This window comes from Alistipes sp. AF14-19 (assembly GCF_003461645.1).
Classification (GTDB): domain Bacteria; phylum Bacteroidota; class Bacteroidia; order Bacteroidales; family Rikenellaceae; genus Alistipes; species Alistipes shahii.
Map to the genome: position 1 here is coordinate 173,015 of NZ_QTXM01000003.1, position 57,671 is coordinate 230,685.

The window sequence follows — 57,671 nt, forward strand, 5'->3', positions numbered from 1 at the left end:
CAGGTGGGCGCCGACCTGAAAAACATCTCCGCCGACCAGGTGGCCGTCGTCTATGCCGACGGTCAGATCGTCGACGGCGAGGGGTACGGCAAGGAGATTTACGGCAATACGCTGGCTGCGAAGATCGCCGGCGTGCGCGACAACGAGAAGGTGAAGGCCGTCGTGCTGCGCGTCAACTCCCCCGGCGGAAGCGCGCTGGCATCGGACGTCATCTGGCGCGAGATCGAACTGCTGCGTGCCGAGAAACCCGTCATCGTGTCGATGGGCTCCTATGCAGCCAGCGGCGGTTATTACATCTCCTGCCCTGCCGATGCGATCGTGGCCGACAAGATGACCCTCACGGGTTCGATTGGCGTGTTCGGCATGTTCCTCGATACGCGCGACGCCCTGAAAAACAAACTGGGCATCACCGTCGACGGCGTGAAGAGCAACGCTTCGGCCGATTTCGCGGCCACGTCGCCGCTGACGCCCTTGCAGCGGGCGATGATCATGCGCGGTGTCGACCGGGTTTACACCACCTTCACCAACCATGTGGCCGAGGGGCGCAATCTTCCGATCGGGAAGGTGCTCGACATCGCCGGCGGCCGTGTCTGGTTGGGTAAGGATGCGCTGGAAGTCGGCCTGATCGACACCTACGGCGGATTGAAAACGGCCATTGCGCTGGCCGTAGACAAGGCGGAACTGGGCGACGGCTACCGGGTCGTCGAAGTGAAGGAGGAGCCGACGGGTTTCGCTGCGATCATCGCGTCGCTGAACGTGAGCGTCCGCGAGGCTTTCGCCCGTTCGGAACTGGGACTGATGATGAAGGAGTACAACACCGTGCGCGAGGCCCTGAACCAGCAGGGCGTCCTGATGTACTCGCCCTGGAAGGTCGAAGTGCGTTGATCCGCACGTATCGTGAAAAAGAGGCGTCTCCGGATGAAGGGGGCGCCTCTTTTCAGTTCGTCGTATCCGGCGTGAGCGGCGAGGTTTTGAACCGGCTGCGGTAGTCGCTGGGCGTGGTTCCGAGGTGGGCGCGGAACAGATGGTTGAAATTCGAGACGTTGGTGAATCCGCAGCGGGGGCCTATTTCCGAAATGGGGAGCTGCGTCTCGACGATGAGCTGCGCGGCCCGGTTGATGCGGAAGCTGTTGATGTATTCCCACAGGTTCTGGTGCGTGCGGCGTTTGAAGTAGCGGCACACCGACGACGGGGACATGTCCACCGAACGGCCGATCTCCTCCAGCGAGAGTTTGCGGGAATAGCTCTCCTCCACGAACCGGACGATTCGGCGCACCCGGTCGTCCTGGTAGGAACCGTCGTGACGCGAACCGATCTGCTGCACCTCGTCGGGCGGCGCTGTGGCAAGGTCGTTGAGGATGCTGAAAAAGAGCGAGACGGCTTCGAAGCCGTCGAGTTTGGGCAGCGATATCATCCGTTCGAGCACGGTGTCGATCGTTTTCGGGGCGAATCGCAGTCCGGCCGCAGGGCGGAGCAGCATTTCGCGGATGGGACGCATGTGTTCGAGCGAGAGGAACTTCCAGTCGGGCATCTCGCGGCTGAACATGACCGTGGCGGTTTCGCACTTGGCGTCGGCATACGCCGCGTCGCGCTTGAAACGGTGCGGGGTTCCGGGATTGATGAGCACGAGGTCCTTTTCGGTGAAATCTTCGACCGCGTCGTCCATGATGCGCTGGCCGCGCACGTGGAGCGTCAGGCAGAGCATGTAATCTTCGTGGTAATGGAGCGGAGGATCGGTCTGCTTGTCGGGCCAGTAGTGGGTCACGAATAAATTGTTGCTGCCCATAGGAGTAATATCGGCGAGAATCTGCTTCATAGTTGGGCAAATATAACTAATTTTAAAGAGAAACGTCCGATCGGGGTGAATATTTTGCGCTTTACATTATCTTTGCAATATGGCAGTTATCAGATTGACTAAAGAATTTTCGTTCGAGGCGGCTCATGCGCTCGACGGATACGACGGTCCGTGCCGCGAGATTCACGGGCACTCCTACCGTCTGTTTGTAACGGTTAAGGGTACTCCGGCCGAAGATGCGTCCAACCCGAAATGCGGCATGGTGCTGGATTTCGGCGTACTGAAACGGATCGTCAGCGAGGAGATCGTCTCGCATTTCGACCATGCGCTAGTGCTGCGCGCCTCGGAATCCGGGGAGGAATTTTTCCGCGTGCTCGCCGAACGCTTCGGCAATGTGGTTACGGTGGGCTACCAGCCGACGTGCGAGAACATGCTCGGCGATTTCGCCGCCCGCATCGCCGCGCGCCTTCCCGAAGGCGTCGCGCTCCACTCGCTGCGCCTGCACGAGACGGCGACATCGTTCGCCGAGTGGTTCGCCGAGGACAATATGTAAGAAGACAAGCAGGGATTCCGGATGCGGCGGGTTTGTGAAAATGGCCGCAGCGGGGCAAAGGTGACTCTAATTGACGCAACTTATCTGATATGAAAAAACTCTTTCTGGTCGACGCCTATGCGTTGATTTTCAAGTATTACTATGCCTTTTTGGGCCGTCCGATGCGTAACCGCGAGGGGATGAACACCTCCGTGGTGTTCGGCTTCGTGAAGTTCCTGCGCGACATCCAGAAACGCGAAAGGCCCGATCTGTTGGGCGTGGCGTTCGATCCCAAGGGCGGCAGCTTCCGCCGCGACATCTTTCCGGAATACAAGGCCAACCGTTCCGAAACCCCCGAGGACATCCTGCTTTCGATACCCTACGTGAAACGGGTGCTCGACGCGATGTGCATTCCGATTCTCGAAGTGGCGGGTTACGAGGCCGACGACGTGATCGGAACCCTTTCGCAGAAGGGTGTCGAAGCCGGTTACGACGTCTATATGGTGACGCCCGACAAGGATTACGGCCAGCTGGTGCGCGACAACTGCCGCATCTACAAACAGCGGGGCGCCGAGGGCAGCATCGAGATCGTCGACCGCGAGGCCATCCGCGAGAAGTACGGCATCGACGACCCGCAGCTGGTGCGCGACATCCTTGCGCTGTGGGGCGATGCCTCGGACAATATTCCCGGCGTCCCGGGCATCGGCGAGAAGATCGCCTGCAAACTGGTCCGGGAGTGGGGAACGGTGGAAAACATTCTGGAGAATGTCGGCAAAATTCCCGGGAAGCAGGGCGAGAAGATCGCCGGGTGGGCCGACAACCTGCGGCTGGCCAAGCGCCTGACGACCATCTGCCTCGACGTGCCGATCCCCTTCCGCGAGGAGGACCTCACGGTTTGCGACCCGCATATCGACCAGCTGCGCGGGATCTTCGCCGAATTGGATTTCAAGGCTTTTATGAACGATCTGACGAACCTCGCACCCGCCGAGCCGCTTCCCGAAGGTCCGCGCCAGGAGGCGCAGACCCAGCTGGCGGAGATGGCCCGCGCCAAGTCGGCCGCGGCGAAGAAGGCCGCGCTGGCGGGACAGGGCAATCTGTTCGGCGACCCCGTCGTGCCGCTTCCTGCGGCGCAGGAGGTTCCTGTGGCCGAACTTCAGGCCGAAGCCGAGGCGATACAGTTCCGGACGGCCCAGACGACGCCCCACGAGTACACGCTTGTGGAAACTGCCGCGCAGCTGCGCGAGGTGGTCGCCGCGGTCGGCAGATACCCCGAATTCTGTTTCGACACCGAGACCACGGGTTTCGACATCTTCAACGACCGCATCGTCGGGCTGTCGCTCGCCGTGGAACCGTTCAAAGCGTGGTACGTGCCTTTCCTGGAGAAGGATACGCCCGAGTATGCGGAGATCGTGCGGCCGCTGTTCGAGGATGAGAAGATCGCCAAGATCGGGCAGAACATCAAGTTCGACCTGATGGTGCTGCGCCGGCTGGGCATCACGATCCGGGGCCGCATGTACGACACGATGATCCTCCACTACCTGCTCGATCCCGAGTCGCGCCACAACATGAACGCCCTTGCGGAGAAATACCTCAATTACAAGCCCATCGAGATCGAAACGCTCATCGGCAAAGGCTCGAAGCAGCTGACGATGGACCTTGTGAACGTCGAACGCGTCAAGGAGTACGCCGCCGAGGATGCCGATGTGACGCTGCAACTCAAGCAGGCGCTCTACCCCATGATCGAGCAGATCGGCCTCCAGCACCTCTATTTCGAGATCGAGGAGCCGATGATCGCCGTGCTGGCCGACATTGAGATGGCGGGCGTGAGGATCGACTCCGAAGCGCTGGCGGTCTATGCCGTCGAGTTGAACCGCAAACTCGCGGAACTGGAGGCGGCGATCCGCACCGAGGCGGGCGAACCGAACCTGAACATCAACTCGGCGCGCCAGCTGGGCGAGGTGCTTTTCGGGAAAATGCGCATTGCCGAGAAGCCCAAGATGACCAAGACCAAGCAGTTCTGCACCGACGAGGACTACCTCCAGTTGTTCGCCCGCAAACACCGGATCGTCGATCTGATCCTCGAATACCGGGGCGTGAAGAAACTGCTTTCGACCTATGTCGAGGCGCTGCCCCAGCTGGTCAACCGCTCGACGGGGCGCATCCACACCTCGTTCAACCAGGCCGTGACGGCCACGGGACGCCTTTCGTCGACGAATCCCAATTTGCAGAACATCCCCGTCCGCGACGACATGGGCCGCCGCATCCGCAAGGCGTTCATCCCCTCGGACGACGATCACCTGCTGCTTTCGGCCGATTACAGCCAGGTCGAACTGCGGCTGATGGCCCACCTTTCGGGCGACGAGTCGTTGATCGCGGCCTTCGAGCACGGCGAGGACATCCATGCCGCCACGGCCGCCAAGCTCTTCAACAAAACGCTCGACGAGGTGACCTCCGAAGAACGCCGCCGGGCCAAGACGGCCAATTTCGGCATCATCTACGGCATTTCGGCCTTCGGGTTGAGCCAGCGGCTCGAAATTCCGCGCAAGGAGGCCAAGGAGATCATCGACGGCTATTTCGCCTCCTACCCCGGGGTCAAGAAGTATATGGACAACGTGGTCGAGAAGGCCAAGGAGGAGGGTTTCGTCTCGACGATTTTCGGCCGCCGCCGCTACCTCAACGACATCGCGTCGCACAACGCCATCGCCCGCGGCCTTGCCGAGCGCAACGCCGTGAACGCCCCGATTCAGGGTTCTGCGGCCGACATTATGAAGATCGCCATGATCAACGTTCACCGGCGTTTCGCCGCCGAAGGCATCCGCTCGCGGGTGATCCTGCAAGTGCACGACGAACTGGTGGTCGACATGCTCCGCTCGGAGCAGGAGCGTGTCACGGCGATCGTCACCGAGTGCATGGAGTCCGCCGCGCAGCTCAAGGTCCGGCTGATCGCCGACGCCGGCGTGGGCGGCAACTGGCTGGAAGCGCATTGATTGTGGAAAAGTCACAACCGATGCGCCTTGCGCCTCCATTTCGACAAAACCTCTGAACCTCCCTTTGAAAAGGGAGGCTTTCGGGAATAACTGTTTACAGCCATGATTGAATCACCCTATCAACCTTCGCCCGACCGTTACGACGACGGTATGGTCTACCGGCGCGCCGGGCGCAGCGGCGTGCTGCTGCCGGCCTTTTCGCTGGGTATGTGGCACAATTTCGGCAGCGGGCAGGCCTTCTCCAACGTGCAGCGGATGGCCCATTACGCCTTCGACCGCGGAATCACCCATTTCGACCTTGCGAACAACTATGGGCCGGCGTACGGCACGGCCGAGGAGAATTTCGGCCGTCTGATGGAACGCTCGTTCCGCCCCTACCGCGACGAAATGTTCATCGCGACCAAAGCGGGTTACGACATGTGGCCGGGACCCTACGGCAACTGGGGATCGCGCAAATACCTCACAGCGAGCCTCGACCAGAGCCTGCGCCGCATGAAACTCGATTATGTCGACATCTTCTATTCCCACCGCCACGACCCCGAGACGCCCCTTGAGGAGACCCTCCAGGCATTGGTCGACATCGTCCGCCGGGGCAAGGCGCTCTACGTCGGATTGTCGCGCTACCCGCTCGAAGCGGCGCGTTTCGCCTTCCGCTACCTCGCCGAACGCGACGTTCCGTGCCTGCTTTTTCAGGACCGGTACAATATCTTCAGCCGCCAGCCCGAAACTTCGGGCGTGCTGTCGCTTTCCGCCGCGTCGGGTTCGGGCTTCGTCGCCTTTTCGCCGCTGGCGCAAGGACTGCTGACGGGTCGTTACCTCGACGGCATTCCGCAGGATTCGCGCATGGCGGCGGGTCGTTCGTTGCAGCGCGAGGTGCTGACCGACGCGATGCTGGAACGTCTCCGCGCCCTGAACGACATCGCCCGGCAGCGCGGCCAAACGCTGGCCGAAATGGCGCTGGCATGGCTTCTGCGCGACAAACGCGTTACGTCGGTAATCGTCGGGGCCAGCTCCGCGGCGCAGATCGAAGACAACCTGCGGGCGTTGGAAAACGCCTCCTTCTCCGACGACGAACTGGCGCGCATTGATGCCCTTTCGCGGGAATGACCCTCTTCCGAAGCCGAAAAAAAGACCCGATTTCCTGCGAAATCGGGTCTTTCGTGTCATGGGAAGGCGCTGCCGCTTCTGGCCGATGTAGAAAAGGCGGGGATGCGGGCGGCCGCCAGGGCGAAATAGTTTTCGGTCCTGCAAGATAGGTTTTTAAACCGGAACCGTCAAATCCGGACGCATGAAAACGCCGAACCCTGCAACGGGTCCGGCGTTCCGGTGAGGCGTCACCCAACGGGCGTCAGAAGGAGATACCGACGCGGATACCGAAATTGTTGATGTTGTTCATCGAGTAAGTCAGCACGTCGCCGCTGTTGGTCGAGTAGCTGTAATAGAGCGCTACGTGGAACCCCAGCCGGTAGTCGGGCCTCGGGAATATCGACACGCCGATTTCGGGCGAGAGGTAGAATCCCCAGGTGTCGGTGTACTGCTTGATGATGTAGTAGTACGATGACATTTCGGCGTAGTTGGCGCCCAGCTTCAGACCCGCATATGGCTGGAATACGCTGTCGGTAAGCCAGTTGTATCGTCCAGTGACACCGAACGGCAGCTGGAACAGCGCGTGTTTCTGGTTGGTCGTCAGCGCCGATCCGTTGCCCAGATCGAGCGTCTGGCGCGAAATGCTCTGGAGGTTGGTCTGGTAGGAGATGAACGGACCGACGGTGATGGCCGGCGTGACGAAGTATCCGCCTTCGAAGTTCATGCCCCAGCCCGAGGCCTTGTCGGCGAAACCGGCGCCCAGAGGCACGCCTACCTGCCAGTCGATGTTGATGTAGGTGTTGGGGAATACCTGCGCTTTGCCCGGCATGGCCGCAGCGAGCATCAAGGCGCAGAAAGCGATGGTTTTGAGGTATTTCGATGTTTTCATAATCGGACGATTTTTTGCTGTTAAACTATTTGGCCAGGTAAGGCGACTGTTCGAATGCCTGCTCGACGGCGGCGATCGTGCGCTGCTGGTTGAGGTCGGCGTCGGAGGTCAGCAGGCCGCCGATGAAGCTGTCCCATACGATAGGCAGTTTCTTGCCGCTCTCCTGATCGGCCTGGAGGTCCAGCATTTCCATCAGCAGCGAACCGGCCGTGTACCCGTAGTAAACGCTGTAAGGATAGTGCCATCCCACCCAGTCGCCCCAGTAGCCGGGAGCCCAGTAGTAGGGATAGTACCACCACCAGTAGGGATAGTCGTAGCCTACGAAGTAGGTCACTTTGCGGACGTAGCTGAGCTGGATGCCCACGCTGGCGGCGTCTTTGTCCTCGGTGCGCGTGTAGCCCGCATCGTCGAGTTTGCCGACCACCGTGCCGATGATCGCCATGGCGTCGGCGTCTTTCCAGTATTCGGTTTTGTCGCTGTTCCCGATGATCAGGATACTGTCGGGAATGTAGTAGGTGTCGATCGCGGCGAAGTCGGTGCCGGTATCGTGGGCGGTGTAGACCAGATAATCCCTGTGGAGATCCGACGTCGAGGGTTCTTTCTGGCACGAGCAGAACGCAGCTACGACGAGCGCGAGTGCAATGTAACGGATTTTTTTGACGTTCATGGTTGTTTAATTTTTTTGGTTTGCTGTCCCGACCATCGTTTCAAATTCCGTTCCCCGCGCGCGGGTTTCCCGGCGCAGGGCCCGAATCGCGTATAAAGAAGCCGTTTTCATGACACGGAGAACCCGATCCCCGCGTAAACGGCACACTGATAGCCGGTTGTCAAAACCGGTCCAGATCTGACAACCCGTATGAAACAGCCACTATGAAAGAATCCCCGCCGCAAATGGGCGATCCGTAAGAAATCCGGTCAGAGGCCGATGCGCCGAACCCGGTTTTCGAAATCGCTGCGCGAGCCGAGCGCCGAATTGCGGAGTTTGGTGCGATAGGTATAAACCGTTGCCGAAGCGCAGTTCAGAAAACTGGCGATGCAACCGCTGTCGGTGATCCCCAGCCGCATGACGGCCAGGATGCGCAGTTCGGTCGAAAGAGCCCCGTCCGAACGCACCGGAAAACGCGCCGGCTCTTCGAGCAACTCGTTGACCCGCTCTACGAAGTCGGGGAAGATGCCGAGGAACGTTTCGTCGAAGATGCGGTAGAAGTCGCGGTAATTGCGGTCCACATCCGAAGGCGACCGCAGTTTGCGCATCAGGGCCTCCGTACCGTCGGTTTTGGCGGTTTTTCGCAATTCCATCCGGTATTCGTCGACCCGGCCGATGTAATGCGTGGCGAGCTGCATGTAGCGGAACACATAACTGTCTTTGATCTTGTTGGCATCGCGCAGATGGTCGTTCACGATCCGGAACTGTTCGTTGCGTTCGTGAAGCCGCCTGTTGACTTCGTAAATCAGGGAGGTGTTGCGCCTCAGCCGCCGGTGCTGGCGCTGCGTGTGGAACAGCAGCAGGGCTATGATCACCAGCAGAAGCAGGAAAACGCTGACCATGACCGTCAGGATGCGGCTGCGGGAGTTGATGCTGTAAACCACGGCCTGATTGATGATCATCTCGGCCTGGCTCGAATGGAAGATGCGCGTGTTGTAGTTGCACGAAAGCATATCGGCGACCGTGCACTGAATGTAGCGGGCCGCACGCTCCATGTCCTTCTCCTCGAACATCATCAGCGCCAGTTCGTACAGGGAGAGGTACTCCCGGACGGGGGTTCGCAGGTCGTTCACCGCGGCGCGGGCGAGCCAGTATTTGCGCTGCTCGCGGTCGCCGAGGGTTTCGTATACGTTGGCTATGTTGTACGCCACGCGGGCCAGTGTCCGCGAACTCTGCCGGGGGTTGTAAAGCGGCAGCAGCACATCGAGCGCCTCGTCGCAACGCTGCTGCGACAGCAGGTCGATGGCCCGCAGCCGCTGGCGTGTGACGTACGAGTGTCCGTCGAAGCCGATGCGCACGCGCCGTATCCGGGCGAGTGTGTCGGCATAGGCCCTGCTGCGGGATTCGGAGGTGTTCTGCGAGGCGAGACGCCCGTAGACGACCATCTGCTGAGTGTAGTAGTTCGCACGCATCCGCTTGGTGATGCCTGCGGTATCGAGCGACCGAATCCGGTCGTAAGCGTCTTCGATGTTGTTGCGGCCGATCAGGACGGATATGTCGCAGGTGGTGGACAGAAACTTCATGTCCCGGCGGCCCGTGTGCTCGGCAAGGTCGTACATCAGGGCGACGTAACGGGCCGCCGTGTCGATGTTGTAAGTGATATAGGAATCGAACAGCCGATTGGCCGTCCTCCACCGCATCGTGTCGTCGGACGCGGTGCATAGTTCCCTCCGCAGCGAGTCTACTCGCCGTTCGAAACGTACCGCATAGAGGCCCTTACTTTCGATGACCTGATCCAACTGGTCGAGTATCTGTTCGTTATCACTCTCATGACAGGCACAAAGCAGAACCATACAGATCACAAAAACGAGGGGGGGGGGAGAACATGATCAACTTTTTCATCGGGACGCTTGTTCAAATATACAAATTTACAAAAAAAGACGAATCCCGCACCGTTTTCCGGCGGAGATTCGTCGCACGTTCCGGTCTTCGGCGGCCGGATCAACCGATGATTTCGATCTTCACCTCCCGGCGGATGTCAGCCGCGGGGACCTCTATCACATGGCATTTCAGCTTTTCATCGAACACAGGCTTCACGCTGCGGCCGCCGACCTTCGCTCTTTCGATCTTCCCGGCGGCGGGGAGCTGAAGCCGGTAGGCGCGTTTGACGACCTGACCTTCGTAAGAGCCTGCGGTGGGACGTACCGTTACGGTCGTCACCCGCCCCGTCCGGCGGTAATTGAGCTGCGTGGTCGCATACGCGCCCTGTTCGTAATCGCGGGTCACTCCGTCGTCCTCGTAGAGCGTATAGGTGTTGTCGGCATCGCCGGCCGAGGGGTAGACGCGCATGACGAGCGTCGTGAGCGGCGTCGAGGCCGGCCGCGGCGTATAGGGCTGCATGGGCAGCACCCAGCCTCCCCGGACGTAGAGCGGAAACTCTTCGAGCGGCTTGGATATTTCGCACTCCCGGCCGCCGTCGAAGCGTTCGTGGGTGAAGAAGTCGTACCAGACATCCTCTCCGGGGAACCACACCCGCTGCGAAGCGACCTTGTCGGGGCCCGTGCCGGGCGAGGCGATGGGAGCGGCGAGCAGCAGGTCCCCGAAAAGGAACTCCTGCTCGTTGCAGTACGCGCGTTCGTCGCCGCCGTATTCGATATACATCGGGCGGTTCAGCGGCACCATCGTCGAATGGGTCTGCCAGACGCTGCTGTAAACGTAGGGCATCAGCTCCGAGCGCATGTGGTACATGCGGCGCATGGCGGCGGTTTCGCGTTCGCCGCTGATCCACGGACGGCGGTCGAGCCGCGCATCCTTGGTCGAGTGCACGCGCAGGGCGGCCGACAAGGCTCCGAACTGCGTCCAGCGCACGGTAAGTTCGGGATTGGGGTCGCCGCGGAATCCGCCGATGTCGTGCGCCCAGTAGTAGCAGCCCGCATTGCCGCTGGCGGCCGTGAGCTTGACCTCGAAAGCCAGCATCTCCCAGTTGGCCTGCGCGTCGCCCGAGAACTGGATGGGATGGCGGTGGTCGCCCCACCCGGCCCAACGGCTGTAACCCGCGCCGCGCAGTCCTTTCCGCTCCGTTTCGCGGTAGTAAAGTTCGTTGATCCACTGCAACGAGGTGGAACGGTATCCCCGCACCTCGGGATAGAGGTAGTTCTGCTGCCAGTCGAGCCACCAGAAATCGACGCCCATATCCTCGGTGGTGTGATGGGCGTGTTTGAAGAAGGTCTCCATGTATTTGCGGTCGCCCAGGTCGAAAAGGAGCGGTTTGGCCGGATCGGCCCCCATATCCTTCATAAAGGCGCCGTACATCTCCTCGTGGGGACGGATGCCGTCGTGCGGATGGTCGTTGAGCGACACGGTCACGCCGCGGCGGTGCACCTCGGCGATCAGCGCTTCGGGATCGGGAATGCGTTCGCGCTCCCAGGTATAGCCCGTCCAACTGCGGCTGCCGGCATGACCGGTGCCGGTTCGGGCCGTGTAGGTGTGCCAGCCCATGTCGAAGACGAGGTTGTCGAGCGGGAAGTCGTTCTGCTCGTAGCCGTCGATGATCGAGAGGAACTCCTCGGAGGTGTAGTCCCAGTAGCGGCAGTACCAGACGCCGTGGATGTATTTGCGGGTCATCGGAACCCGTCCGCCGATGGCTCCCAGGTCGGCCAGCGCGGCCTTGTAGTCGTTGCCGTAGACGAAGCAGTACTGGTCCTGCACATGGCTGCGGGTGTCGCGCGGGCGGAGCCATCCATCGACCAGCAGGTCGGAGCGTTCGTCGTCGATCACGTACCAGCCGTCGCGGCTCAGCAACCCGTCCTGCATGGGGATTTCACCGGTGACGCGGTCGAGGGTTTCGACCGGACCGCCGAGGTTGTTGCGGAAGATGCAGCGGTTGGTGAACTTCTTTTCCTTGCCGTTGAGCTTGTAGTAGGCCGCGAAGTTGTGCAGTCCGAACGGGAAGCCGTCGTGCTCGTAGACGATACGCAGGGCCTCGGTCGTGATCTCGTAGCGGTCGCCGCCCAGCGCCCGCACCTCGAACCGGTCCGCGGGAAGCAGGTTCGAACGGTCGTAGGCGAAGATCGTGGGATCGTCGATGAATTTGCCGTCGCGGGCGAATTCCAGCCGGAAGAGCGTCGGCGTGATGAGCGTCAGGCGGTTCTCGCCGAAGACGAGCGGATTCCCTGATGGCTGTGCGACGGCCGAAAGTCCGCAGCTCAGCAAGAGCAGAAGTGTCGGGAAAAATTTTTTCATGGATTGAAAAACAGTTGAAAAATTCTCCGCACCGTTCATTCCGACGATGCGGAGAGGGGATTCGATTCTTCGTAATGGGTTCTATTCGTTCCGGATACTCTCGGTATAGACGTTTCCGTAGGGGTCGGACGCCTTTACCGTGACTTCGCTCCACGTCGCGGACGACGGTTCGTAATAGAACATGTGGTCGTTGTTCGTCTCCGGTTCGGCCGTCGGGCGGTGCTCGGGTTTGGTGTCGCCGTACATGAAGTCGTAGGCCCGGCGGTCCATCTCGTATTTCAGGTTCGATCCGGAGGGCAGGGTCGTCCAGGCGGCATCGTCCTCCCGGACCTCGACCGTCCAGGTGGAGTGCCAGTTGAAGATGTTGAAGATCAGCCCGTCGCGGTATTGCTCGGACACCGCCTGCCCGGGACCGTAGAGGTACATCTGGTACTCCTTGGGATAGGCCGTACCCTTATAATACCAGTTTGCGATCCGGTTGCCCTCGATCTCGTAGACCGCATAGCCCCGGGGGCTGCCGTCGTTGCACAGCTCCTCGCCGTTCCAGTAGGCGCCCATCACGGCGCCGAGCGTGTTCTCCTCGATGGTTTCGGAGATCGTCGTGGTGTAGTTGTTGTGCGAGTGTCCCGAAAGGATGCGGACATTGTATCCGTCGAGCAGGGCGTAGAGCTCCCGGTAGTTGGCGATGTGGCTCGTGGGGCGGTTGCGGCGCGAGGTGGCGATATGCACTCCTATGATGATGAGTTTGTCTTTGGGCACGTGTTTCAGGTCCTGTTCCAGCCATGCCATCTGCGCCTCGGTGATTTCGGCGGTGTAGTTGGAAGAGCCGGTGTAGAGCACGTCGTCGAGCACGACGAAGTGGCAGTCGCCGATGTTGTACGAATAATAGGTGGGGCCGAACGCCGCACGGAAACTGTGGTCGGCCTCCGTGTCCATGCCGATGGCCTTGTCGTGGTCGTGGTTGCCGATCACCTGGAAGACGGGTACGCCGATCTTCCGGATCTGCTCCTTGTAGACGCTGTGGAAAGGCATGTTGTCCCACACCAGGTCGCCCAGCGAAATGCCGTAGACCGGTTTGTCCAGCTGCTGTACGTAGGGCACCAGCAGGGGCAGCACCTCTTTTTCGAGCATCACGACCTCGTCGTCGCGGCCGATCTGCACGTCGGCCAGCGCCAGCAGGGTGAACCGCTCCTTTTTGCCGGTGCGTTCGAGCGTGAAACTGCGCTGCACAACGTCGTTGTCGCCCAAGGCGATCTTCTTATAGATCTTCGGCATGCCGTTCTCCACCGGGATCTCGCAGTCGGCGGGCACCGAGACGAACACGAACGGAGTGCTCTTCTTCACGCGCATCTGGTAGACCCCCTGCGCATCGGTGGTCGTTACGGTGAAGCCGTCGCTCACAACCGCGCCTTCGATCGGATTCTTGCCGTCGGTCACGCGGCCCACGAGGTTCATGCCGGGTTCGGGGGCGATGTCAACCTTTTCGTAAAGGCCGCCGAGTATTTGGGCGCCTTCGTCTTCGGAGCAGGCCGTGAACCCTCCGGCGAGCAGGACTATCAGCAGGTATTTGAACAGGTGTTTGATCATTGTTCGGTTTTTTTGTTTGGTTTATGAAAAGGCCGGATTTCTCCCCGGACACCCTCGGGCATCCGGGGAAAAGCGGCGTTCTACTCTTCGGCCGTACCTCCGTACCCCGGATTCTGCTTGATCAGGTTGTTGGCCGATATGGCCGAGTTGGGAATCGGGAAGCGGTTCATGTTCTTGTCATTCGAGGGGGTGTGGTCCCACCACGACTCGGAGGTGAACGCGCCCCAGCGGATCAGATCGGTGCGGCGGCGTCCCTCTCCGAGGAACTCGATCATCCATTCGTCGAGCATGCGGTATTCGTCGAGATTGTCCGCGGTCACGGGATCGGGGTCGTTGCGGTTCTCGAAGTTGCGCGCACGCACCTGATTGATCAGTTCGGCGGCCTCTTTCTTGTGCCCGGCGCGCAGTTCGCATTCGGCCAGCATGTAATAGATCTCCGACAGGCGGATGACCGGACAGTCGGGATTCCAGCGCAGCTGCTTGTCCGCAAGGTTGGGCTGCGGGGATTTCACCAGACGGATGCCCGAATTCTCCTCGCCGTCGGCCATCGTCGAAGTCAGTTCGGCCACCGAGCCGTATTTGCTGCCCACCTCCGAGAAGCGGGCCACCTGATCCACCATGTCGATGACTTTGCCGCTGTACTCTTTCTGTCCCAGGCACACTTTGGTCGGATCGTCGAAGTTGACCTGCTTGCCGACGAGGAACATGCCCTCGTATCGCTTGTTGCCGAGATAGCGGTAGGGCTTCTTGCGCAGGTCCTTGTCGTTGAACTTGCGGTAGGGGCTGCCCAGCTTCCACTGGGTGTAGTAGCTCCCCTGCGGGTTGAGCGAAGGCGTCAGGATGAAGCCGTTGTAACCGGCGGTTTCGATGTCGAAATAGACATAGGACGAATTGTGGTAGAAATACTTGAAATACCAGCTCCACTCGACCTTCGAGTTCTCCGACGGAACGTTCCAGATCGCCTCGTGCGAAGAGTCGTTGTCGAACGTGTGGGGGCCGTACCACGTGTCGTCCAGTTCGTAGACGCCGTAAAGGCCGCCGATGATGTCGCGGCAGATCTGCGCGCATTCGTCGAAGTGTTCCTCGCCGATGTACGCTTCGGCGTTGAAATAGAGCTGGGCCAGCATCGCCGCCGCGGCAGCCTGCTTGATGTAGCCGTCCTCCGGGGCTCCGAGCGAGGATTTCTTCGCCAGGGCGGGAATGGCGTTTTTGAGCAGCGTTTCGACGTGCCGGTAGGTTTCGAGCGCCGTATTGCGGGGGCGCAGACCGTCGTTCACCGAATGGTAAATCGGCATCCCTCCGAAATAGTCGAGACCTTTCATGTAGAAGTAGGCCGTGATGGCGTTCAGCTGGTTGATGTGGTCGGCCTTGACGGCGTCGCTGAGCCCGATGGCGTTGTAATCGACGCCTTCCAGATCGGCTTTGGCCTCCAGAGCCCGCGAAATGCCGCCCGTCGTGCCGTCGTAGGTGTTCACGACGAAACGGTCGTCGGGCGACCAGGTGTGGTAGTGCAGGCGGTAGTACTCTCCGCCGTTGTACCAGTCCGCGCCGCGTTTGGGACAGGTCATTTCGTCGGTCGTCAGTTCCTGGAGGTACCAGCGGTCGGCGCCGATGTACCACTTCCAATGGGTGAAGGGGCGGCACAGCACGGCATAGGTGCTCTCGGGCGAGGTGAAGAACGTGTCGGGGGTCACCTCCGAATAGAACTTCTCGTTGAGATCGCAGGAAGGCGCGGAGAGTGCGGCCGCTCCGGCCAATACGGCTGCTATATGTTTGAATTTCATATTCATCTCTGATTTTGTTTAGAACGTTAATTGCACGCCGAGCGTGAAACGGGTCGTCTGCGGATACATCGACGCCGTGTTGTTCACATACTCGAAACCGGGGTTCAGGCCGTTGATGTCTACCTCGGGGTTGATGCCGTTGTAATCGGTGAATACGGCCACGTCGCGGATCGTCAAGTAGATCTTGGCCGACTGGATGTAGCGCGTCCACCTTTTCAGGTCGAGCGTGTAGCCGAGGTTGATGGCGTCGATTTTGAGGAAGGAGGCGTCGTCGATCCAGTAGTCGCAGAGGATCTTTTCGTCCTTGATGTTGCGGTTGCGCGTATAGGCCGACTTGAGGACGTTGAGCTGCGAATCGTTGGCCAGTCCGTAGTACATGTTGACCTGGCTGAACACGTCGTAATCGAGCCAGCTGCGCAGGAAGACCGACAGGTCCCAGTTCTTGTAGCGGAACGTGTGGTCCCACGAAAGGATCACTTTCGGAATGGCGTTGCCCACGAAGTGCTTGTTTTCGGCGACGAGATTCGACTTGGTGCCGTCCACGGCAGGCACGATCTCGTTGTTCTTGTCGTAGATCATCCATTTGCCGTCCTCGTCGAGTCCGGCATACTTGTAGACGAAGAACTGGCCGATCTCGACGTCGTTTTGCAGGCGCACGGCCGTGCCCGGGTTGCCCGGCGAGGGGAAGGTCACCTGGTCGAGGAAGTAGCCGTCGTCGCCCAGACGCTTGATTTTGCTCTTGTTATGCGACAGGCGCAGGCTGGACGTATAGCGGAAATTCTTGCTGCGGACGATGTCGCCGCCCAATTCGAATTCCCAGCCCTTGTTTTCCAGACTGCCGATGTTCTTCATCACCGTATCGTGCACCATCGGGGGCATCGGGGCGTTGACTTCGTAGAGCATGTCATCGACCTTGCGGTGGTAGATGTCGAACTTGCCCCACAGCCGGTCGTCGAACAGCGAGAAGTCCAGACCGAAATTCAGCTCCGATTTCTCCTCCCATTTGAGGTCGGGGTTGACGTTGCGGACCGAACCGTAGCCGGGCTGCCAGATGCCGTTGGTCGGCCACATGTCGTTGGCCTTGTACATGCGGGTCGTGTAACCGTTTCCGAAGCCGTTGTTGCCCGTGACGCCGTAGCCCAGGCGGACTTTGAGGTCGTTGACCCACCTCACGTCGCGCAGGAACGTCTCGTTCGAGATGCGCCAGCCTCCGGAGAGGGCCCAGAAGTTACCCCAGCGGTTGTTCGCGCCGAATTTCGAGGAACCCTCGCGGCGGAAGCTCGCGCTCACCATGTAGCGGTCCCTGTACGAATAGTTGGCGCGGCCGAACAGCGAGAGCAGCCGTTCGCGCGGGTCCTTGCCCGAGTCCATCGTGGCACGCCCTTCCGAGAGGTACGAACCCACGCCCATATCCCACGGACCGACCCCATCGACCGGGAAGTCGTAGTTCGCCATGTTGAAATCTTCGCCGCCGGCCTGCCAGAAACTATAACCGGCAACCGCGTCGAGCGTATGGTCCTCGCGGAAAACCTTGTGGTAGTTGGCATAGGCTTCGATCGAGACCCGGTTGTCCTTGCTGAACTTGTGCGACGCTCCGCCGCGGCGGCTGTTGTCGATCGACTCCTTGTGGTCGTGCGAAACGTAGGTGTACTGCTGATACTGGCGTTTGTCGATACCCACGGTACCCTGCAATGAAAGACCTTTCATCAGGTTGATTTTCACGGTCGCATCGGCCAGCAGCCACTGGTCCTTGCCGTTGTTCGTGCGCAGCATGATGTCGGCCACGGGGTTGAAGCTCGTTCCCGAGATGCCGTTGCCGACGACGTTGTAGTTCGACGGATTGGCGGGGTCGCGGAGCGGAATGGTCGGGTTGAGCCCGAAAGCCATCTTGAAGATGCCCGACGAGTTGCGGTTGTCGCGCTCGGCCTCGCGGAACTGGGCGTTGGTGCGGATCTCGACCACTCCGTCGAAAAGGTTGAACTTGGCGTTGACGCGGCCCGAGTAGTCCTTGCGGTTGTCGCCGATGACGATGCCTTTCTGGTTCTGCGCCATGAAGGAGGTGTAGACCTGCGCCACGTTCGATCCGCCCGAAATGCTCACCGAATGGCGCTGCGAAAACGGAAGCTCGTTGGTAAGCTCCTTGTACCAGTCGGTGTCGTGACCGTAGTCCTCGCCGAGTCCGTACTCGACGTACTCGCTTGATGAGAGCAGGTCGGGGGTCTTGCGGATGGCCTCGACCGAGAATTCGCCCGTATAACGCGCCGTTACGCGGCCCTGCCGGGCCTGTTTGGTCGTGACGAGGATCACACCGCCGGCGGCGCGCGTGCCGTAGATGGCGCCTGCCGAGGCGTCTTTGAGCACGTCTACCGACTCGATGTCCTCCTGATTGAGCGCGCGCATGTCGCCGCCGGGGATGCCGTCGATGATCACGAGCGGACCTTTGCTGGCGTTGACCGAAGCCACGCCGCGCAGCTGGAAGTCGTTGCTGCTGTTGGGGCTGGCGCTGCCCGAAATGGTCAGGCCGGGAATCTTGCCCTGAAGCGCCGTGGCGATGGTCGAGCCGCCCATGCCGGCCACCAGATCGTCGCCCTTGATCGAGGAGATGGACGAAGTCACCGACTTCTTCTCCATCGTGCCGTAGCCGATCACGACGACATCTTTCAGCATCTGGCTGTCTTCCTCCAGAACGATGTCGAGCACCGACTGCGCGCTGACCTTGACGGTCTGCTCCACATAGCCGATGTAGGAGATTTTCAGTTCGCCTCCGGCAGGAACCCCGATCGTGAAACGACCGTCGGCCCCCGTCGTCGCACCTGTCGTCGTGCCGACCACCACGACCGTGGCGCCGATGAGCGGTTCTCCGGCCTTATCGGTCACCTTGCCGCTCACCTGGTTGCGGTTCTGAGCCTGCGCCAGCGACGCGGCCGCCGTCAGCACCAGGCAGAACACGAAACGCAGAAAATACCCTGCATAGGATTTTCCCGTATCTGCAAATCTGTTTTTCATATCTGTCTTCTTGTTTTTCATTGATTTGACACCGCAGGACTATTCGGCTGCGATCTTCGTCATTTTGATGTCGTCGAGGAACCAGCGGAAGTAGCCGTTTTGTCCCTGCTGGGTCGAACGGATAACAATCCGGGTGTCGGCCGTAATGCCGTAAAGCTTCACGCTCATCGGAGTCCATCCCCAACTCGGAGCCGGTGTCATCGGCTCGCACAACTTCTCCGAATCACCGTTCACGGTACCGGGACCGGCAGTGATTTCGACCGTGACGGTAACACCGTCCGGAGTTCCCGAACCGCCGATATTGGCACAGGTTTCCATCGACAGCTCGACATCGGTACTCTGGCCGGCCTTAACTCCGATTGCAGGAAGAATGACGCCCGTCTGAATATTTTTACCTCCCATATGAAGATAATCGGAAGCGATGAAAAGACAATTCGCATCCGGATTGAAGTCGGTGAGACCGCATTTCGCCCAAGCCGCCTTAATCTCATCGTTCTTCTGTACGCTGAGACGCGTCCATTTGGTGCCATTGAGCCCCACCTGGTCGTCCATACCAAACGGAATGGCCCAGTCGAACGGCTCGTTATAATAGACATGCCCGACCTGCTGGCCGTCGTCCTCGAACAGATTGTCCTTGGCGTTCTGGCTGACACTTACGGTCTCTTCGAGTCCGGTCTGCGCAGTGACGATCTTCACTTCTCCGCTGCGGAGAGCCCCCGTACCGTTCTCTCCGACCGTGAGCGTCACCTCGGTTTCGCCCGCATCGCCCGAAGCCGGGCTGAGCGTCAGCCAGCCGTCGGCGGTCGAGGTCCATGCCTCGGCGGCAGTAACCGTGAACGTCAGCGGCGTGCGCTCCTCGTCGGCAAAGCCGAACTTATTGACCCTGAACGACGTTGCGGAAACTTTCAGCCCCTCGAGGTTCTGGGTCACGGTGACGGTCGCACGCTTCGAACCGGCGACCACGACGAATGTGCCGGTACGCACGGCGCCGGTCGTATTCTGGGCGATCGTCAGCTCTACGTCCTCTTCGCCGGCTTTGCCCGAGGTTTTCGAGGGAGTGATCCAACCGCTGTCCCCGGAGGGCTCGATCGTCCAGTCGCTGTTCGCGGAGATATAGACCGAGGCTTTCTCGCCCGTTTCCAGCAGGCCGGATCTGACGACGGTGAGTTTGCCCGGGGAGACCATCAGGGCGTCGATTTTGAGTTTCTGGGTGACAGCGACCGTTCGCCGCGAACCGCCGCCCTCGAATATGACATAGCCTTCGCGGTCTTTGCCCGTGTCGTTTTCGTCGATCGCAAGGAAGATGCGCGTACGGCCGCGGTCTCCCTCCGTGTGGGTCGGATGTATCCACTCCTCGACGTAGGTCGCCTGCCACGCATGGTTCGACCCGAGGTCGAAATTGACCGTTTCGCCGTTGGCCGTCAAACCGTTGTATTCCACTTCGATCTCCTGTTTGGAAACCGTGATGAACGCATCGGGATCGTCGTCGTCGCAGGCCGTGAAGAGGGGGCCCGACAGCAGCAACAGGGCGGACGACGCCCGGATTATTATGTATTTGAAATCCATTGTTATTCTGATTTTGAGTTGATTGCGGTTAGTTGCGCGGAGCTTTCACGATCTTCACGTTGTCGAGATACCAGCGGAAATAGCCTTTTTCGCCGGCGGTCACACCGGGATTCCCCTGCTGCGTCGAGCGGATGGCGATACGGGTCGCAGCAGTCACGCCGTAGAGTTTCACGCTCATCGGCGTCCATTTCCAGGTCTGGTCGGGTTTCATGGCCTCGCTTTCGCGGTCGGAATTGCCGTTGACCGTGCCCGGCCCCTCGACGATCTCGACCGTGACGGTCACCGCGTCGGCCTTGCCGGAGCCGCCGATATTCGGGCAGGTCTCGAACGTGAGTTCGACGTTGGAGGCTTTCTTGCGGCCGATTTTCAGGGCCGGCAGAATGATTCCGGTCTGTTTGTCGGTCGCTCCCATCTTGAAGTATCCGGCGCAGGCATACATCGTTTTGCCCACGGGGTTGTAATCTTGAAGCCCGGCTTCGCCGAATTTTTGCAGCGCGTCGCCGGTGCTATAAATGTTTTTCGCACCGTTCTGCGAACCGAGTCCTACGCAGTCGGCGCCGCCGTACACGGCGATCCAGTCGAAATTCTCCGAATAATAGGTGTATCCCACGGGATTTCCGTCGTCGGGATCGGGATCGAGCGTCTGCGTGACGGTGACCCGCTCGGAGAGTTTTCCGCTCGTGACGGTGAGATGTCCGGTGCGTTCGCCGGCGGTTTCATTGGGCTTCGCTTCGAGCGTTACGGAAACGCGTCCTTTTCCGGTCGGTTTATCGACATCGAGCCATTCGGCATCGGACGTGATGACATACCCCCGGTTTGCAAGTACGTCGAACGAGGCTTTCGAACCGGTGTTCAGCATTCCGGTCTGAATCAACTCCACATCGACCTTGCTTACGACGAGCCGGTGTGCGGCGTCTTCCGCTTTGTCCTCGATGCAGGAGGGAAGCAGGAAGACACAACCCATCAGAAACAGCAAGCTTAGATGCAAGTGTAAAAATGGTTTCTTCATAAAAATTAAGAGTTTTAGTTTGTTGGTCAGAAATCGAACCTTATTAAAAAAATTGCAAATCATAAGTCCGAAATTATGTTTTACAAAAGTATCCATTTTATAAAAGGCAATAAATAGAGCCGGTCTATAATATAGAACCCTACAAAAACCAACATTTTGTTTATAAGACATTTACAAATGTACGACTACCGTTGTTATATAGACTTGCAATGCCCGTATCGAAGCAGGAAAGAGCTGTCAGAAAAAATTTCGGCCCGAAACGAGATGCATTTCCGAGGTCCGGAAACGTTTGACGAATTTCGAATCGAAATAAATCGAAAGCCAATGTCGCTCTGCCGAAAATTCACCGCATCAAAAAAAGCAACAGCTTAATTGTCTAAGCTGTTGCTTTTTTAATCCGGTCGTTCCGGTAACGGTACGCCTCTCAGAATCCGAATGCCTTGCCGTCGCTGACACAAACCAAGTCCCGGCCCGCACCGAAGACCCCGGCATAAGGAACCGGCATCTGTGCCGGAACGGGTTTAAGTCTAACGGTAGCGGTGGGAAATGAGGGTCATGAACTCCTCGCGGGTCCGCTGGCTCGACAGGAAGACGCCCGTGAAAGCCGACGTGGTGGTGGCCGACTGCTGCTTCTCGATGCCGCGCATCTGCATGCACATGTGGCTGGCCTCGATCACCACGGCCACGCCCATCGGGTTGAGGGCCTCCTGAATGCAGTCGCGGATCTGCACCGTCAGCCGCTCCTGCACCTGCAAGCGGCGGGCGAAGCACTCCACCACGCGGGCCACTTTCGAAAGACCCGTGATGTAACCGTTGGGAATATAGGCCACATGGGCCTTGCCGTAGAAGGGCAGCATGTGGTGTTCGCAGAGCGAGTAGAGCTCGATGTCCTTGACGAGCACCATTTGCCGGTACTCCTCGCGGAACATCGCCGAGCGGATGATGTCGAGCGGATTTTCGTCGTAACCTTTCGTCAGGAACGCCATAGCCTTGGCCACCCGTTCGGGGGTTTTCAGCAGCCCTTCGCGCGCGGGGTCCTCGCCCAGCAGGCGCAGGATCTCCGCATAGTGGAGTTTCAGCGCCTCGACGGTCGCAGGGTCGAAACGCTCCTCCTTGTCGTAGTTTTTCGTCTCCATAGGGCGCAAAGATAGCGATTTATTCTTTCATTATCTCATCCATCACCCGCGAAGTTCGCGCCGCGGAGACTCCCGTGGAGGGGCACACGCCCTCGCCGCGCAGCTCCCGGACGATCGTTTCGATCAGCGGGCCCTGAATATGCTCCGGAGGGGCGATTTCGAAGCGTTCGACACCCCGCGCCGTCACCAGTTCGACCGGCGTGAAATCGAACGTGCTGAACCGCACCGAGCCTTTGCGGCCCGTGACGACCACCGAATCCTCCGCAGCGGAGGGCGGAGCGACGAAGCACCACATCCCCGTACCGGGCACGCCCGAACGGAAGCGGAACGACGCCGCGACGGTGTCCGCCACGTCGTAGAATCCCCCGCGGTTGGTCTTGCACCCCCGGGCATCGGCGATCTCCCCGAGCAGGAAATCGAGGATGTCGAGCGTATGGGGCGCCATGTCGCAGAAATAGCCCTCCCCGCCGACCTCGCGGCGCAGCCGCCACGGAAGACGTGCCGGATCGCGGTCCCCGGGGCTCTCCGGACGGAAATAGCGCACCTCGACGCTCAGCACCTCGCCGATGGCCCCGCTGTCGAGCAGCTCCTTCACTTTCAAGAAGTAGGGCAACGCCCGGCGGTAATAGGCGACAAAGAGCCGCTGCCCGGAGCGTTCCGCCGCGGCGATCATGTCGAGGCACTCCGCATGGTTCATCGCCATCGGCTTCTCGACGTAGACGGGTTTTCCGGCGGCCAGCACCTTCAGGGCGAGTTCCCGGTGGCTGTCGGGCGGGGTTGCGACGTAGACGATGTCCACGCCGGGATCGGCAATCAGCGCATCGGCGTCGGTATAACTCTTCGGCACGCCGTGCCGGCGGGCGAAATCGGCAGCCTTGGCGGCGTCGCGGCGCATAACGGCCGCGAGGGCGGAATGCGGGGTCTTGTACATCGGCGGGCCGCTCTTGCGTTCGCAAACGTCGCCGCAGCCCAGGATGCCCCAATTGACGTTTTCCATACGGCTATTTTTCGATCGAACGGAGGAATTCGGCCAGTTTGCGCACGGCGCGGGCGCGGTGCGAAACGGCGTTCTTTTCGTCGGTGGTCATCTCGGCGAACGTCTTCGCATAGCCGTCGGGGATGAACAGCGGGTCGTAGCCGAACCCCTCGTGCCCGGCCTCGCGGTCGATGATCCGCCCCTCGACGACGCCTTCGAAAAGGTGCTCCTCGCCGCCGAGAATCAGCGAGATGACCGTGCGGAAACGCGCCCGGCGGTTCTCTGCGCCTTCGAGGTTTTTCAACAGCAAGCGATTATTGGCCGCGAAGTCGTGGCCGTCGGTGGCGTAACGGGCCGAGTGCACGCCCGGGGCGCCGCCCAGCGCCTCGACCTCCAGCCCCGTATCGTCGGCGAAGCAGTCGAGCCCGGTGCGGCCGTGGAGGTAGTGCGACTTCTGCGAGGCGTTGCCTTCGAGGGTCTGCTGCTCCTCGGGAATATCCTCCTCAACGCCGCAGTCGCGGGGCGTCAGCAAGGTGAAGGCGTCGCCCAGCACAGCCTGCACTTCGGAGAGCTTGTGGGCGTTATTCGTGGCGAAAACGATTTTCATGGCATGGAATTTTTCGTAAAGGTACTCATTTTTCCGCAATCCCCGAAGCGGCCGCTTCCCGGACCGCCCGAGCGAATTCGTAGTGTTCGTAGCGGCCGCGGACGCCCCCGCCGCCGAGCACGTAGAGATCGTCGCAGATGCCGTCGAGCAGGGCGAGCGAATCGGCTGCGACGAGCAGGGTCCGCCCCTCGCAGCCGAGTTGCAGGATCAGTTGCTGCACGACGAAAACGCTTTCGGCGTCGAGTCCGCAAAAAGGTTCGTCGAGCAGCAGGACCCGTTTACGCTGCATCAGCAGCAGGATCAGCGCCAGCCGTTTCCGCTCGTTGGGCGGCAAGGCGGCTGCTTCGGCGGCGGGCGGTACGGGCAGCCGCCGAAGCAACGGAGCCGGGTCCGATGCGGGATGGTAGCGGCGTACGAGGCCGAGGCAATCCCCCGCTGTCAGTCCCGGCCAGAAGCGCGGCTCCGCCTCCAGATAGGCCATGTCGCGCCGCCGCAGGGGGTGTCCGCCCGAGGTGACGCTTCCCGATTCGGGCACGGCGAGTCCGTATACGGCCCGGAGCAGTTCACTGCGGCCCTCGCCTGCGATGCCGTGGACGGCATTGGCCGTGAGGAGCATCGTCACGCCGTCGAGCGGCGTCCGCTCCCCGTCGCAAATCCGGAGGGCGTCAATCGTAATCATAAAGGTAGCGGCTGAGGTTGCGTTCGGCCCGGAGCAGGTAGCTCACCACGAGGCAAAGGCTGAGGGGCAGCAGGGGCGGGATGAGAAATCCCGCAGCTCCCAGCCGGGCGGCCAGCGGCCAGCGCGGGGATTCGTCCGCCGGGTCGTAGCGGGCGTATTTGGCCGCGACGAAATAGAGCAGCGCCAACGCCGCCAGCGGGGCCCACGCCGCGGCCATCCAGGCCGAACGGGGCTGTGCGAGGAGTGCCAGCACGGCGAAAGGGGCGGTCATCAGAAAGTAGTTGCGCCAGGCCGTGAAGATCTTGCGGGCAAGCAATCGCGCGGCGCCCTTTCCGGGCAGCAGCAGGAGTTGCAGAGGTTCGTTCGCGGCATAGAACGCCCCGCAGGCCGCCGCCGCGAGATAAAGGGCCGGGAATCCGGCATAGGGGATGCAGGCGCAGACGAGCAGCACGACGGCCGCGGCGACGACCGCAGTAGGATGCCGGCGCACCCCGGCGGTCCACTCGGGCGATCCGCCGAACAGGGCCGGGCGCACCAGCCGTCCGGAGTAGACTTTCCCGGCAAGCATGTTATCGGACGACCTCCAGTTTTTCCAGTCTGTCGTCGAGGTCGATCTTGTCGATGATGGTCTTCACGAGGATGTCCATCTCCGAACCCTCCGTGTAGTCGGCCGGGCATACGTGGCTCACGCGGTTGTCGTGGATCAGCGAGGCCATCTCCTTGCTGGCCCCCTTCCGGTCGGGGTTGTAGACCGCGATCGAATGGCCCCCGGAGTTCTTGACCAGCCGCATACAGGGGATGTCGGTGGTCCCGTCGCCCACGTAGATCATGTGTTTGAACGGTACGGGACGCTCGTTTTCGGGGATGTAGCGGTTGACCAGCTTCGAATCGAAAACCGACTCAACGCCCTTGTTGATCTTGAAGATGAACTGCGTCTTGTTGGTGTAGTTGACCGCCACGGCGGGCCAGTAGGCGATGCCGTCCACGTCGTAGAGGAACGAGCAGGCGTAGATCTTGCGGAACTCGTGGGCGATCTCCGTGCCCTCGATGATCTCCTTCAGCCCCGAGGAGTTGATGTAGTGCAGGATGCGGATGCCCCGCCCGGCCCCGTAGGCGTTGATGCGCGAAAACCACTCTTTGACCCCCGCGAAGAGCGTCACGCGGCGGCCCGAATCCTGAAACGCCTCGCGGCGCAGCGACAGGCCCTTCGACTTGGCCTCCTGGATCATCCGGGCCATGTACGTGAGGACCATGTCGGCGTCCTGCTCCTCGGCCAGCGTGTTGGCCTCGGTCCAGAACTCCTTGTTGCTCTTGCCGACGGCCGGAATGAAATCGTACTCCTGCATGTTGCCCGGGGCCAGCGTGCCGTCGAAATCGTAGATGAGTGCTATGGTGAATCTGAATTCCATCGTTTTCAAGATATAGAATCTAAAATTCGTGTCAAAATATATCTGTGAAGTCGGGGTTGGTGTAGATGTCGTACTGCATCCCAAATTCATGTATGCTTCCCGTCTGAGTTGCGATTTTCACCCTATATGAAAAAAAGGGGGTGTCTTCAAATGCCGAGTAATCAAAGAAGTAGAGTTTGTGAGTCCAGAACTGATAGCGGAGAACACTGCCGTTGTCTGCATAATGATAGAGAATTTTGTCAAAGTTCTTTACGATCCCGTTCTGCCGCGCCATTTCGCGCAGCCGCTCTTGCACCTCTTTATTGTTACAATAAGCCGCGTAATCCGAGGTATTATCCAGCGGAACCCCGTTCAACAGCATTTTACCCTTGAAAAATTTAGCAGGAACCGGGTCAGAATCGTTGTAATCGTACTCCTCCACTTTGGGCAGGCAGTCCCAATGCAGACTCACCTCCATCACCTTTTTTTCGGGAGAGACAAGGGCAACGAAGCCAATTTCGTCCCATAAATAGTGGTCGTATCCTTTGTTGTACTCTTCTCCGTATACGATTCGCTCGCAGGGGCCGAATACCCCGATCAAGGAATCGATAAGTATGTCTATCGAAAATACCTTGCCGTTGTATGTTGCGCGCTCCTCGGTAAAAACGAACAGATGCTCCGTATTTACTCCCATAGCTTCGAGCTGCTCCTTCGTATAGCCGGAATCCATGTAGGATCTTTCGGTTGCATGAGAGCATCCGAAAAGGACAATGCAGAATAAACACCCAAAAAATCCAGTTCCTATTTTCATTGTTTCCTGAAGAAGATATACCAGTGTCGATTTCGGACTGAATCCGAATTAAAACTGTTCTGGTCCGATAAACGGAGCCCAACCGGTTCGGTTCGTCATTCAACTCAATTCACTAATTTTAACAAAGATACTGTTTTTTTACTATTTTTGCAATAAACGTACGAAAACGCAAAAGATTATGGAATTCAAGGAATTGATTGCGAAACGCCGTTCGGTCCGTAAATTCACCGACCGCGAAGTTCCCCGCGAGGTCGTGGACCGCATCCTCGCCGAAGCCCTTTCGGCCCCTTCGGCACGCAATACGCGCACGACGCGTTTTCTGGTGGTCGACGATCCCGTGCTGGTGGCCCGCATGGCCGAAATGCGCGATTACGGGTCGGCGTTTCTGAAGGGCGCGCCGCTGGCGGTCCTGGTGCTGGGCGACACCTCGGCGAGCGATCTGTGGCGTGAGAACGCCGCGATTTCGGCCACGGTGCTCCAGCTGGCCTGCGTCGACGAAGGGCTGGCTTCGTGCTGGGTGCACGTCAACGGACGGCCCCGCCGCAAGGACGCCCCCGACGGAGAGAGGGCCGCCGATTACCTGCGGACGTTCCTGCCCGTTCCCGACGGCTGCGAACCCCTCTGCGCCATCGCCCTGGGCTATTCTGACTTCTCCCCCGCCCCGCTGCCGCCTGCGGACGACGAGGCGCGGATTCTCCGGCTCGGATAACGTTAAAGGACGCCTCGAAGGGCGTCCTTTAACGTTTCATATCAGCGTGATGCGTTCCCGCAGGATGTCGAGAATCTGTTTTTTGAGCTGCGGGGCGTTGATCGGCTTGGGCATGTAGCCCGTGAATCCGTTCTGCATGATCTTCTGCTCGTCGGAGGCGTAGGCGTAGGCCGTGACGGCGACGATCGGGATTTCCGCCGCGAATTTGCGGATTTCCGCCGCGGCCTCGTAACCGTTCATCACGGGCATGTTGATGTCCATGAGAATCAGGTGCGGATGTTCCGTGCGGCACAGTTCTACGGCCTGCTCCCCGTCCCGGGCGTGTATCAGCCGGTAGTCGCGGCGCAGGATCGTTTCGAAGAGACGGTAGTTGCTGTCGTTGTCCTCGGCAATGAGGATCGTCAGTTTGTCCTTTTCGACCGAAACCGTCGGGATCTCCCCGCACGGGGTTTCGCAGGGCTTGCCGGTGACGTAGGGAAGCGTGAACCAGAAGGTCGTGCCGCGCCCTTCTTCCGACTTCACGCCGATCTCTCCGCCGAGATGTTCGACAATGCTTTTGCAGATCGGAAGCCCGAGTCCCGTGCCCTGTTTGAAGGAGTTGAGTTTGACGAACCGGTCGAAAATCCGCCGCTGCCCTTCGGGCGGAATGCCGCAGCCCGTGTCGGAGACGTAGAAACGGAGCCGGCTGCCCTCCGCCCGGTAGCCGAAGCGGATCGACCCTTTGGCGGTGAATTTCGCGGCGTTGGTCAGCAGGTTGATCAGCAGTTGCGAAAGCCGGTTGCGGTCGGAGTGGAACAGACATGCGTCAAGCCCCGGTTCGAAGATCAGTTCGACGCCTTCGGCTGTTTTCATGCGGATGATGTTCTCCTTTTCGTGCATCAGTTCGTTCAGCTCGAAGTCCGAGAAGTTGAATTCCAGCGTTCCGGCCTCGATCTTCGAGAGGTCGAGGATGTCGCCGATCAGTTGCAGGAGCAGGGCGTTGTTGTTCTCGATGATCGAAATGTATTCCCGCTTTTCCTGCTCCTCGTCGGTCTCGGCAAGGATGCTCGAGAACCCTACGATGGCGTTGAGCGGCGTGCGGATTTCGTGGCTCATGTTGGCCAGGAAGGCCGATTTGAGGCGGTTCGACTCCTCGGCGCGGTCGCGTGCCGAACGGAGGTCCTGCTCCAGCCGCTTGCGCGGCGTGATGACGAGCGACGATCCGATGAGGTTCAGCGGGCGCCCGTCGTCGTCGCGCTGGTCCACGGTGGCCTGTGCCTCCACCCAGTCCAGATGCCAGCGTCCTCCGGCGTCGGAGGCTACGCGGTACTCCTCGCGCACCTTGTCCTTCCGTCCGGCGATCAGGTCGTCGTAGGCGCGGCGCACCCGCTCACGGTCTTCCTTGTGGATCTTGGCGAAATAGCTTTCCGAGGGGACTTCCAGCTGCTGGTCGGCGTTCGTCCCGGCGAGCATTTGGCCGTGCACCGATTTGTTCACGTCGCACAGGATCGACCCTTTGCGCAGGTCCCATTTCCAGGGCACGATGTCCGCCACGTCGAGCGCCATCGCCAGCTTGTGGTTGATCGAATCGAGTTTCTGCTGCGTCTTGTAGAGCGCCGTGCCGTCGAGGCAGAAGATGTCGATGTGTTCTTCGAGGTACGAGCGGCTGATCACCACTTCGTAGAAGATGTCGCGCGGTTCGTAATAATAGGGGTAGGTGATGGTCCGGTTCTCGGTCTGTGCGATTTTTATCAGCCGCATGAATTCGGTCATCGGGAAGGGGAACAGTTCGCTGACCCGTCGTCCGATCGCCTGCTCGCGGGGGATGAATATGCGTTCGTAACGGGAGTTCACGTCGCAGTAGAGGGCGTCTGCGGGGTTGCCGTTTTCGTCGTAAATCACCTTCATCTGGATGTAGACGATCGGCATGGCGTTGAACAGGTTCGAATATTTCGCCAGACTTTCCGATTCCCGCTGCCGGGCCGATTCCACGCGGTACATCATGCGAATGCGCCACTGTTGGATGCCGATGAAGGCCAGCAGCAGTAGCAGCACGATGCCTCCGATCGCCCATTTGTACTGTTCGAGCGTCGATACCGGTTTGTTGTAGAAGAGCGTGTTGGCCGGGCAGGTGTGCGGCGAGAGGTCCTTGCGTTCGAGGGCTGCGTAGTTGAAGACCGGGCGGGCGTCCTGCGGGGCGTAGAACGGAATGTCGCGTGGCTGGTGTCCGGCCAGAACGGCGTCGATGGTCGAAATGACGTGTGCGTTCACCTCGGCGTCGTCGTATACATAGCCTCCGACCAGTCCGCCGTCGCGGATGTCTGCGGGCATCAGCGCGAACATCGGGGCCTGCACGCTGGCGATGACGCGGTAGGAGTCGGTGACGGAGACGATGTTGTCGCCGATTTTTTTTGTGTAATGCCACGACGAGAAGAGTATGCCCGTGCGGTGGATGTCGATGCGGTTGAGCGAGTCCAGCAGCGCTTCGGTCGACATTTCGTGTGCCGAGTAGAACCGGTAGTCGATCTGCGGGAATTCGCGGTCCAGCAGTTCGCGCAGGTCGCTGTCGGCCTGCTGGTTGATATAGCGGCCGTCGCCGACGAAGATCAGCGAATCCATCCCCGGGATCATCCGGCGCATCAGCTCGACGTTCTCGCGCAGGTAGAGCGGCGTGCGGATGAGCGTGATGTTGTCGGACACGGCTTTGTCGCACAGCGGCAGCCGCTCCTCGGGGCGCAGCGGGCGGCGGTCGAGGTAGGCGTTTTCAGGACCTATGTAGTCCATTTCCGAGCAGAGGATCAACGGCACGCCGGGCCAGGTCTGTTTCACGAAGTCGCGCAGCACGGCGATCGGAGCGCCCAGCAGCACCAGCATCCGGGGCGGATTCTTGCCGTATTCCCGCAGCAGGTTGTTTTTGAAGGATTCGATCTCGCCGGTTTTGTGTTTTTTGAACGTCATCAACAGCGAGTTCATGTTTTCGGTGTAGACTTCGAAGTTGTCCACCTGGTCGATATGCGCGACGATGCTGTTGATAATGTGGCTGCTCCAGGGCGCCGATTCGGTGTAGGTGTTCAGCACCAGCATGTAGTCGCGCTTGTCGCCCGGGGGGCTGCTCGCGGCTTCGGAGAAGGGATGTGCCAGCAGGCAGCTGAAAATCAGAACTCCCGCCAGGGCCTGGAGGGAAATGCTGAACGGTTTCTTCAGAAGATTCATTTGTTTGCAGTGAAGGAGCCGGATGACCGGCTGTGACGCTAAATGCAATGACGCATGTAAATTGAAAAAGAGAGGCCCGGAGTTGTGTTCCTGACCTCTCTTTCGAAGACGGAGACTACCTGTTCAGAACGGGTTTGATGTCCTTGATCCGGAGCTGGGTGGTCACAGTTCCCCGGTAGTGGTTTTCGACGATCTGGTAGCAGACGTCGATCGGGCGTCCCGAGCGCACCCATTCGTAATGCGTGGGCTGCTGGAAGGCGATGGCCTGGATCTTGGTGTTGGGCTTCTGCCGCTGCATCAGGTCCATGCGCAGGTGCTCGCACTCCATGCCGACGAGTTTGGCGTCGCCGTGGTTGCTCACGCCGCAGGTGGCGAAGACTGGCGCCGTGTTGCCCGGCCCGAAGGGCTGGAAGCGGTTGAGGTCCTTGCGGAAAGCCGGCGTGATGTCCGAGAAGAGCAGTTCGCTGTCGATGTCCACCTGCGGGACGAGCATCTGCGGGTCGATGTTCTCCTCCACGTATGCGTTGAACCGCCGCGTGAACTCGCCGACGTTTTCCGGACGCATCGTCAGCCCTGCGGCGTACATGTGTCCGCCGAAGTTTTCCAACAGGTCCGAGCACGACTCGACGGCCTGGTAAAGGTCGAATCCGGGAACCGAACGCGCCGATCCGGTCACGAATCCGTTGCTCATCGTCAGCACCACCGTCGGGCGGTAGTAGGTCTCGATGAGACGCGACGCGACGATGCCCACGATGCCCTTCATCCAGCGGGGATTGTAGATCACGGTGCTCTTGAGGGCCTTCATTTCGGGATTGCCCTCGATATAGTCGTGCGCTTCCTGCGTGACGGAGCGGTCGATCGACTTGCGGTCCTGGTTGTAGGCGTCGATCACGCTGCCGAACTCCTCGGCGATCGACTCGTTGCCCTCGATCAGCAGCTCCACGGCGGCGTGCCCGCCCGAAGGCGAGGCGTTTTCGTCGTTCTCGTCCATTCGCATGCGGCCGGCGGCGTTGATGCGCGGCCCGATCTTGAAGACGATGTCGTCGATGGTGATATTGTGTTTGTCCAGCCCGCAGATCTTGATGATCGACAGCAGACCTTTCGACGGCTCGCGGTTGAGGTTCTTCAGGCCGAAATAGGCCAGAATCCGGTTCTCGCCGACCAGCGGCACGATGTCCGAGGCGATCGACACGACCAGCAGGTCCAGCAGGGGCAGGATCTGCTCGAAAGGCATGCGGTTTTTCTGCGCATAGGCCTGCACGAGTTTGAATCCCACGCCGCAGCCCGACAGTTCGTCGAACGGGTAGGAGCAGTCGACCCGCTTGGGGTCCAGAACGGCTACGGCCTTGGGAATCTCCTCGGCCGGGAGGTGGTGGTCGCAGATGATGAAATCCACGCCTTTCGTCTTCGCATAGACAACCTTTTCCGTGGCTTTGATGCCGCAGTCCAGGGCGATGATAAGCCCCACGCCCTTGCGGGCGGCGAGGTCGATACCTTTGATCGAAATACCGTATCCTTCGGTATAACGGTCGGGGATGTAGAACATCAGGTTTTTGTGCCCGATCTGGCGCAGGAACTTGTAAACCAGCGCGACGGCCGTACAGCCGTCCACGTCGTAGTCGCCGTAAACCATGATCTTCTCCTGGTTCGCAACGGCCTGTTCGACCCGCTCGACCGCCTTCTCCATGTCCTTCATCAGGAACGGATCGTGCAGGTCGGCGAGGCTCGGTTTAAAGAACTTCTCCGCCTTTTCTACAGTGTCTATGCCTCTCTGTACGAGCAGATTGGCCAGTACTGGCGAGATCCGCAGAGCGGCAGCCAGCATGGCTGCCGTCGCGGGGTCGCCCTGTGGCTTCACTACCCAGCGTTTTTCTATAGGCATACGAATTGTTATTTATATATTTTAACATTTAATTTCCAATTATCGTTATTGCGTCTTTATATCGTTTCGGCGCTGTCCGCCGCTGTCGCCGCCGCCTGTGGCGTCGTTTAAAAATCTCCGCTCCGGCCCTCCTTCAGGGTGGGAGATGAGTGAGATGCCGGGCCCTTTTGCCGGCCGTCTTTCACGAACCGCTCGTTATTTCACACTGCAAGGCTGTGGCCAATTCCCTGATGACCAGCTGTTTTACCTCCTGTATCGACGGCTGCGACCCCGTTTCGGCGGCGATCGACGTGACGCCCCGGTCGGTGAATCCGCAGGGGTTGATGCGCGAGAACCACTCAAGGTCGGTCGTCACGTTCAGTGCGAACCCGTGCATGGTGACATAACGCGACGAACGGACTCCTATTGCGCAGATCTTGCGCGGCCGCGCCTTTCCGGGGTCGATCCAGACCCCCGAGGCTCCGGCGATGCGTCCCGCCGCGATGCCGTATTCCGCGACCGTGCGGATCACGGCCTCCTCCAGCGCTTCGATATACTCCCGCAGGCCGATGCCGATACGCTCCAGGTCGAGGATCGGATAGCATACCAGCTGCCCGGGGCCGTGGAAGGTGATGTCGCCGCCGCGGTCGATGTGAAAGAACTGTGCGCCCATCGCTTCGAGCGCTTCCTGATTGACGAGCAGGTTTTCGGCATGCCCGCTCTTGCCCAGCGTGTAAACCGGCGGATGCTCCACCAGCAGGACCGTGCCCGCATCGTCCGCGCCGTCTGCGCCCGGGACCGGAATGGGACCGGTGCGCTTTCGGGCTACCCCGGCGTCGAACAGCTCCTGCTGCAAATCCCAGCAGGTTTTGTAGTCCATGCGTCCGAGGTCCCGGCAGTAGGCTTTCATCGCTACAAACTTTTTACGCTTCGCAGGGCTTCTTCGGCCATGTACGACGAGCGGACCAGAGGTGCGCTCGCGCAGTAGCTGAAACCCATTTCCAGCGCCCGGAGTCTGTACCATTCGAATTTTTCGGGAGTGATGTACGCCGCAACGGGGTAGTGCTCCAGAGTGGGCCGAAGGTACTGACCGAGTGTCACAATCCGCACGCCTGCGTCGCGCAGGTCGTGCAAGGTTTGCAAAACTTCATCATCGCTCTCGCCAAGTCCGACCATCAGTCCGCTTTTCGTTACGACGCCCTGCCTGTTCAGACAGCGCAGGGTCTCCAGGCTCGTACGGTACTTGGCTCTGGAGCGCACCACGGGGGTCAGTCGCTCGACGGTTTCGATGTTGTGCCCGATGATGTCGGGCTTCGACGCGACGATCACCTCCAGCAGGTCGGGCCGTGCGTCCAAATCGGGAATAAGAAGCTCAATTACGGCGTCGGGGTTCTGTGTGCGGATGGCCTCCACGGTTGCGGCCCAATGGGCTGCTCCGCCGTCGGGGAGGTCGTCGCGCGTCACGGAAGTTACGACGACATACCGCAGTTTCATCAGTGCGACGCTTTCGGCCACCTGTCGTGGCTCCTCGGCGTCGGGAGCAAGGGGACGGCCCGTTTTGGTTGCGCAGAAACGGCAGCCCCGAGTGCAGATGTCTCCCAGAATCATAAATGTCGCTGTCCTCCGGCTCCAGCATTCGGCCTGGTTGGGACACCTGCCGCTGCTGCAAATCGTGTGCAGATTGTGCTTTTCGACGATCTGCCGCACTTCGCCCCATTCGGGAGTGCGGTGGAGTCGGATTTTCAGCCATCCGGGTTTTTTCAGTACATCTACCTTGTCATAAAACTTCGGCATTTAAGTTCATTATTTTCCAATTGATGCAAAAATAAGAAAAAATAATTGAAAAACCCCGTGAAAAAGCCAATTATTGTTCCGATGCGGGGTCTGGGTGCGCCGGAGGGGATGCGGATTTTTTTGGAGGAAGCCGAAATTTGCCTTATATTTGTCCCCGCAACGGTTATCTCCGGCATGACCCGGGCCGTTTGTCCGGAAATTATGTGATTCTTTTACCTGCATATCATTCGCACATTTGAAAATCGGCAGTCTGTCGAAGACCGCATCGACGGGGATATTACGCCCTGTTGCGTTCTTTGATTCGCTTCGGCAGGCTCCGGCGTTTGTCTAATTTCAAAATGTGCTTTTATGAAAACAATGCAAACCGGCAAGGCGAATTACCGCCTTGCAGCCCGCCTGCGCGGAAACGAACTGTTGTTGGATGCGGATCTTCGCAAAGCCGTGGAGGAGGAACACCTCCGGGCCGTCCGCAGGGCGGAGGGGCTGAAATGCTGCGCCGACCGGCGCGCCTTTGCCGAAAGCGTGGAGTGGGAGCGGCTCGGCGATTTCTTTCTCCGCATCGGGTCGCACCCGTCGGCCGTGCGGGCTTACCGGGACGCGGCGCTCGCCTGCCTCGACGGCGACTATTACGACCACGGGACCGAGATGCTTCCCTGCCGGTTCCTGCGGCTTCGCTTTCTGCGGATGGCCGAAACGGCGACGGCCTGCTGCGCGGGCGACGCACGGCTGCGCGCCATGCTGGCGGATGATCCGCTGTTCCGGGAAGGATACCCTCTGCTGAAAGCCGGAGTTTAGCGTGCGCCCGCCTGAAAGGCGGGTTGTCGGGTGCGGAGCCTTGCCGCTGATGGTCCGGCTCTGCGCCCGCCCGCAAAAAAGAGCGCCCGCCCGCAAACACGCAAAAGAAAAGAGGTCGGACACCTGCCGGTATCGGACCTCTCTGGTTAGGTTAGTTAGGTTAATGAGAGTGAGAGAATCCCACGTTTGTTACACAAAGGTAATTGAAATTTATGAAACTCCAAATGTTTTGTAACATTTTTCTAAAACCTAACGTAATTTTGTTTATAGATTATAATTAAAATTTTTAAAATACCTGCGTGTTTATAAGTTTTTGATTAAAGCGCCTCGCGCATTTCCGCAGCTTCCGCCGTTTCGTTGAGGGCGGGTTCCGGGACCAGCGACGTGAGGTGCTTGTGCCGGTAGGTGGCGGGCGTCATCTGATACTCCTTCTTGAAGAGTTTGATGAAATGCGATGTGTTGGGGAACGTGCATTCGTTGCCGATTTCGGAGATGGATTTCGAGGTCGAGATCAGCAGCAGGCGCGAGTGCATCAGCCGCTGGCGGATGTACCACTTGTGGGGCGGCATCTGGAAGTGGCGGCGGAACTCCTTTTTGAACGAGGTGAGCGAACGGTTGGTGAGTTTCGAAAGCTCCTCGATCGAAATGTCCTTGAAGATGTGGTCGTAGACGGTCTGTTCGAAATTCTCCTTCGCGGCGTCGACGTTGCTCAACAGCTTGCTTTTGATGCAGCAATCCTCGTGCGAGGCGATCAGGTAGATCAACTCGGTCATCTTGATGTTCTCGGCTGTCTCGTCGTGGCGGAAATCCTCGTCGCGCAGGTAGTTGTTGGTGTTGATGAAAAAGTTTCGCAGCGAGTTCCACGCGGGCATGGTGACGTGCGAACGGTTGCGGCAGTTTTCGCACGAATGTTCGTTCGAAATGTTCAGCCCGTAGGTGATGTTCAGATGCATCAGGATGCGTTGCAGGTCGCCGGGCGTGTAATAAAAGAGCACCTGCTCGAACGGCTGGCCGCCTTCGGGGAAGTTCTCAATGTAGTGGTGTCCGATGCCCAGATAGAAAACGTCGCCGCGCGAAAGTGTCTGACGCTTATCGCCGTCGTAGATGTACTTCGTTCCGCGGAGGATGTAGCCGATTGCATAGCGCGAAAGGGCCTGCGACTGGATACCGTTGTGAAGCGACTCGACATACTTCACAATCATCGGTTGTTGAACCGACGAATTCATTGAATTCTTCATAGTAATTGTAATTTAAGTTTTTCTGAACAAAGCATTGCGTCACTGTTGTTCGTTCTCAAATATACAATTAAAACTTTTCAATCTACCATAAGCAATAGCACATTTGGGCACAAAGTGGCAAATAGAACCGTTTGTGCTATGTTTCGAACTAAATAGATTATTGTAAAACTGCGCTAATGACGGCAGAGGCGAGCAATAGCAGGTAGAGGGGAAGGGCGATCGCCCGGTGGATGCGCACGAACATAAAGGGCAGCAGGACGGCCGAAGGCACCGCCGCGAGGGCGACGGTTGCAGGTGTGGCGGCGGGACCGCACAGTGCGGCGGCGGTCAGCAGGAGCGCACTTATATTGAATATGAATATGAGACGCGGTTTGGTGCCGAGGGCGTAGATGTCCGAGAGGAAAAACAGCAGGGCCGTCAGGTCGAGGAGGAAGACGGCTCCCGGCAGGACGAGGTTCTGCACGGGCGTCGAGAGGAACAGCGACAGCGGCGTTCCGGCGATGAATGCGCTTCCCGGTTCCGCGACCTGAGCGAGAAACTCGCCTCCGGCGGCCCAGTTGACGTAGCAGAGCGTGAGAGCGGGCAGCAGCAGGCCCGCAACCGCGACGGCGACTTCGCGTAGCGTGCGCCGGAAAAGCATGACGGCCAGCGGCAGCAGGATCAGGAGCGGCGCTGCGGCCGTGGCGACGAGCGGCAGCAGTCCGATGTAGAGCGAGGCGCGGAAGATGGCGTCGAAGCCGAATCCGTTGCAGTACGAACGGCAGAAATTCTTCGTGGCGAGGGCCAGCAGGGCCGATGCGGCGAAGGTCGTCAGGCAGTCGCCGCCGACGGCGAGGCCGCAGGCGATCGCTCCGTAGAGCGGGATGGCGAGACAGGTTCCGACGGAGTAGAGGTTGTAGCGTACGGTGAGGCGCCCGACGGACATGCCCGTGAAGAGCATCAGCAGTCCGGCGATCCAGCGCGCCCAGACGGGATGTGCGGCCTGGAACTGCGCCAGCAGTTCCCCGGGGGAAGAGACCGCAAGTGCGCCGGCGGCATTCCGGCCTATATCGACGGTTCCTGCGGCATGGCCGGCCTGCACCGCCATGGACACGGCGGGGCCGCCTGCGTTCCACATCGCGACGACGGCGAGTGCGGCGAGGGTCAGGAAGGCCGGAACGAGCGGCTGCCGTGCGATGTCGAATTTCATGTCGGGGGCTTTTTCTCCGGACAAAATTAGCGAAAAAAGCCGGAATAATCCGTAACTTTGTGGTGCGATGTTAGAAAACCAGTATCAATACGACCTTCCGGAGGCCGGGTGTGACGAAGCCGGGCGGGGATGTCTGGCCGGGCCGGTGTTTGCGGCGGCCGTGATGCTGCCGCCCGATTTCCACGACCCGCTGCTCAACGACTCGAAGCAGATGACCGAGCGCAACCGCGAAAAGTTGCGGGCCGTCATCGAGCGCGAGGCCGTCGCATGGGCTGTCGAGGCGGTCTCCGCCGCACGGATCGACGAAATCAACATCCTGAACGCTTCGTTCGAGGGTATGTCGCTGGCTGTGGCGCGCCTCGATCCCGCTCCGGCGTTTCTAGCCATCGACGGCAACCGGTTCCGCACACGTCTCGAAATTCCCTGGCGCTGCATCGTCAAGGGCGATGGCAAATACGCCGACATTGCCGCGGCTTCGGTGCTTGCCAAAACCCATCGTGACGAGTACATGCTCTGCATCGCCGAAGAGTTTCCCCAATACGGCTGGGCGAAGAACAAGGGCTATCCGACGCGCGAGCATCGGTTGGCGATCCGCGAGCACGGCCTCACGCCCCACCACCGGCTGACGTTCAACCACGAGATTGATCAGTTGGAACTCCCTTTCTGACGCCCCTCCCCTCCTCTCTCTGACGTTTCCGGTGCTTGCGGCGTATTTGTCGCGTATTTGCCGCACATTCCCGGCATTCCCGGTCAAACAAAAAGAGCAGGCTGTAAGCCTGCTCTTTTTCAAAAAGAAATCTCCGGATCAGTAACCCAGCGACTTGGAAGCCGCATAGGAGAGTTTCAGGGCGTTGGCGCGACGCAGCTCCTGCTTGACGTCGGTCACGATACCCATTTTCGTAGCTTCGTCGGCCTTGAGGCAGATCGTCATCGAAGCGCGGTCGGCTTCGGAGAGTTTGTCGCGCTCGGCGGCAACGAAGTCCAGGATGTCCCGGGTCGATTTGTAAGAGTCGTTCAACTGGATGCGCGGCGCGGTTCCGAACTTTGCCTGCATCGTCATTGCCGGAGGACCGATGTGGATGAAACTTACGAGCGATTTCTTCTCGAGTTTCTGCACTTCGGTAGCTTCCGGAAGTTTGTATCTCACCAGCAGTTCCTGATCGCGCATGGTCGTCGAGACCATAAAGAAGAAGAGGATCATGAAGATCACGTCAGGAAGCGAAGCGGTCGAGATAGGGGGCAGACCTTTGCTGCCCTTCTTTTTCATTACTGCCATGGCTTACTTCTTAATGTTACGCGGTTCAGCCTCCGAAATCTTCAGAGGTACGGCCTTCGATACTGCATTGCGCAACTCCTCGGGAAGATCCGCGAATTTTGCGCCGAATTTACGCTGTGCCACTTCGTCACGCACTTCGTTGAATGCGCGCGTGAGTTCGTTCTGCACCATGATATAGGACTGGTAGCCCGTATCCCGGGTCGTCTGCAACGAGACGACGCCTTCGCTCACGGGATATACCCACTTGCCGCCGTCGGGAAGTTCAATGTCCTTGTTCGCCTTCTCGGGCAGGTTCTCGTCATCCAGCGGATTGAGGATGAACTCTTTGGTCCTGTCCTTGAGTTGACGCAGGTCGATCGCCTCCTGTTTTCCTGCGGCTCCTGCCATGATGTCGCCCCTACCGTTGATGAACACCAGGAAGAGGTTGCGCTCCTTGACCTTGATTTCATCCTGGGGTTGATCCTCAGGAGGCATCGGCGGAAGCATGCGCACCAGACCCGTGTCGGTATTCATGGTAGTGGCCACCAGGAAGAAAATCAGCAGCAGGAAGGCGATGTCGGCCATAGAACCGGCATTGATCTCCTGGATTTTTCTTTTATCTGTTGCCATTGTGTCTTACTCGGTTATTTGAATGCGCCCCAGATCTCGGTTGCTACGGCCGTCACGAATGCGGCGACGCATGCAACATAGGTTACGAGGATGCTCGTTTCGGTAATTACGGTTTCACCGTGGCCGAAGAACCCGTTGTTCTGGAGGTCGACAATGTTCACCGTGTGGCCTGCCGAGTAGAAGTACGACACGCCCACGATAATGATGATCAACGCCAGGGACAGGATGGTTCCCTTGATGCCTGCCGGGTTCTGAATCATTCCGAAAACGGCGCAGAAAATGGCCGCAGCGACAGCGAACACGAAGAGGAAGTAACCCCACATCAGGTTCACGCTGATCGATGCGTCCGAGCCGCCGGTAGCGATCGCGTAGACCATGAGGACTACGGTGATAGCCATCAGAATACCCAGCAATATGTTTAAAATCTTTTTCATAATTGCTTTTGACTATTTCAGCGTTCGATTATTTCTTGTTGTAAGCCGTCAGAATATCCATCAGCGTGATGGACGAATCCTCCATATCGTTCACGAGCGAGTCGATCTTCGAAACGATATAGTTGTAGAACAGCTGAAGAACAACCGCCGCGATAAGACCCATGAGGGTCGTCAGCAGGGCGACCTTGATACCGCCTGCAACCAGCGTCGGGCTGATGTCACCGGCAGCCTGGATGGCGTCGAACGCCGCGATCATACCGACGACGGTTCCCATAAATCCCAACATGGGCGAAAGGGCGATGAACAGGCCGATCCACGAAAGACCCGACTCCATCTGGCCGGTCTGAACCGAACCGTAGGAAACGACGGCTTTCTCGACGGCGTCGAGACCCTGGTCGTAACGGTCGAGACCCTGATAGTAGATCGAAGCGATCGGACCGCGGGTGTTGCGGCAAACTTCCTTGGCAGCCTCGATGCCGCCGTTCTTGAGCGCCTCCTCGACGGATGCGATGAGTTTCTTCGAGTTGATCGTCGAAAGCGACAGGTACAGAATACGCTCGATGGCCACGGCCAGACCGATCACCAGGCAGAGGAGCACCGGAAGCATCCACTCCCAGCCGCCTTCGAGGAACTTCTGCATCATAACGTGGTGCATGCTGTCGCCTGCGATCTGGGTTTCAGCGACAACCGTTTCGGTTGCGGCAGCGGCATCCTGTGCGAACGCACTAACGGTACCCAATACGGACAGGGCAGCCGACGGAATCAAAAAAAGTTTTTTCATAGTTGTGTTGGATAAATTAAATTTTGATTAGTTGATTTTTTATTGTTGTGTTTTGGTTTCTTCGTTTTTCCGGCCGGTCGGGGCCTCTTTTCTTTTCGGGCGTTTCCGCCGGGTTATTTTTTCGCTAAAAATAATTATTTTTTTTGTCTTTCGCAGCCTTTGCGGCGTCCTTTTGTGCTCCGGCGCAGTTGCGAAAGGTTATTCCTGCACGTAGAGCCGAATCCCGGATAATTCACCCCGGACCCGATCAAGTAGTTGTAAATCAATCTTTTTGCCTGTGCGCTACGCCGGCCTCCGCCCAATGGTCCCGGCGGAAAGGGTACGTTAGCAGTGCGAAATATAGAAAAAAAATTTGTTACGTGCAATGGCTTATGCCGTAAATTCTCCGCGCAGGGGCTTGCGCAGAAGCATGCGTGTCTCGTCGTCCGGAAGCCCCAGCCCGAGTACGTACATCAGTTTGGTCACGGCTGCCTCGGTGGTCATGTCGTAGCCGCACAGGACGCCGGTTTTTTGCAGTTTAAGCCCTGTTTCGTACAACTCCATCGAGACGCGGCCCCCGCCGCACTGCGTGATGTTGAAGAGGATGATTCCGCGTGCGACGGCCTCTTCGATGACGCGGATGAACCATTCGGAGGTGGGGGCGTTGCCCGCGCCGAAGGTTTCGAGCACCACGGCCCGCAGCCCCGGAGCCGAGAACATGGCCCGCAGGATCTCCTCGCCCATTCCCGGGAAGAGTTTGATCAGCTCGATGCCTCCGGAGAGCTTCGTGGCGATGCGCAGTTCCGCCGGCGACTCTTCGGGTTGCAGGATCGCCGGGAGGTTGTAGGCGATGTTGACGCCGACTTCGGCCAGCGGCGGGTAGTTGTAGGAACGGAAGGCGCTCAGGGCTTCGGCGCTGCGTTTGGTGGTGCGGTTGGCGCGGAAAAGCCGGTTCTGGAAATAGAGCGACACTTCGGGGACCTCGGGCCGGTCGCCGATGCGCGCTCCGGCGATTTCGATGGCCGTGATGAGGTTCTCGCGCCCGTCGGTGCGCAGCACGCCGATCGGAATCTGGCTTCCGGTGAAGACCACGGGTTTGGCGAGATTTTCGAGCATGAAGCTCAAGGCCGATGCCGTATAGGACATGGTGTCGGTTCCGTGCAGCACGACGAATCCGTCGTAGCGGGCGTAGTTGTCGCGGATCAGGCGGGCCAGGGCCACCCAGTTCGCCGGCTCGACGTTCGACGAGTCGATCACGGGCGACACCGTGTGTACGTCGATGTCGACGTTGAGGCGTTTCAGCGAGGGGAATTCGTCGTAGATGCCGCTGAAATCGAAGGGGACCAGCGCCCCGGTGGCGGCATCGGTCTTCATGCCGATGGTCCCGCCCGTGTAGATGATCAGAATGGAGGATCGCATAGCGTTTTTATTTCTCTAATGTTTCGATCAGAAAGCTCACGGGGCGAAACCCGTCGTTGCAGGAGATCATCGCCGAGGCGGGATTCTTCATCCAGCCGTCGTAGATGTTCGTGCCGCCGTGTGCCAGCGTCATGACGAACGGCGAAAGCGTCTGCCAGGCGCTGTCGCACAATCCGTCGGGTTTCCGCCAGCCGTCGGTCGTGAAAACCTGCCCTTCGTACAGATCGCAGGCATGTTCGATGGGATTTTCGTACTGCTCCATCAGATCCCTGTGGCAGGTCTTGCGCAAGACCGTGATCTTTATTTTTTTCATGTCCGGTGTCGTGTTATGCTCTTTCGGGCCGGGAAAGGCCGTTGTCTGACGAGGGGGATGCGTGGTCGGAAGATTCGTTCTCCGGAACTTCGGTCGCGTTTTCAGGTGGCAGCTCGCGGGGGTCCGCTCGAAACGCAGTTGCGGGCAGGCCTCCGCAGGGCGGAGCTGCGGCCTGCCGATTCGCCTCGGGCGCATCGAAAATCTTCCGGCCATGACTGGGGGCGGGCCGGTTTTGCGGCCGTCCGAACATCCTTTCGGCATTGGCCGTCGTCGCTTCCGCGACCTCTTCCGGGGTCAGTCCCTTGATTTGGGCGACTTTTTCGCAGACGTAACGCACCCAGGCCGATTCGTTGCGCTCGCCCCGGTGAGGCGCGGGCGTCAGATAGGGACAGTCGGTTTCGAGCACGAGGTCCCGCAGCTCCATTTCGCCCGCGACCTCGGCCAGCCTGCTCTTTTTAAAGGTCACTACGCCGCCGATTCCGAAAACGAAATCGCCGCACTCCTTCAGTTTGCGATAGGTTTCGATTCCGTCGGAATAGGCGTGGAAAACGCCCCGGACGCCCCGGCCGCGGTATTCGCGCATGATGGTGACGGTTTCGGGCCAGGCGTCGCGCGTATGCACGGCGATCGGCAGTCCGTATTGCAGCGAAAGGTCGATCTGGCGGCGGAAGGCTTCGGCCTGCTCTTCCCGGAAGTCGCGGCTCCAGTAGAGGTCCAGCCCGATTTCGCCCACGGCGCAGAACCCCGCGATTCCCTCGGGCGGCGTCCGGAGGTAACTTTCGACCAGAGCGAGTTCGTCGCGCCAGCGGGGATTGTCGTTCACCGACGTGGGGTGCAGGCCCATCATCGGGATGCACCGCTGCGGGTGGCGGCGGCAAAGCCCGAACAGCCGTTCGTGGCTTTCGGAGTCGATGGCCGGGAGCAGCAGCTGCCCGACCCCTTCGGCCGCGGCGCGCGCCAAAGCCTCTTCGCGGTCGCGGTCGAACGCTTCGTCGTAAAGGTGTGAATGCGTATCTGTCAGTTTCATAGCTTCATATATCGGTTTCCGGGCAGCTGGCGCACGGCTCCTGCCAGCTCCAGACCCACGAGCAGCGTCGCCAGCTCGCCGGGATTCAGCCCCGTCAGCTCGCCGAGCGCCTCGACCGAAAGCGGGTCGTCCGTGCGGAAACAGCCCAGCAATCCCGCTTCGTCGGGTGTCAGTTCCGGTGTCGGGGGTTTTGCGCGCAGCGTTGCGGGATTCTCCCCGAGGTCCCACATCAGTTCGCGGATCACGTCGTCGGCTGTCAGCACCAACTGCGCTTTGCGGTTGCGGATCAGGTGGTTCGTCCCGGCCGACGCCCGGTCGGTGATGCGTCCCGGCACGGCCATCACCGTGCGGTCGTAGGAGTCGGCGCAGTGGGCCGTGAAAAGCGAACCGCCGCTGTCGGGCGACTCGACGACGATACACCCCGCGCTCAATCCTGCGATGATGCGGTTCCGCGCCAGGTAGAAGTTGCCGTTCTGTTTCGATTGCGAATGCAGTTCCGTGACCAGCGCACCCCCGCGGGCGAGTATGTCGCGCGCCACGTCCGTATGCTGGGCGGGCGTCACCCCGGGCAGGGGGTTGGCCACCACGGCGACGGTCGGTACGCCTGCTGCAAGCGCAGCGCGGTGCGCCGCAACGTCGATGCCGAACGCCAGCCCGCTGACCACCGAAAGCCCCGGTATGCGCTCTGCAAGCCCTTCCACCAGCCGGTTGCAGGCCGTCTGTCCGTAAGGGGTCGCCTCGCGTGTCCCGACGATGGAGATACAACGTGCCGAGAGGGCTTCGACGCAGCCCTTTATGTATATTACGTGGGGATAATCGGGGATTTCGCGCAGCAGCGCCGGGTATTCCGGGTCGGTGGAGGCGACGGCCGCAATGTTGTTGCGGCGACAGTGGGCGAGTTCCTTTTCGGCGGCCGGAAATCCCTTCCGGCGGACGATCTGCTGCGCCGTGTCGGGACGCAGGCCGGCTTTGGTGACGAGTTCATCGGCGGTGGCGGCGAAAATGCTCCGCGCATCGCCGAACAGCTCCAGCAGATGCACGGCTCCTTTTATACCGATGCCCGGAGTCATCTGAAGGGCAATATCTTCGATGGTCATAGCCGCGAATGAAAAATCGTTTTTGCAGATGATAAAGGTAGCGGTTTTTGGGAAATAACGGGAATTTATTCGGGAAATAATGCAAAGTTGGGCAGAAGTTTTGCAAAAATCAGAATTGTTCGTATATTTGCACTCCCGATGCGCTTGGAAATTAGTTCCGAACGCTCCCTGGGCCGGAGAGGGGCCGTTTTTCGGTTTGAGTTCCGGTTGTGTGAAAGGGAGCGGAGAGAGCTGATAGGGTTAGGTTGGTGTAGAGAGGGCGCAGCGGGAAAGATGATGGTCTGATGGCCGAGTGGCTAGGCAAAGGTCTGCAAAACCTTGTACAGCGGTTCGAATCCGCTTCAGACCTCACAGAGACCGCGTTGCAGATGTCTGCAACGCGGTTTTCGTTTGAATTTGTACGGTATTTGTACGGCAGCGGGCCGGTTTGCTGTTCGGCTCAACTGTTTTCCGACCACATTTCGCACTGCTCCATGATGGTGTTCAGTGCGTCCTCCTGCCCCTCGGGCGGATATTTGTACTTCTTGAGCAGTCGTTTGACCAGCCGGCGCATCCCGGCCCGGGCGCTCTCCTTCAGATTCCAGTCGATTGTCTTGTTTTTGCGCAGGGCATCGGTCAGTTCGTGTGTGATGGCCAGCAGTTGGTCGTTCGTGTAGAAGTCCCGCACGGCCTCGGGCTTGGTCAGTGCATCGTAGAAGGCCAGCTCCTCGGTCGTGAGGTGCAGCGCCTGGCCCGCCTTTTCGCCGTCGATGATCTCGCGGGCCGTCTTCAACAGCTCCTCGATTACCTCCTCGTTGGTCAGCATCCCCTTCAGGTAGTTGCTCATCGCCTGGGCAAGGATCTCCGAGAACTTTGCGGCCCGCACCGTGTTGGTCCGGCGGTAGAGCTGCACCTGCTCGGCAATTAACTTGCGCAACAGCTCCACGGCCAGATTCTTCTCCTTCATGCGGCCGATCTCCTCGAGGAACTTCGGGTCGAAGAGCGAAAACTCCTCCTGCACGTCCGAGAAGAGGTTGATGACTCCTTCGCTCTGAATGCTCTGCCGGAGCAGCTCGTTGATGCGTTCGTTGATCTCGCGGAATGAGATCTTGCCCTTGCCCTCGACGCGCGTCAACAGCGTGCGCACGGCCTCGAAATAGGCCGCTTCGAGCCGCTCTTCGCGGTCGGGCATACTCTGACACAGCGACAGCGCCTGCCGCAGCAGCAACGCCTCGCGGATGTAATCCTCCTTGACCTTCGCCCGCTCCGGAGCCTGCAGGAAGTCGGCGCCGCCGCTGATGGCCCGGGCACGTTCGAGGTCCGAATTGCCCCGGAATCCCGCGTAGTCGTAACCGTGCAGCAGGTCGCGGCACACCTCCAGCTTCTTCCGAAACTCCGGATAGGCCGTCTTGGCGATGTCGGGGTCGCCGTAGTTGCGGCGGTCGCGCAGCGTGTAGTCGTTCATCGCCTGCTTCAGGGCCGAGGCGATGCCGACGTAATCGACCACCAATCCGCCCTGCTTGTCGCCGAAGACGCGGTTCACGCGCGCAATGGCCTGCATGAGGTTGTGTCCTGCCATCGGCTTGTAGACATACATCGTCGCCAGCGAGGGAACATCGAACCCCGTCAGCCACATGTCCACCACGATGACAATCTTCAGCGGCCCGGCATTGTCCTTGAACCGCCGCTCCAGCTCCTTCTTGTGGGCGTCGTTGCCGATCACGGCCCGCCACTCCTCGGGGTCCTTGTTGCTCGAAGTCATCACCACGGCCAGCTTCTCGCTCCACGCCGGGCGCATCTCCAATATACGATGGTAAATCTTCATCGCAATCGGCCGCGAGTAGGCCACAATCATCGCCTTACCGGTCTGCTCCCACTGGCGGAACTCCTCGTAGTGCTTCACGATATCCTCGCACAGCGACGCCACCGTCGCATCGGCCCCCAGAATCGAGTCGATACGCCCCAACTCGCGCTTGCTCTTCTCGATGGCGTACTCCTCGGCCTCCTCGGCCATCGCGTCGTACTCGGCATCAATGCGGCGCAGCGTCTCCTCGTCGAGGTGGAGGTTGACGACGCGGCTCTCGTAGAAGACCGGACGCGTGGCGCCGTCCTCCACGGCCTGCGTCATGTCGTAGACGTCGATGTAGTCGCCGAAGACCTCGCGCGTCGAGCGGTCTTTCTGCGCAATCGGGGTCCCCGTGAAGCCGATGTAGGTGGCATTCGGCAGGGCGTTGCGCACCAGCCGCGCCGCTCCCGTGCGCACACGCCCCGTGCGCGGGTCGATGTGCTCCTCCAGCCCGTACTGGCTGCGGTGCGCCTCGTCGACCATCACCACGATGTTGCGGCGTTCAGAGAGGGGTCCGTCGCCCTCCTCGAACTTCTGCATCGTCGAGAAGAAGATGCCGTTTGCCTCGCGCCCGGCCAGCAGCTCGCGCAGATGGGCGCGGCTCGAGGCCTGCACGGGCACCTGCCGCAAAAAATCGCTGCACTGCGCAAACTGACCGTACAGCTGCCCGTCGAGGTCGTTGCGGTCGGTCAGCACGACAATCGTCGGTGAGGCCATCGCTCGCTGCAACCGTTTGGCGAAGAAGACCATCGACAGCGACTTGCCGCTTCCCTGCGTGTGCCAGAATACCCCGCCGCGACCGTCCCCCTCCGCTGCGCGGAGCGTCGAATCGACAGCCTTGCGCACGGCGTAGAACTGATGGTAGGCGCTCAATATCTTGATGTCTTGCCCGTCCTTCTCCGCGCAGCAGATGAAGCCGCCGAGCAGCTCGATGAAGAGGCTCTTCTCGAACATCTCGCGGAAGAGGACGTCGAAATTGGCGTAGTGCGCGTCCTCCAGCTTGCCGTCCACGGTCTTCCACTCCATGAATCGGTCCTCACCCGCCGTGATGGTCCCGGCCTTGGTCGTAGCCAGGTCGCTCATCACGCAGAAGGCGTTGTAGACGAACAGCGAGGGAATCTCCTGCATGTAGTTGCGCAGCTGGGCATAGGCCTCCGAGACGTCGGTCGCCTCGCGCGAGGGGGATTTCAGCTCGACGACCACCAGCGGCAACCCGTTGACGAAGACGACGATGTCGGCCCTGCGCACCGAACGCTCCTCGACCGTCCACTGGTTCGCGACCGTGAACCGGTTGCGCATCGGGAGGTCGTAATCCACCAGGCGCACCAGCCCGGCACGCTGTTCGCTTCCGTCGAAGTAGTTGACCGCCACGCCGTTCTGGAGCATGTCGGTGAACCGGGCGTTTTTGCGGGCGAGCGAACCGCTTTCGTGGGTGCGGATGCGTGCGATGGCCTCGTCGATGGCGGCGCGGGGGAGCGAGGGGTTTATGCGGACGAGGGCATCTTCGAGAATCTCCGGACAGAGGGGCTCTGCGAAGTCCCTCACGACATCGGGGCCGTAGAGGTACTCGTAACCGAGCAGGTCTCGGAATATTTCGAGGATGGCGTTTTCGAAATTGGCTTCGGTGAAGGGCATAATTATAAATTTCTCCAATTGTGTTCTACATCGAGTAGTGGAATTTGCTCAAGTAAAAAAGTTTGCGCATTTTGAGAGTATCTTTTATGTGTTTGACTATTTAGTTTTATTTCTTTATAAAATTCTGGATTATCTTGGAGGTGTAAATGATTTATAACCTTTAGCAATTTCGTTGTAGTAATATACGCAAAATGTTGTTGTATATTAGTTGTCATTGCTTTAAGACCTAAAGAATAAAAATCTAATTCGTTGACTCTTTTAACCGCAACGACTGCTGCATTAGGACTATTTTTGACTAATGTGACTTCTACATCGGCCTTTTTTGTTATTTTTAATGATATAGATGGACCGTCCCCTTCTCTGCTAAGTTGAATGCCTGCAACGCCCTTAAAAATTTCATTCCAACTGATACCACTTCGTAATTTATTGGCGATATTTCTAATTTCTGCATCGGATGGTTGCGTGTTTTTTTCGCCAGAAATGACAGCGTCCAAAATACATAAAGGCCGAATTTTTGAATAGGCTTCTGGTCCTCGCCTTGATCCGGGGTTCAATAGTTTTTTTATTTCTTTAGTTTCAAATCGAAATAACGCATCTATGTCTAATGGTGCTAATGTCGCTATAGGGAGAACTCTTTGAGGTAATCGATCAGATAATTTTATACCAAACACGTTATTGAGTATATCAGAGAATAATGTTACTCCCGATTGCATATGAACATATAATTGTTGCTCTGATATTTGTAAAATATAATGTTGTGCAGCATCTCGTAACCCATTGATCGCTTGAGCAACCAAGGCTTGCTCCTCTGTTAAGAATTTTATATTCCCATTAGAAACAGCGATTCGTAAACACGCATCAAAGCCAATAGTATTTTTATTGTTTCTCTTGTCGCGGATTTTCCCGTTGCGATGTATTATTGCAGCTTTTAGAATCATCTCAAAGCTATGATCTAATAGGATTAAAGCTCCGGTATGTCGACATTGCTCTTGTGGTCTATTAAATAATTCAATACTTAATATTAAAGAGTCCGTTGCTTTTTCAAGTAGCATTTTAACCTCTTTTTTCATAGCTTTTATTTATTTAAATTTCTCCGGCTATCAATTTGGGCAGCAGGGTGTCGCGCAGGGCGGAAAGGGTTTTGTTTTCAACGCAATTTTGAAGAATAGTTTTTATTGTTGGTAAAAACAACGTGCCGAATTCTTTGACTTTTTCGTTTTCGTTTGTGAAAATAGGTAACGATTCAATATCTTTCGTGTTTATTCCCGGAATTGCAGCCTTTCCTCCAATAGTATTAAGTTGGTTCATAATATATGGAGTTCGCATATAGAAATAGGCGAAAGTATTAAATCCTTTGTCGAAGAAATCCAAACAAAAGACATGTTCGTTTATATACATTTCTTTGTAAGGAAATCCCTCTCCAAAAATAGTAAAATTGGGTATAAAGTATCCCGGTTTGCCGCCGTCTTTATATATTAACAATTCGTATCCGTTTATTTTCCCCTTTTTCATTGTTGAGGCAAAATCCTCGGGAATGAATTTTGTTTTGGCGTAATCATATATGCCTAATCCTTTGATGTTTTCTGCGCCGATACTTGGAATCCCGTGTTCTGAAGCACCTCCTTTTGGTCGTTTCCCGCTTTCTATTTTATGAGGAATATTTCCGATATGCTCTATTTTCAGAGATGCAGGGATTTTGCCTAATTCGGAATCGACAAAGGGGCCGTCGCGGAAGGGTTCGAAATCCACAAACCACGACCGGAAGAGGGCCTGCGCCTGCGCCTCCAAATTCGCATTGATCCGCCGATTCAATTCGATTTTATCATCCAACGACCCCAAAATCCCCACAATCCGCCGCTGTGTGGATATGTCTGGGATATTTATGGACAGTTTCGAAAGCGTTTGTACAGATAGTCCAGGTTGTGCGGATTGTGCGGATAAATGCCCTAATTGCATTATCGATAATAAATACGCTAAATATCTTGTATCTGCTAATTCATTACCAACAATAACAACAGCATGTTCTGTCATATATGCTTCTCCGGAGAAGAATCTGACATTGCCGCAATATGCTCCTTGTCGGCCGACAACAGCGCATACCCCGTTAAAATTAGAAGTGTTGGTATAGCCTCTAATGCCATTGCCTCCTATTACAGGATATTCTCCGGTCGTAGAAACTTCACTTGCGGGTATTCCTTTTCCGCTTTTTATGCGAGAACAGAGGTCTCCCAGTCGATATGTTTTCCATTCGCTCATATTTCTAATCTAAAATGGTAGATCGTCTGGTTCAAAAGTGGTTTCTTGTTCTTGTTCAGTTTGTTTCGGATACTTCTTTTCATAGAAAGATATTAAAAACAAACCTATCGAAGAAACACTATTTACAATAAAATACGCATATAATGGATCATCAATTATATAATCTGTATCGGTTTTTCCATGGAATAAGGTTTTTTCACTTCTGATTCGTTCAATAGCCTGACATGCACTAAGCATAGATGATGCAATAGTTTTTATTTCAATGGGATTTCCTTCGGAAGAAAATTTAAACTCTTTTAAAATTTTTTGTGTTAAAGTGTATAGAGTATCATTCTCTTTCCATGCGATAGAAACTCTGTTGTCTTTGAGAATTTCTTTAATAATACTCTCTAACGCAGAATTCACAAGGCCAACCGCAGTGTCTGGATCAGTTTCAATGCATTTAAATGCCTTCTCAAAAGTTTGGCTCGCTGTTTTATAACTTGACTTTATTTCATTTCTAAAAACCGGGATTGATGGAATAAAATCGGGCGTTTCTATCCCTAAATCAATGGCAATTATTAAGAGCATTTCACCATCCATATTGTGTAATGTGGATAGTAAATCTATTATTGGATGATCGTTGTCTTTTGGGTTGTCTTTGAATTTGATAGAAAAATTTTCCCAATAGTCACTCCAATCATTGTTACACTCATGCCATTTTTGTATGTAGAATAAAACATTAGTATATGAACTATATTCCGTCCATATTGTGTCGGCTATTCTCTTAATTAAAGCCATTTGGTATTTTGGGGATATAGGCTCCATATTTTTATATCTTATACCCGATACTCTCCAACTGCCGGCGGATCTCCGCCTCCAGATCGTGCGACCGAGCGAACAAACCCGAAAGCTCGCCCGTCAGCCGCTCCATCTTCGCCGCGAAGGGTTCCGAATCCTCCGCCTGCGCCGCGATACCCACATAGCGCCCCGGCGTCAGAATAAAGTCCTGCGCCGCAATCTCCTCCGTCGTCGCCACGGCGCAGAAGCCCTGCTCCGCCTCCAGACGCCCCTCGGCATAGGCCCGGTAGGTGTCGGCGATGCGCTGGATGTCGCCCCGACGGGCCGGATCCTCCGACTCGCAGTCGGTCAGCTCGCGCAGCTTGCGCGTGACCATCGTCCCGAGGTTGCGCGCGTCGATGAAGAGCGTATGGCCCGGCTGCGTCTTGGCCTTGTTGAAGAACCAGATCGAGACGGGAATCTGCGTCGTATAAAAGAGCTGCGGAGGCATGGCCACGATGCAGTCCACCAGGTCGGCCTCGACCAATCGCCGCCGGATGTCACCCTCGCCGCCGCTCTGGCTCGAGAGCGAGCCGTTGGCCAGCACGACGCCCGCACGCCCCGTCGGGGCCAGATGGTGGATGATATGCTGAATCCACGCGAAGTTGGCGTTGCCGTTCGGCGGGGTTCCATACTTCCAGCGCACGTCGTCCGCGAGGCGGTCAGCGCCCCAGTCGCTGAGGTTGAAGGGCGGATTGGCCAGCACGAAGTCGGCCTTGAGCGTCGGGTGGCAGTCGTGGAAGAAGGTGTCGGCGTTGTACTGCCCCAGGTCGGCCTCGATACCCCGGATGGCGAGGTTCATCTGTGCCATCTTCCACGTCGTGGGGTTCGAATCCTGGCCGTAGACCGAGATGTTGTTGATGTTGCCAGCGTGGCTCTCGATGAAGCGCGCCGACTGCACGAACATCCCGCCCGAACCGCAGCAGGGGTCGTAGACACGCCCCCGGAAGGGTTGCAGCACCTGCACGAGGGTTTTGACCACGCACGCCGGGGTGTAGAATTCGCCGGCCAGCTTGCCCTCGGCCTCGGCGAAGCGCGAGAGACAGTATTCGTAGGTGCGGCCGAGGATGTCCTTCGAGTCGCCGTGCTGGTGCATGCGGATGTTGGTGAAGAGGTCGACGACCTCGCCCAGACGCCGTTTGTCGAGCTCGGGCCGTGCGAAGTTCTTCGGCAGGATGTCCTTCAGGCGCCGGTTTTCGCGCTCGATGGCCCGCATGGCGTTGTCGATGGCGGTGCCGATTTCGGGGGTGTGGGCCTGCGCGGCGATGGTCTCCCAGCGCGCCTCGGCGGGGACGTAGAAGATGTTCTCGGCGGTGTATTCGTCCTTGTCCTCCTCGAAGTCCTCGCCCTCGTCGACGAGCTGGCGGTATTTGGTCTCGAACTTGTCGGAAATGTATTTCAGGAAGATCAGACCCAGCACGACGGACTTGTATTCCGACGCGTCGATATTGCCGCGCATCTTGTCCGCCGCGCGCCAGATCTCCTTCTCGAAGCCGATATCGGCCGTATTCATGGTTGCCATAGGTGATTGGAAAGGAATATTTCGAGTAAAGATAGCGGTTTTTCGGGAAAGTCTGTGCAATTTTTCATACAAAAACGGTGCGGCGGCGGAGTGTTACCGTTTGAGGGTATGTTGTCGGATTACCGGACGTTCGGGGCGGACGGGGTAGCCCAGGCGGGTCATGAGTTCTACATACCGTTGGCGGAACCAGGCGTGTGCGGGTTGTCGGTCGATGAATAGCTGGAAGCCTCCGGGACCGTTCGGATCGCGTTGCAGGCGGATCTCGGTATTCGAGACGTCGAAGCGGCGCGAATACTCTCGCGTATAGAGTTCGCCCGATACATAGAGGGGTTTCATGGCGATGATCTCGCGGGCGCCCGACTCCGAGATTCCCATGTCGCGGCAGTATTCGCCCCAGCTGATAAGTGTCTGCGTGTCGGGCAGCCAGTGTTCGATGCGGTCGAGCTTCGCCTGCAGCTGCTGTTCGGCCTGCCCATGTCGGGCCTTCTCCTCACGGTTGGCACGGTTCAGCGACCCGATCTGTTCGTGCAGGGCGGCGTTCTCCGCGTTGAGGCGGTCGATCTCCTGCTGTTGCCGCTTGATACGCGAGGTGCCGATCATCGCCCCGATTCCCTCGACGATGTTCGACCCGACCTCTGCCGCGGCGTTTTTCAATCGGGCACCCTTCAGTTCGCCCTTCACGCTCTTCAACTCGGCCTCGGTGCGGTTCAGTTCGGCGCTCTTCTGCGCCTGGAGCGTGGCGGTCTGTTCATACTCGGTGCGCACCTGCCGCTCCTGTTGTTTGAGCAGTTCGACGGCCTTCCGCTTCTGCTCTTCGAGACGGAGCAGCGCGTCGATGTTCTCCTGCAGATCCTGCTGCTGGGCAATGGCCTGTCGGTAGAACTCCTGCGTGGTGACGTGGCGCGCCTCCGAACCGTCGATGCCGCGCTCCAGTCCGTATTTGGACATTGCCGCGGCGTAGCTGTCCTGATACTGCTTGAGACGGACGCGCGACATGACATCATCGGCGCAGAGGCGGGGCCGTGCGGCGGATTTCGTGCGGTAGTGCCGTTTGCCGGGTGTTTCGGATGCGGCGGTGCGGGCCTTGCGGCGCTCGCCCGTGACGATCGGCACCACGGCGGCGTGGATATGCGGGGTCGATTCGTCGCGGTGTACGACGGCCGAGACGACATTCTCCGCCCCGAAGGTCTCGCGCAGCCAGGCGAGGTTGTCGGCACACCACTCCGGAAGCCGCCCCTCCTCCTCGATGCGCTTCATCGCGTCGTGCGAACCGGTCAGCATGACGCGGATCACCCGCACCTGGTTCGTTCCGATCTTGCGTGTGAGGCCGGCGTGTTCGAGTCGGTAGTTGATCGCCTCCGTACGGTCGGCCACCTCTTCGGGAAACTCGACGAGCTCCTCGTTGAGGCAGGTGCGTTCGGGCGAGGCGTTGGTGGGTATCTTCGTGCGGGCGATGTGGGCGGTCATCGCCGCCTCGTTGCCCGGGGCTTTGTCGAGATGCAGGACGGCATATCCCATGGTGTGGTCGTTTTTTTTGGGGGGGGGTGGTTGAAGAGGGGACCGCCTCGGCGGTCGGCGTGCGCAGCACGACAAGGGGTGTCCAGAGGGGCTTGACCCTTTGGCCTATTGGGGCTTTTTCAGCGTCGGCGGGCCGATGCGTCGGAAAAAGCCCTAATAGGCTATGGCTTTTTCCTTGGGGGAAAAGCCGCGGTCGCGAAGCGGCCGATGGGTGGGCGACGGTTCCGGTGTCATTCCGGGCGACGTTACAACTTGCGGCCGCGACGACGCGGCGTGCGGGAAATCTTCGCGGAGGGTCGGAGCGATTCGTTCAGATCCTTGTGGGTGCGGTAGCTCTCCGCCCGGTCGATGACGGTTGCACCGGGCAGGGCGCTGCGCAGCCGTTCGAGGGTGAGGCGCCCCGCCTCGTCGTTGTCGAGGAAGGTGTGGATCGTCGCGTGGCGTGCGAGAAACGGAAGGGCGCGGGGTAGGTTCACCACGGAGTTGAGCACGGCGGTGTCGACGGCCGGTGTCGGCTTGTGTTGCAGCGTCAGGTAGGAGAGCAGGTCGAAGAAACCCTCGAAGAGCAGTGCTGTGTCGCCGTGCCGGTCGAAGGTCGTGATGGTTTTCGGGGCGCTGCTCCCCTTGAACTGCGGGCTGCGCAGCTCCCAGCCTCCGGCATCGTTGCGGAAGCCGATGGCGAAGAAGCGCCGCTCGCCGACGGCGTAGTGAACCTCGCGGCACAGCGCTCCGGCCACGGCGGGGTCGATGCCGCGTTCGCGCAGATAGCCGATCAGCGCTGGGTGGCGAATCTCCCCGACGCTGAGAATCCGTAGCGGGGAGTCTTCGCGCGGCGAGGCGGTTGGCAAGGGCTGGAAGAGGACTTCGTTCGCGGCCTCTTTGCGCAGGTGTCGGATAGCTTCTGCCATGCCGCACCCTTCGATGCGCATGACCAGCTGGAGGAGCGTGCCCCCTTCACCCAGTCCGAAGTCGTACCAGAGCCCCTTGTCGTAGCGGACGCTGAAGCTGGGGGTGCGCTCTTCGCGCAACGGCGAGAGGAACATGCCGTGGGTGGCGGTTTCGCGGTGGGGCTGCAGCCCCCGGCGGAGGAGATACTCCCGGATGCCGATGCAATCTGAGACCGTCTTCATGGCTATCGGCTTTTGATGGGGACAATCCGGTGCAGTGCCGCCTCGACGTCGCTGTCGCGGAAGAGCACGCGCCCGCCGATCTTGTGGGCGCGGATCCGGCCGCGGTTCACCCAGTCGTTGAGCGTCACGAGCGAGATGCGCAGGCGGCGGGCCGTCTCGCGGCGTGTCAGATAGTTCGGCGTCTTGGCGGAGGGTTCGGGGTGGAGCTGCCGCAACTCGTCGCGCAGCGATTCGCGAATCATCTCCGAGAGTTGGTCGGCAGTCATGCCGCTCAGAAAGATTTCCTTGGTCATAACGATTCGAATTTGGTTGATGACGCAAAGAAAGGCTTTCCGAGTCCCTCCCGAAAACGGCGAATGGCGTTACAAATCAGCGCCAACCGATGCCAACCGGTGCCACGCCGAGGACATGCCGAGGACATGCCGCCGCCCGTTTCCGGACTTTGGCATTCGTTTGCGTCGGTTGGCACTGTCGTGTAATCGGATTCTGCTCGGGACAAAAAAAGAGGACGGCACCCGCCGTCCTCGTTGATGATGTGGTTTTCGAGCCTATCGGAACCGTTCCAATACCTCCCGAACGGCGTTGGCTGCAAAGAGGGTGTCGCCGCCGGCCGAGATCTGAACGCGGCACGGCTCCAGCCATCCGTTCGTAATCCATCGGTCGAGCGTCGGTCGTGCGACACCTAGCGCCTCGGCCAGCTCCTTTTTGTTGAAGAGCCGGCTGCCGTTTGCCATCAGATAGCGCTCGCCCTTGTGCACGCCCAGCCAGTAGTCGAAGCGGCGGAGGATTGCGTCGGCATCCTTCAGCTTTGGCTCATACCGTTCGTAAGTCCAGACGTGCAGGCTCGACGGATCGAATCCGGCAAACTCCGGCCGCTGGTGCAGCTCCCGGACGAGCGTCTCGAAGCACTCCAGCTCGGAGGCCCGGATCGTTATTTTTCGGCGGCGAGGCATTGAAAAGTCCTTAATTTTCTATTTGAAAATGAATTTAAGTGCTTTTTGTTGCTTGATTATCAATGTGTTGCTATTCTAATAACAATTAAAAAGCACTTAAAAAGCACTTGAACGGTATTTGAACGGCACTTAATTAATGAACCAGTCTGAATTGGGGCCTTTTGATTTATTTGAGATCTTCTCCAGTTTTCTCAACTTGATCAGCATATTTGTGATTTTGTCCTTTTTTTGCTTTTCATTAAGCAGGTCCGGCAACAGAGGCCAAAGCAATTCATCGATCTCTTTTCGGGATAAGGATTTATGGTCACGCAATGCAGTCAGAAGAAACTCTTCGCAACGCTTATTCCCAAGACCTTTATGCCCGGAATATTCGATCTTCTGCCCGACTTTCTGTGCAATATGTTTTGCAATATATACCTTGGGTTTTCGTCCTTCGATCAGATGCTTGTTTCTCAGACGCGTGATTTCCTCGTCAGACAATGTCTTCCCCAATTGCAGGCGGTTCAGTAGTTCGATGTCAAGGAGGCTCAGATCGGTATTCTGTGCCAATATATTCGCGTAATTCATATCGAGAATCTTGCCTGTAATGGTTACTTCGACCCGATTATTGGATAAATCGTAGTCCGGCAAGGGGAACAGTCTTTGTCTCTGGTAATAGTACATCTTGCGAATACCGCTGCCGATTGTATCGACCATTTTCAGTCCTACCATTGCTGTTGCCAGAAATTGATTTCTGTATTGTTCCTCCGGAGCATCGCTGATGAGTACCCGTTCGATATTGCCGGGAATGAAAGATCCTTTGTTCGAAAAGACCAGTTTGTCGTCGTACTCCACTACGTTGATCTGTCCTCCCAGTGTATAATCCTGATGGGCTATCGCGTTGTTTAATGCCTCGCGAATTACATAGGGTTCGTAGGTGTCGATCTCTTCAGGAAATAAGGTCTTGTGTTCGGGGTTGATGTAACGGTATTTCAGATTGCGTATTTTGTTGTAAATCCTATCAACGGCCAATACGAACGGACAGGATACGATCATGTAATCCCGTTCGATGTTGTCTTGTCCTCGCAGAATCCATTTGATTTTGGCTACTGCGGGAGAAATCAAATGCTCGCTTTCTTCTTTACCAAGCAGGACGATGGCGGTATTGGTGATCTTACCACGAATCGTAATTCTTGCCTTGTTCAGGAATGTGATGTCGTCCCATGAGGCGATTTCGTCCGTTTTTTCCTCATGGGCTTTTGTGTATAACTCTCTCGCCTTGGCAATGGCTGCCGGATCCAGGTCTTCCAAAGAGGCATTTTCGATGATTCCCGCGCTCCAATCCTTCAATTTGACTTGGTAGCGTATGCGTTCAATTTTTTCGATAGCCAGTCCCTGTAAAGATTCTCCATCGCGTCCGTAGTAATGATCTTGAAAAGCGATTGGGATTCCCTGTGGAGCAGGCGGGATTTGGAACATTACAACTCTTTTCCCGTTTCTGTACAGTAACTCATATATCTCGACGAAGGTATGGCGCCCAGTGGTTTGATCTGCAATTTTTTTCTTTATTGCATCGAGAGCCGGGCGAGAGTTTT

General features: G+C 58.3%; 47 protein-coding genes, 1 tRNA gene and 1 pseudogene (2 of these 49 running past the window's edge). 8 read left to right on the forward strand and 41 right to left on the reverse strand.

Annotation, left to right across the window (positions count from 1 at the left end):
• Positions 1–885 carry the 3' portion of a signal peptide peptidase SppA gene (sppA, locus tag DWW03_RS04430; RefSeq protein ID WP_015546903.1) on the forward strand. 882 nt of this gene lie to the left of the window's left edge, so the window shows 885 of its 1,767 coding nt (coding positions 883–1,767); the start codon falls outside the window, past its left edge; the stop codon is at positions 883–885.
• Between the two features lie 52 nt (positions 886–937).
• Here the strand turns inward: sppA and DWW03_RS04435 are convergent, their stop codons facing one another.
• Complete coding sequence (locus DWW03_RS04435) at positions 938–1,816, reverse strand: AraC family transcriptional regulator (RefSeq protein WP_022062165.1); 879 nt, start codon at positions 1,814–1,816, stop codon at positions 938–940.
• Between the two features lie 94 nt (positions 1,817–1,910).
• Here DWW03_RS04435 and DWW03_RS04440 point away from each other — a divergent pair, with 94 nt between their 5' ends.
• From DWW03_RS04440 to DWW03_RS04450, 3 genes are all read left to right on the forward strand, one after another.
• The gene (locus tag DWW03_RS04440) at positions 1,911–2,348 is read left to right on the forward strand and encodes a 6-pyruvoyl trahydropterin synthase family protein (RefSeq protein ID WP_118406381.1); all 438 of its coding nucleotides are present in this window, start codon (positions 1,911–1,913) and stop codon (positions 2,346–2,348) included.
• A gap of 89 nt (positions 2,349–2,437) precedes the next feature.
• A complete protein-coding gene (polA, locus tag DWW03_RS04445; protein ID WP_022062167.1) occupies positions 2,438–5,314 on the forward strand; it encodes a DNA polymerase I in 2,877 nt (958 codons plus the stop codon).
• A 102-nt stretch (positions 5,315–5,416) separates the two neighbouring features.
• Positions 5,417–6,421 (forward strand): aldo/keto reductase, encoded by a 1,005-nt coding sequence (locus DWW03_RS04450; RefSeq protein ID WP_022062168.1) that lies wholly within the window; start codon positions 5,417–5,419, stop codon positions 6,419–6,421.
• Positions 6,422–6,662: 241 nt separating this feature from the next.
• On the opposite strand, the gene DWW03_RS04455 is transcribed toward DWW03_RS04450, so the two are convergent.
• The 16 genes from DWW03_RS04455 to DWW03_RS04530 all read right to left on the reverse strand — a co-directional run bounded on the left by DWW03_RS04455 (position 6,663) and on the right by DWW03_RS04530 (position 26,726).
• The gene (locus DWW03_RS04455; RefSeq protein ID WP_118406382.1) at positions 6,663–7,289 is read right to left on the reverse strand and encodes an outer membrane beta-barrel protein; all 627 of its coding nucleotides are present in this window, start codon (positions 7,287–7,289) and stop codon (positions 6,663–6,665) included.
• Between the two features lie 25 nt (positions 7,290–7,314).
• Positions 7,315–7,956: a DUF4136 domain-containing protein gene (locus DWW03_RS04460; protein ID WP_015546908.1), complete on the reverse strand. Its 642-nt coding sequence runs from the start codon at positions 7,954–7,956 to the stop codon at positions 7,315–7,317.
• Positions 7,957–8,204: 248 nt separating this feature from the next.
• Positions 8,205–9,788, reverse strand: coding sequence for a DUF6377 domain-containing protein (locus tag DWW03_RS04465; protein WP_118406426.1), 1,584 nt, complete (start codon positions 9,786–9,788; stop codon positions 8,205–8,207).
• A 148-nt stretch (positions 9,789–9,936) separates the two neighbouring features.
• A complete protein-coding gene (locus tag DWW03_RS04470; protein ID WP_118406383.1) occupies positions 9,937–12,177 on the reverse strand; it encodes a glycoside hydrolase family 31 protein in 2,241 nt (746 codons plus the stop codon).
• Between the two features lie 81 nt (positions 12,178–12,258).
• Positions 12,259–13,764 (reverse strand): calcineurin-like phosphoesterase C-terminal domain-containing protein, encoded by a 1,506-nt coding sequence (locus DWW03_RS04475; protein WP_022062173.1) that lies wholly within the window; start codon positions 13,762–13,764, stop codon positions 12,259–12,261.
• An 80-nt stretch (positions 13,765–13,844) separates the two neighbouring features.
• On the reverse strand, positions 13,845–15,548 hold the full coding sequence (locus DWW03_RS04480) for a RagB/SusD family nutrient uptake outer membrane protein (protein ID WP_022062174.1): 1,704 nt from the start codon (positions 15,546–15,548) through the stop codon (positions 13,845–13,847).
• Between the two features lie 18 nt (positions 15,549–15,566).
• Complete coding sequence (locus DWW03_RS04485; RefSeq protein WP_022062175.1) at positions 15,567–18,554, reverse strand: SusC/RagA family TonB-linked outer membrane protein; 2,988 nt, start codon at positions 18,552–18,554, stop codon at positions 15,567–15,569.
• Positions 18,555–18,593: 39 nt separating this feature from the next.
• Entirely contained in the window at positions 18,594–20,120 is a 1,527-nt protein-coding gene (locus tag DWW03_RS04490; protein WP_022062176.1) for a BACON domain-containing protein, read from the reverse strand.
• A gap of 28 nt (positions 20,121–20,148) precedes the next feature.
• The gene (locus tag DWW03_RS04495) at positions 20,149–21,129 is read right to left on the reverse strand and encodes a BACON domain-containing protein (RefSeq protein ID WP_229028783.1); all 981 of its coding nucleotides are present in this window, start codon (positions 21,127–21,129) and stop codon (positions 20,149–20,151) included.
• A 527-nt stretch (positions 21,130–21,656) separates the two neighbouring features.
• Positions 21,657–22,265: a GTP cyclohydrolase I FolE gene (folE, locus tag DWW03_RS04500; protein WP_019151937.1), complete on the reverse strand. Its 609-nt coding sequence runs from the start codon at positions 22,263–22,265 to the stop codon at positions 21,657–21,659.
• Positions 22,266–22,284: 19 nt separating this feature from the next.
• A complete protein-coding gene (locus DWW03_RS04505; protein ID WP_022062180.1) occupies positions 22,285–23,262 on the reverse strand; it encodes a Gfo/Idh/MocA family protein in 978 nt (325 codons plus the stop codon).
• Positions 23,263–23,266: 4 nt separating this feature from the next.
• Positions 23,267–23,848: an RdgB/HAM1 family non-canonical purine NTP pyrophosphatase gene (gene rdgB, locus DWW03_RS04510; RefSeq protein ID WP_022062181.1), complete on the reverse strand. Its 582-nt coding sequence runs from the start codon at positions 23,846–23,848 to the stop codon at positions 23,267–23,269.
• 25 nt (positions 23,849–23,873) lie between these two features.
• Positions 23,874–24,527: an ATP-binding cassette domain-containing protein gene (locus tag DWW03_RS04515; protein ID WP_118406384.1), complete on the reverse strand. Its 654-nt coding sequence runs from the start codon at positions 24,525–24,527 to the stop codon at positions 23,874–23,876.
• Positions 24,514–25,095, reverse strand: coding sequence for a hypothetical protein (locus tag DWW03_RS04520; RefSeq protein WP_022062183.1), 582 nt, complete (start codon positions 25,093–25,095; stop codon positions 24,514–24,516). The genes DWW03_RS04515 and DWW03_RS04520 overlap by 14 nt, the downstream gene beginning before the upstream one ends.
• A gap of 1 nt (position 25,096) precedes the next feature.
• Entirely contained in the window at positions 25,097–25,936 is an 840-nt protein-coding gene (locus tag DWW03_RS04525) for an HAD family hydrolase (protein WP_015546914.1), read from the reverse strand.
• 31 nt (positions 25,937–25,967) lie between these two features.
• Complete coding sequence (locus tag DWW03_RS04530) at positions 25,968–26,726, reverse strand: hypothetical protein (protein ID WP_147344287.1); 759 nt, start codon at positions 26,724–26,726, stop codon at positions 25,968–25,970.
• Between the two features lie 178 nt (positions 26,727–26,904).
• Between DWW03_RS04530 and DWW03_RS04535 the strand changes: the two genes are divergently transcribed.
• Positions 26,905–27,435, forward strand: coding sequence for a nitroreductase family protein (locus DWW03_RS04535; RefSeq protein ID WP_118406385.1), 531 nt, complete (start codon positions 26,905–26,907; stop codon positions 27,433–27,435).
• 36 nt (positions 27,436–27,471) lie between these two features.
• On the opposite strand, the gene DWW03_RS04540 is transcribed toward DWW03_RS04535, so the two are convergent.
• The 4 genes from DWW03_RS04540 to lipA all read right to left on the reverse strand — a co-directional run bounded on the left by DWW03_RS04540 (position 27,472) and on the right by lipA (position 34,282).
• Complete coding sequence (locus DWW03_RS04540) at positions 27,472–30,627, reverse strand: ATP-binding protein (RefSeq protein ID WP_118406386.1); 3,156 nt, start codon at positions 30,625–30,627, stop codon at positions 27,472–27,474.
• Positions 30,628–30,742: 115 nt separating this feature from the next.
• Positions 30,743–32,509, reverse strand: coding sequence for a single-stranded-DNA-specific exonuclease RecJ (gene recJ, locus DWW03_RS04545; RefSeq protein WP_229096071.1), 1,767 nt, complete (start codon positions 32,507–32,509; stop codon positions 30,743–30,745).
• 181 nt (positions 32,510–32,690) lie between these two features.
• Positions 32,691–33,398: a lipoyl(octanoyl) transferase LipB gene (lipB, locus tag DWW03_RS04550; RefSeq protein WP_015546918.1), complete on the reverse strand. Its 708-nt coding sequence runs from the start codon at positions 33,396–33,398 to the stop codon at positions 32,691–32,693.
• Between the two features lie 2 nt (positions 33,399–33,400).
• A complete protein-coding gene (lipA, locus tag DWW03_RS04555; RefSeq protein ID WP_015546919.1) occupies positions 33,401–34,282 on the reverse strand; it encodes a lipoyl synthase in 882 nt (293 codons plus the stop codon).
• Positions 34,283–34,630: 348 nt separating this feature from the next.
• Here lipA and DWW03_RS04560 point away from each other — a divergent pair, with 348 nt between their 5' ends.
• Positions 34,631–35,077, forward strand: a complete 447-nt coding sequence (locus tag DWW03_RS04560; protein WP_022061610.1) for a hypothetical protein — start codon at positions 34,631–34,633, stop codon at positions 35,075–35,077.
• A gap of 317 nt (positions 35,078–35,394) precedes the next feature.
• Here DWW03_RS04560 and DWW03_RS04565 read toward each other — a convergent pair whose 3' ends face one another.
• Complete coding sequence (locus DWW03_RS04565; RefSeq protein WP_022061609.1) at positions 35,395–36,315, reverse strand: AraC family transcriptional regulator; 921 nt, start codon at positions 36,313–36,315, stop codon at positions 35,395–35,397.
• Positions 36,316–36,472: 157 nt separating this feature from the next.
• On the reverse strand, positions 36,473–37,504 hold the full coding sequence (locus DWW03_RS04570) for a hypothetical protein (protein WP_015546923.1): 1,032 nt from the start codon (positions 37,502–37,504) through the stop codon (positions 36,473–36,475).
• A 67-nt stretch (positions 37,505–37,571) separates the two neighbouring features.
• Between DWW03_RS04570 and DWW03_RS04575 the strand changes: the two genes are divergently transcribed.
• Positions 37,572–38,171: a ribonuclease HII gene (locus tag DWW03_RS04575; protein ID WP_015546924.1), complete on the forward strand. Its 600-nt coding sequence runs from the start codon at positions 37,572–37,574 to the stop codon at positions 38,169–38,171.
• A 138-nt stretch (positions 38,172–38,309) separates the two neighbouring features.
• On the opposite strand, the gene DWW03_RS04580 is transcribed toward DWW03_RS04575, so the two are convergent.
• From DWW03_RS04580 to dprA, 8 genes and pseudogenes are all read right to left on the reverse strand, one after another.
• A complete protein-coding gene (locus tag DWW03_RS04580; protein ID WP_022061608.1) occupies positions 38,310–38,780 on the reverse strand; it encodes an ExbD/TolR family protein in 471 nt (156 codons plus the stop codon).
• Between the two features lie 3 nt (positions 38,781–38,783).
• On the reverse strand, positions 38,784–39,389 hold the full coding sequence (locus tag DWW03_RS04585; protein WP_022061607.1) for an ExbD/TolR family protein: 606 nt from the start codon (positions 39,387–39,389) through the stop codon (positions 38,784–38,786).
• A 14-nt stretch (positions 39,390–39,403) separates the two neighbouring features.
• Positions 39,404–39,823, reverse strand: coding sequence for a hypothetical protein (locus DWW03_RS04590; RefSeq protein WP_022061606.1), 420 nt, complete (start codon positions 39,821–39,823; stop codon positions 39,404–39,406).
• A 28-nt stretch (positions 39,824–39,851) separates the two neighbouring features.
• Positions 39,852–40,604, reverse strand: coding sequence for a MotA/TolQ/ExbB proton channel family protein (locus DWW03_RS04595; protein ID WP_015546928.1), 753 nt, complete (start codon positions 40,602–40,604; stop codon positions 39,852–39,854).
• Between the two features lie 369 nt (positions 40,605–40,973).
• Positions 40,974–42,002, reverse strand: a complete 1,029-nt coding sequence (locus DWW03_RS04600) for an asparaginase (RefSeq protein ID WP_022061604.1) — start codon at positions 42,000–42,002, stop codon at positions 40,974–40,976.
• A gap of 7 nt (positions 42,003–42,009) precedes the next feature.
• On the reverse strand, positions 42,010–42,315 hold the full coding sequence (locus DWW03_RS04605) for a TIGR04076 family protein (RefSeq protein WP_118406387.1): 306 nt from the start codon (positions 42,313–42,315) through the stop codon (positions 42,010–42,012).
• Positions 42,316–42,559: 244 nt separating this feature from the next.
• Positions 42,560–43,342 (reverse strand): annotated as a pseudogene (locus tag DWW03_RS04610) (TatD family hydrolase); the annotation flags it as partial.
• Complete coding sequence (dprA, locus tag DWW03_RS04615; RefSeq protein WP_022061150.1) at positions 43,339–44,439, reverse strand: DNA-processing protein DprA; 1,101 nt, start codon at positions 44,437–44,439, stop codon at positions 43,339–43,341. The pseudogene DWW03_RS04610 and the gene dprA, both read right to left, overlap by 4 nt.
• Positions 44,440–44,717: 278 nt before the next feature.
• Between dprA and DWW03_RS04620 the strand changes: the two genes are divergently transcribed.
• Positions 44,718–44,788 (forward strand) — tRNA-Cys (locus tag DWW03_RS04620).
• A gap of 90 nt (positions 44,789–44,878) precedes the next feature.
• On the opposite strand, the gene DWW03_RS04625 is transcribed toward DWW03_RS04620, so the two are convergent.
• The 10 genes from DWW03_RS04625 to DWW03_RS04665 all read right to left on the reverse strand — a co-directional run.
• Complete coding sequence (locus DWW03_RS04625; protein WP_118406388.1) at positions 44,879–47,899, reverse strand: type I restriction endonuclease subunit R; 3,021 nt, start codon at positions 47,897–47,899, stop codon at positions 44,879–44,881.
• Between the two features lie 2 nt (positions 47,900–47,901).
• On the reverse strand, positions 47,902–48,969 hold the full coding sequence (locus DWW03_RS16410) for a DUF3644 domain-containing protein (RefSeq protein WP_147344288.1): 1,068 nt from the start codon (positions 48,967–48,969) through the stop codon (positions 47,902–47,904).
• A gap of 13 nt (positions 48,970–48,982) precedes the next feature.
• Positions 48,983–50,155 (reverse strand): restriction endonuclease subunit S, encoded by a 1,173-nt coding sequence (locus DWW03_RS04630; RefSeq protein WP_118406389.1) that lies wholly within the window; start codon positions 50,153–50,155, stop codon positions 48,983–48,985.
• Between the two features lie 9 nt (positions 50,156–50,164).
• Complete coding sequence (locus tag DWW03_RS04635) at positions 50,165–50,962, reverse strand: abortive infection family protein (RefSeq protein ID WP_118406390.1); 798 nt, start codon at positions 50,960–50,962, stop codon at positions 50,165–50,167.
• Positions 50,963–50,966: 4 nt separating this feature from the next.
• A complete protein-coding gene (locus DWW03_RS04640; RefSeq protein WP_118406391.1) occupies positions 50,967–52,496 on the reverse strand; it encodes a type I restriction-modification system subunit M in 1,530 nt (509 codons plus the stop codon).
• A 93-nt stretch (positions 52,497–52,589) separates the two neighbouring features.
• Complete coding sequence (mobV, locus tag DWW03_RS04645; protein WP_118406392.1) at positions 52,590–54,014, reverse strand: MobV family relaxase; 1,425 nt, start codon at positions 54,012–54,014, stop codon at positions 52,590–52,592.
• A 245-nt stretch (positions 54,015–54,259) separates the two neighbouring features.
• A complete protein-coding gene (locus DWW03_RS04650) occupies positions 54,260–55,144 on the reverse strand; it encodes a toprim domain-containing protein (protein ID WP_181989603.1) in 885 nt (294 codons plus the stop codon).
• A gap of 2 nt (positions 55,145–55,146) precedes the next feature.
• Positions 55,147–55,410, reverse strand: a complete 264-nt coding sequence (locus DWW03_RS04655; protein ID WP_229028781.1) for a helix-turn-helix domain-containing protein — start codon at positions 55,408–55,410, stop codon at positions 55,147–55,149.
• Positions 55,411–55,692: 282 nt separating this feature from the next.
• Positions 55,693–56,097, reverse strand: a complete 405-nt coding sequence (locus DWW03_RS04660) for a hypothetical protein (RefSeq protein ID WP_118406394.1) — start codon at positions 56,095–56,097, stop codon at positions 55,693–55,695.
• Between the two features lie 129 nt (positions 56,098–56,226).
• Positions 56,227–57,671: the 3' portion of an ATP-binding protein gene (locus tag DWW03_RS04665; RefSeq protein WP_118406395.1), read on the reverse strand. Its footprint extends 223 nt past the window's final position; the window shows 1,445 of its 1,668 coding nt (coding positions 224–1,668); its start codon lies beyond the right edge, outside the window; it ends in the stop codon at positions 56,227–56,229.

Bases quoted from the DNA above. Each gene is read 5' to 3' on its own strand.
- DWW03_RS04435 (WP_022062165.1), bottom strand. From the start codon at position 1,816: ATGAAGCAGATTCTCGCCGATATTACTCCTATGGGCAGCAACAATTTA.
- polA (WP_022062167.1), top strand. From the start codon at position 2,438: ATGAAAAAACTCTTTCTGGTCGACGCCTATGCGTTGATTTTCAAGTAT.
- DWW03_RS04450 (WP_022062168.1), top strand. From the start codon at position 5,417: ATGATTGAATCACCCTATCAACCTTCGCCCGACCGTTACGACGACGGT.
- DWW03_RS04455 (WP_118406382.1), bottom strand. From the start codon at position 7,289: ATGAAAACATCGAAATACCTCAAAACCATCGCTTTCTGCGCCTTGATG.
- DWW03_RS04460 (WP_015546908.1), bottom strand. From the start codon at position 7,956: ATGAACGTCAAAAAAATCCGTTACATTGCACTCGCGCTCGTCGTAGCT.
- DWW03_RS04465 (WP_118406426.1), bottom strand. From the start codon at position 9,788: ATGGTTCTGCTTTGTGCCTGTCATGAGAGTGATAACGAACAGATACTC.
- DWW03_RS04470 (WP_118406383.1), bottom strand. From the start codon at position 12,177: ATGAAAAAATTTTTCCCGACACTTCTGCTCTTGCTGAGCTGCGGACTT.
- DWW03_RS04475 (WP_022062173.1), bottom strand. From the start codon at position 13,764: ATGATCAAACACCTGTTCAAATACCTGCTGATAGTCCTGCTCGCCGGA.
- DWW03_RS04480 (WP_022062174.1), bottom strand. From the start codon at position 15,548: ATGAAATTCAAACATATAGCAGCCGTATTGGCCGGAGCGGCCGCACTC.
- DWW03_RS04485 (WP_022062175.1), bottom strand. From the start codon at position 18,554: ATGAAAAACAGATTTGCAGATACGGGAAAATCCTATGCAGGGTATTTT.
- DWW03_RS04490 (WP_022062176.1), bottom strand. From the start codon at position 20,120: ATGGATTTCAAATACATAATAATCCGGGCGTCGTCCGCCCTGTTGCTG.
- DWW03_RS04495 (WP_229028783.1), bottom strand. From the start codon at position 21,129: ATGAAGAAACCATTTTTACACTTGCATCTAAGCTTGCTGTTTCTGATG.
- folE (WP_019151937.1), bottom strand. From the start codon at position 22,265: ATGGAGACGAAAAACTACGACAAGGAGGAGCGTTTCGACCCTGCGACC.
- DWW03_RS04505 (WP_022062180.1), bottom strand. From the start codon at position 23,262: ATGGAAAACGTCAATTGGGGCATCCTGGGCTGCGGCGACGTTTGCGAA.
- rdgB (WP_022062181.1), bottom strand. From the start codon at position 23,848: ATGAAAATCGTTTTCGCCACGAATAACGCCCACAAGCTCTCCGAAGTG.
- DWW03_RS04515 (WP_118406384.1), bottom strand. From the start codon at position 24,527: ATGATTACGATTGACGCCCTCCGGATTTGCGACGGGGAGCGGACGCCG.
- DWW03_RS04520 (WP_022062183.1), bottom strand. From the start codon at position 25,095: ATGCTTGCCGGGAAAGTCTACTCCGGACGGCTGGTGCGCCCGGCCCTG.
- DWW03_RS04525 (WP_015546914.1), bottom strand. From the start codon at position 25,936: ATGGAATTCAGATTCACCATAGCACTCATCTACGATTTCGACGGCACG.
- DWW03_RS04530 (WP_147344287.1), bottom strand. From the start codon at position 26,726: ATGAAAATAGGAACTGGATTTTTTGGGTGTTTATTCTGCATTGTCCTT.
- DWW03_RS04535 (WP_118406385.1), top strand. From the start codon at position 26,905: ATGGAATTCAAGGAATTGATTGCGAAACGCCGTTCGGTCCGTAAATTC.
- DWW03_RS04540 (WP_118406386.1), bottom strand. From the start codon at position 30,627: ATGAATCTTCTGAAGAAACCGTTCAGCATTTCCCTCCAGGCCCTGGCG.
- recJ (WP_229096071.1), bottom strand. From the start codon at position 32,509: ATGCCTATAGAAAAACGCTGGGTAGTGAAGCCACAGGGCGACCCCGCG.
- lipB (WP_015546918.1), bottom strand. From the start codon at position 33,398: ATGAAAGCCTACTGCCGGGACCTCGGACGCATGGACTACAAAACCTGC.
- lipA (WP_015546919.1), bottom strand. From the start codon at position 34,282: ATGCCGAAGTTTTATGACAAGGTAGATGTACTGAAAAAACCCGGATGG.
- DWW03_RS04560 (WP_022061610.1), top strand. From the start codon at position 34,631: ATGAAAACAATGCAAACCGGCAAGGCGAATTACCGCCTTGCAGCCCGC.
- DWW03_RS04565 (WP_022061609.1), bottom strand. From the start codon at position 36,315: ATGAAGAATTCAATGAATTCGTCGGTTCAACAACCGATGATTGTGAAG.
- DWW03_RS04570 (WP_015546923.1), bottom strand. From the start codon at position 37,504: ATGAAATTCGACATCGCACGGCAGCCGCTCGTTCCGGCCTTCCTGACC.
- DWW03_RS04575 (WP_015546924.1), top strand. From the start codon at position 37,572: ATGTTAGAAAACCAGTATCAATACGACCTTCCGGAGGCCGGGTGTGAC.
- DWW03_RS04580 (WP_022061608.1), bottom strand. From the start codon at position 38,780: ATGGCAGTAATGAAAAAGAAGGGCAGCAAAGGTCTGCCCCCTATCTCG.
- DWW03_RS04585 (WP_022061607.1), bottom strand. From the start codon at position 39,389: ATGGCAACAGATAAAAGAAAAATCCAGGAGATCAATGCCGGTTCTATG.
- DWW03_RS04590 (WP_022061606.1), bottom strand. From the start codon at position 39,823: ATGAAAAAGATTTTAAACATATTGCTGGGTATTCTGATGGCTATCACC.
- DWW03_RS04595 (WP_015546928.1), bottom strand. From the start codon at position 40,604: ATGAAAAAACTTTTTTTGATTCCGTCGGCTGCCCTGTCCGTATTGGGT.
- DWW03_RS04600 (WP_022061604.1), bottom strand. From the start codon at position 42,002: ATGCGATCCTCCATTCTGATCATCTACACGGGCGGGACCATCGGCATG.
- DWW03_RS04605 (WP_118406387.1), bottom strand. From the start codon at position 42,315: ATGAAAAAAATAAAGATCACGGTCTTGCGCAAGACCTGCCACAGGGAT.
- dprA (WP_022061150.1), bottom strand. From the start codon at position 44,439: ATGACCATCGAAGATATTGCCCTTCAGATGACTCCGGGCATCGGTATA.
- DWW03_RS04625 (WP_118406388.1), bottom strand. From the start codon at position 47,899: ATGCCCTTCACCGAAGCCAATTTCGAAAACGCCATCCTCGAAATATTC.
- DWW03_RS16410 (WP_147344288.1), bottom strand. From the start codon at position 48,969: ATGAAAAAAGAGGTTAAAATGCTACTTGAAAAAGCAACGGACTCTTTA.
- DWW03_RS04630 (WP_118406389.1), bottom strand. From the start codon at position 50,155: ATGAGCGAATGGAAAACATATCGACTGGGAGACCTCTGTTCTCGCATA.
- DWW03_RS04635 (WP_118406390.1), bottom strand. From the start codon at position 50,962: ATGGAGCCTATATCCCCAAAATACCAAATGGCTTTAATTAAGAGAATA.
- DWW03_RS04640 (WP_118406391.1), bottom strand. From the start codon at position 52,496: ATGGCAACCATGAATACGGCCGATATCGGCTTCGAGAAGGAGATCTGG.
- mobV (WP_118406392.1), bottom strand. From the start codon at position 54,014: ATGGGATATGCCGTCCTGCATCTCGACAAAGCCCCGGGCAACGAGGCG.
- DWW03_RS04650 (WP_181989603.1), bottom strand. From the start codon at position 55,144: ATGAAGACGGTCTCAGATTGCATCGGCATCCGGGAGTATCTCCTCCGC.
- DWW03_RS04655 (WP_229028781.1), bottom strand. From the start codon at position 55,410: ATGACTGCCGACCAACTCTCGGAGATGATTCGCGAATCGCTGCGCGAC.
- DWW03_RS04660 (WP_118406394.1), bottom strand. From the start codon at position 56,097: ATGCCTCGCCGCCGAAAAATAACGATCCGGGCCTCCGAGCTGGAGTGC.